This is a genomic window from Streptococcus sp. SP8, from assembly GCF_030440045.1.
Classification (GTDB): domain Bacteria; phylum Bacillota; class Bacilli; order Lactobacillales; family Streptococcaceae; genus Streptococcus; species Streptococcus parasanguinis_I.
The window spans coordinates 1-57,351 of the sequence record NZ_JAQFJL010000003.1; the positions used below are offsets into that span (position 1 = coordinate 1).

Genomic DNA, 57,351 nt, shown 5'->3' on the forward strand with positions numbered 1-57,351 from the left:
AAACTGACGTAAGTCAGTGCACGACAGGGATCCAGTGAGTTAAACGACCATTTGGGAGTTTAGCTCAGCTGGGAGAGCATCTGCCTTACAAGCAGAGGGTCAGCGGTTCGATCCCGTTAACTCCCATAGGTCCCGTAGTGTAGCGGTTATCACGTCGCCCTGTCACGGCGAAGATCGCGGGTTCGATTCCCGTCGGGACCGTTAAGATAATGAAAATTATTTTAAGACTCGTTAGCTCAGTTGGTAGAGCAATTGACTTTTAATCAATGGGTCACTGGTTCGAGCCCAGTACGGGTCATATTTTGCGGGTTTGGCGGAATTGGCAGACGCACCAGATTTAGGATCTGGCGCTTTACGGCGTGGGGGTTCAAGTCCCTTAACCCGCATAAGAGAATAATAATGAGCCGGCTTAGCTCAGTTGGTAGAGCATCTGATTTGTAATCAGAGGGTCGCGTGTTCAAGTCATGTAGCCGGCATTTTTTTATATAAAGAAAGCGATGCGAACGTAGTTCAGTGGTAGAACACCACCTTGCCAAGGTGGGGGTCGCGGGTTCGAATCCCGTCGTTCGCTTTAGGAGGCCGGGGTGGCGGAACTGGCAGACGCACAGGACTTAAAATCCTGCGATTGGTAACGATCGTACCGGTTCGATTCCGGTCCTCGGCATAGACAAAGGTTGAAAGAAGCACCCTTAGCTCAACTGGATAGAGTACCTGACTACGAATCAGGCGGTTAGAGGTTCGACTCCTCTAGGGTGCATGGTCGCAAGGCTATGTAATAATTGAATAGGAACGAGCACCCTTAGCTCAACTGGATAGAGTACCTGACTACGAATCAGGCGGTTAGAGGTTCGACTCCTCTAGGGTGCATAAAGCGGTAGCTTTAGATCGGGAAGTAGCTCAGCTTGGTAGAGTACTTGGTTTGGGACCAAGGTGTCGCAGGTTCGAATCCTGTCTTCCCGATATTATGGCGGTGTAGCTCAGCTGGCTAGAGCGTCCGGTTCATACCCGGGAGGTCGGGGGTTCGATCCCCTTCGCCGCTATATTGTTGATCTTGTTGGACCTTTAGCTCAGCTGGTTAGAGCTCTCGGCTCATAACCGAGTGGTCGTAGGTTCAAGTCCTACAAGGTCCATTGTTATCTTGGAGGATTACCCAAGTCCGGCTGAAGGGAACGGTCTTGAAAACCGTCAGGCGTGTAAAAGCGTGCGTGGGTTCGAATCCCACATCCTCCTTAATATTAACGCGGGATGGAGCAGCTCGGTAGCTCGTCGGGCTCATAACCCGAAGGTCGTAGGTTCAAATCCTGCTCCCGCAATTTGGCTCGGTAGCTCAGTTGGTAGAGCAATGGATTGAAGCTCCATGTGTCGGCGGTTCGATTCCGTCTCGCGCCATTTCCTTTATTAATAAGCGGGTGTAGTTTAGTGGTAAAACTACAGCCTTCCAAGCTGTTGTCGCGAGTTCGATTCTCGTCACCCGCTTTGAACATAGGTTCATTACCAAGTTTTTAACTTGGGCGCGTAGCTCAGGTGGTTAGAGCGCACGCCTGATAAGCGTGAGGTCGGTGGTTCGAGTCCACTCGTGCCCATTTTGGAGAATTACTCAAGAGGCTGAAGAGGACGGTTTGCTAAATCGTTAGGTCGGGTAACTGGCGCGGGGGTTCGAATCCCCCATTCTCCGTATAATTTCGAAGTTTGAGATATCATCTCAAACTATTTTTTATATTTTTGAAGGTTTTGTCTATGTTCTTGAATCGATTCTTTAAAATTTTTAGTTTTGTGTTTGTTTTAACTGTTTCAGGAATTTTATTTCTTTTTCCATCTGTTAGAACTTCGATTGTTTTAAAATCTTCTGATCTATTAGCTATTGTTGATAAGGCAGTATCGGTACCATTTGTTGTTGTGGAATCTAAGGCAAAGGATTTAAAGGATTTATCTGAATTAAATGATGAAAACCGTTCGTTAAAATCACGTCTTTATCAAAAGGATATAGACCAGTCAAAACTTAACCGTTTGGAATCAGAAAATAGAGAATTAAAGGATTTGATGTCAATCAAAAATTCTGTATCGGGTTCTAAACAAATCGTTAGTGAGATTATTGACCGTAATTATGGTTCTTGGGATCAGGAATTTGTTATTGATAAAGGTAGTTCAGATGGAATTTCTGATTCCATGTTTGTTCTTTCATCTGGTGGTGTCATTGGTGTGGTAGAAAGTATAGAGAAAAATTCTAGTAAAGTAAAATTATTAGTCGAAGATACTATTTCTTCACAACACCTGACGTTTAAAATTGAGAGTCAAGGTCAATCTATTTTTGCCTTATTAAATGGTTATGATGAGAAGACGGGTGAGTTTCGGTTGTTGCAAATTGGAGATCCAGTTGAAATTAAAAAAGGATCTCTGGTTTCAACAAGTGGTTTAGGAAAATATAAGAGTAGTGACTTACCTCTTGGTACAGTGACTTCTACTCAAAAGGCATCTGATCAGTTAGGGCAAGAAATTCGTGTGAAACCAAAGGCTAATTTAGATGTCAATCGTTATGTACTATTGATTGGAGAGTAGTGTGAAAGTCATACGTAAGTACCATTTTTTCCCTTTAATCTTATTCTTATCTTTATTTGTTGACGGGCAGATCTCTTTTCTTATTTCTCGTTTCTGTCCAAGCTCCTTTGAATCTACTTCATTTTTATTTCTATATGGTTTTATGTTATTGAGTCTCTATTTCTCTGAGATAGCTAGTATTTGGTGGGGAGTCTTCTTTGGTTTTTGTTTTGATGTGTATTTTTTACACACCCTAGGAATTGCCTTCCTAGTATTTCCTTTACTACAGGTGATTGTTTATCGGTGTAATCAGATTATTTTGGTCAATCGATTGACTCGTTTTTTTACATTTTTATTAACTATTCTATTATTTCAGATTTTAACAAACCTTCTTTTGATTCTTTTTATCGGTATAAAATTTAACTGGATTACATTAATTATTTACCAAATTTCCCCAAGTTTAATTTTGAATGTGCTTCTATTAATAGTATTACAGCCTTTACTTGAAAAGATTTATTTATAAACTCGAAATAAAAATGTAACAATAGCGTAATATAAATTTTTAAAAAATTTGTTATACTAGTTAGTGTCTTATTAGAAAGGGAAAATTTATCTAATGAAGAAAAAATTATTTGCCACAATCTTATTGAGTACAGTTGCTTTATCACAAGGTGCTGTTGTAGCTGGTGTATCAGCTGATTCAACAGATGATAAGATTGCTGCTCAAGATAACAAAATCAATAGTATTAATCAACAACAACAAAGCGCACAAGCTCAGGTAGATCAAATTCAAGGTCAAGTATCTGAAATTAAAAAACAACAAGAAAATCTTCAAGCTGAAAATGACCGTTTGAATGAAGAATCTGAACGATTGTCAGCTGAGATCGATGAGTTGTCAAAAAATATTGTTGCTCGTCAAGAATCACTTGCAAATCAAGCACGTAGTGCTCAAACAACTGGGACTGCAACAAGCTATATTAATGCGATTGTTAGCTCTGGATCTTTGACAGAAGCTATCTCACGTATTTCTGCTATGAACGAAATTGCAGATGCTAACAACAAAATGTTGCAAGAGCAAAAACGTGATAAAGAAGATATTGCACAAAAACAAAAAGAAAACAACGACGCAATCAACACTGTCATTGCAAACAAACAGCAATTAGAAGATGATGCGCAAGCTTTGTCAACAAAAGAAGCTGAGTTGAAAGTAGCACAATTGAACTTGGCTGCTGAAAAATCAACTGCTGAAAACGAAAAGAATGCTTTGTTGCAACAAAAAGCTGAAGCTGAAAAAGCAGCAGCAGCGGCGGCAGCAGCTGAAGCAGCTTACCGTGCAAAACAAAAAGAACAACAAGCAGCTGTAAAAGCTTCTGCTAATACAACTCTTCAAGCACAAGTTCAGGCAGCAGCTCAAACACCTGCTGCAACACCAGCGGCTGCACAAACTCAAGCAGCAGCTCAACCTGCTGTTCAAACTCAAGCAGCGGCTGCGCCAGTAGCAACTGTTTCTCGTCCAACTTATAGTACATCTGCATCATCTTATCCAGTTGGTGAATGTACATGGGGTGCGAAGACATTGGCTCCATGGGCTGGCGATTACTGGGGCAACGGTGGTCAATGGGCTGCAAGTGCAGCGGCTGCTGGATTCCGTACAGGATCTCAACCACAAGTTGGTGCTATTGCATGTTGGAATGATGGTGGATATGGACACGTAGCAGTTGTTACAGCCGTTCAATCTACAACAAGCATCCAAGCTTCTGAGTCTAACTATAATGGTATCCGTAGTATTGGTAACTACCGTGGTTGGTTTAACCCAACAACAGCACAAGGTACTGTTACTTATATCTATCCAAACTAAGAATTACACTGAAGCAGAACATTTGTTCTGCTTCTTTTTTGATAGAATTTAGGTAGTGATAGATTTTGTAATTTCCATAAATTAATATTTGAATATTTGCTTTAAAAGCGATAAAATGATTACAGGAGAAATTTGTGCTGACTGTACAATATGGTTTTAGATTTTACTGGAGGAAATCATGTCATTTTCTGATTTAATGCTCTTTGCTTTGTCGTCAAATCAAGAATTGGCTCAACGTGTGTCTCGTGAAATGGGACTACCGCTTGGAAAGTCAACGGTTCGTCAATTTTCTGATGGAGAAATTCAGGTTAATATTGAAGAATCAATCCGTGGGAAAGATGTTTATATTTTGCAATCCACTAGCTCACCGGTTAACGATAATCTAATGGAAATTTTGATTATGGTAGATGCGTTGAAACGTGCTAGTGCGCAATCCATTAATGTGGTGATGCCATATTACGGCTATGCTCGTCAAGACCGGAAAGCTCGAGCTCGTGAACCAATCACTTCTAAGTTGGTAGCTAATATGCTTGAGGTTGCTGGAGTTGATCGTCTGTTGACAATTGATTTGCATGCCGCACAAATTCAAGGTTTCTTTGATATTCCTGTTGACCACTTGATGGGTGCGCCTTTGATCGCCGATTATTTTGAACGTCGCGGGATGATTGGGAAAGACTATGTTGTTGTCAGTCCAGACCATGGTGGTGTGACTCGTGCTCGGAAATTAGCTGAATTTTTGAAGACACCGATTGCGATTATTGATAAACGTCGAAGCGTCGATAAGATGAATACGAGTGAAGTGATGAATATCATTGGGAGTGTTGAAGGCAAGACTTGTATTTTGATTGATGATATGATTGATACAGCTGGTACAATCTGTCATGCGGCGGATGCCCTTGCAGAAGCAGGTGCTGTTGAAGTTTATGCAAGCTGTACTCACCCTGTTTTATCAGGACCAGCTATGGACAACATCCAAAAATCAGCCATTAAGAAGTTGGTGGTGTTGGATACGATTTATCTACCGGAAGATCGATTAATTGATAAGATTGAGCAAATTTCGATTGCGAAACTCCTTGCAGAGGCCATTGTTCGCATTCACGAAAATCGTCCTCTTTCCCCTCTGTTTGAAATCGGAAATGCCAAAAAATGTTAACAATAAGGAGGCTGGGTAACTAGCCTCTTTTATTTAGGAGGATATACAAATGGAAATCAGAAAATGGTTGGAAAATCTAAAAAAAGAAAAGAAACGGAAAAAACTAGTTCGAGCAGCTAAAGAACTAGAAGCAAAGGCGGATCCTAGTTTGCCCAAGAAACGACTGCCTAAAAATGGGGTGGTGAAATAGGATTCGTTTAGAAGTGTTACGAATTCGTAATTTTATCTTTCAAATAGGTTAAAACCTTAAACTTTTTTTAAAAAATTAAAGAAAAAGTCTTGACATAGGAAGAATATCCTAGTATACTAGTCATAGTTACGAAGTAACGAATAATTTTTGAAAAGAAAAAAGGAGATAAAACAATGAAAAAAGTTTTATTATCATCAGTAGCAGCTCTTGCAGTATTCGCTGCAGCAGCACCAGCAGTTTCTGCATATACACGTACAGATCCAGGAATTAAGTATGGACCAGATAACCAAAATGGAAAAGTTTTGGATAAAGATGGAAATGTTGTAGATACTACAGATCCAAAACAATACAGCCATACTGACAACACATCAAAAACTGATAAATATACACCAGATACTCCTGCAACAAACCCATATGATGCTCCAAACGTACCAGGTAACACTTCACGTCCTGTAACTGTTGAAGCTAATGTAACATATGTGCGTGTAACTGTTAAAGATGTTCAAGGTAACCCTGTAGCAGGTGTTGTAGTTGATATCTTTGATGGTCAAAAATATCAAATGGGTACAACTGATGCGAATGGTGACTTTGCAGTTCCTGCAAAAGCTGGTTTGGTTGCAAAAGCTCGTGTAGCAAATGCTCCTGAAGGATATTTCGTACCAGGTTACTTGTCAGCTCCTAAATCTGCAACTGTTGCTCCAGGACAAATGTTTACAAACATTGAACTTACAGTTGAAAAAACAGCTACTTATAACGTTCCTGGTCAAAAGACTGTAACTCCAGGTAGCGATAACGGTTCTTCTGTAGATGCTAAAAATGAAGCTAAGAAAACTGAAAACAAAGGTGGAGAAGCAGCTAAAGTTGGTAAAGCTGATTCAAAACAAGCTGGTAAAGCTCTTCCAAAAACAAGCGCAGTTAAATAATTTGATTATTAATTAGCTCGTAAAATATCACTGGACCTTCGGGTTCAGTGTTATTTTTTAGAAAAAATCATCAAGAGGAGATCAATCAATGAAAAGAGCTGGGGAAAAAAGTTCAACTAAATTGGGTCTTGTGATTGCTGCTCTTGTTGCAGTTGTTGTGCTTGTTGCTGGATTTATTTTCTTTAATCCTTTTGGAGGAAGTAAGTCATCTAGCACGGCTAAAAAGACAACTGGAACAAGTTCAACCAAGCAAGCAACTAAATATGAACCAAGTCAAGAAGAAAAAGATTATCTGAAAAATCGTTTTGCTCAGTTAACAGCTGTTAACCCAGAAACAATTGCTTATGTCTACGCACCGGGTACTGAGTTGGATGAACCTGTCGTACAAACTACTGATAATGAAACTTATTTGAATAAGACGTTTGATGGTGGAAATGAACCATACATGGGGACAGTCTTCATGGATATGGACAACAAGAAAGACTTCAGTGATCGTTTGACTTGGCTGTTTGGTCATGCTCGTGGTAGTAAGGTCGGCGATCATCGCATGTTTAATGATGTCAACTACTATGACAAACAAGAGTATTTGGACCAACATCCGTATGTTGTGATTGAGACACCAGAGCGGAAATACTACTATGAAGTAATGGGCTTGGTTATTGTCCCAGAGGATACTGCTTTCTACCGTACAAGCTTTAAAGATGATAAAGATTTCACCACTCAGTTGAAGAATATCTATGAGTCAGCTCGTACGAAGAATCCTAATATCAAGATCAAAGCATCTGATAAGTATTTAGTATTGTCAACTTGTCGTGAAGAGGATGAAACCATTCGTTCTAACCTCTACCTTCGTCGAATTCCTGATTCAGAAATGAAGGATTTTGTGGCAAAACATGCAGATCAATTGAAATATGTGGCAACACGTGGCCAACAATAATGGCTTGAAAGACTTAGCATTGCTAAGTCTTTTTTTCATGGAAGGATTTTTGAAATGTCCTTTGGTGGTAAGCAAAAGGTGGGGATCTGGCTTGTTCTTTTGCGATGGGGTCCTATTTATAGTATAATGAATATAAGTGTTTTTGGAGGTGTTCTATGGATTTAACGAAACGTTTTAATAAAAATCTGAATCGGATCGAAGTTTCTTTGATTCGTCAGTTCGATCAATCAATTTCTTCCATTCCTGGTGTCTTGCGTTTGACTTTGGGGGAACCGGATTTTACAACTCCTGAACATGTAAAAGAAGCAGGAAAGGCTGCTATTGATGCGAATTTTAGCCATTACACTGGGATGAGTGGTTTGCTGGCTTTGCGTGAGGCTGCGAGTCAGTTTGTGGCTGATAAATATGGTATTTACTACCGTCCTGAAGATGAGATCTTGGTGACGATCGGTGCGACTGAAGCCCTATCTGCAACCTTGACAGCAATCTTGGAACCTGGAGATGTAGTGCTTCTTCCGGCACCAGCTTATCCTGGTTATGAACCGATTGTGAATTTGGTTGGGGCGGAGATTATTGAAATTGATACGACAGCAGATCGTTTTGTCTTGACTCCTGAAAAGTTGGAAAAGGCCATTCTAGAGCAGGGTGAAAAATTGAAGGCTGTTATTCTCAATTATCCAGCTAATCCAACGGGTGTCACTTATTCGCGCGAACAGATGGCAGAATTAGCTGCTGTCTTAAAAAAATATGAAGTCTTTGTGATTTGTGATGAAGTCTATTCAGAGCTGACTTATACTGGAGAAGCGCATGTCTCTATGGCATCCTTCATTCCTGAGCAGACCATTGTCATTAATGGCTTATCTAAGTCTCATGCCATGACAGGCTGGCGGCTTGGCTTTATCTTTGCGCCTGCTGCATTGACGGCCCAACTCATCAAGAGCCATCAGTATTTGGTAACGGCTGGTGGAACCATGAACCAGTATGCTGCGATTGAGGCCTTGACTGCTGGTCGGGATGATGCGGAGCCGATGAAGAAGGAATATGTGAAGCGTCGGGATTATATTATCGAACAGATGTCCGCGCTTGGGTTTGAGATTATTAAGCCAGATGGAGCCTTCTATATTTTTGCTAAAATCCCAGCTGGTTACAACCAAGATTCCTTTGCTTTCTTGCAAGATTTTGCGCGTGAAAAAGCGGTTGCTTTCATTCCTGGTGCTGCTTTTGGTCAATATGGTGAAGGCTATGTGCGTTTGTCGTATGCAGCCAGCATGGAGGTTATCAAGGAAGCAATGAAACGCTTGAAGGAGTATATGGAAGAACATGCTGGAGTCAATTGAGACCCGGGGAATTGTCCTGTATAATCGGGAGTTTCGTGAGGATGACAAGCTGGTCAAAATCTTCACAGAGAAGTCAGGGAAGCGGATGTTTTTTGTGAAACATGCGGGAAAATCACGATTGAATCCCATGTTACAACCCTTGGTAACGGCGGATATGTTGCTGAAAATCAATGATGATGGGTTGAGTTATATTGATGATTTTCAAGATGTGCAGGTTTATAAGAAAATCAATGCAGATCTTTTTGCTCTTTCTTATGCGACCTATGTTTTGTCGCTTGCGGATGCCAGTATTCAGGATAATCAGGTGGATCCGGCCTTGTTTGCTTTTTTGGAAAAGACCCTGTCTTTGATGGAAGAAGGCTTGGATTATGAAGTTTTGACCAATATTTTTGAGATTCAGATTCTATCTCGGTTTGGGGTTGTCTTGAATCTGCATGAATGCTGTTTCTGCCATCGGGTTGGTCTTCCTTTTGACTATTCCTTCCGGTATAGTGGGGTCCTTTGTCCGGATCATTATGATCGGGATGAGAGACGTGCCCACTGGCATCCAAATGTTCTCTATTTATTGGATCAGTTTCAAGCAGTGCGATTCAGTGAGTTAGAGACGATTTCTCTACAAGCAGAGATGAAAGCAGCTCTACGTCAGGCAATCGATCAGTTGTATGAGGAGTATGTAGGGATCCATTTAAAAGCTAAAAAGTTTATCGATTCCTTAAGTGATTGGGGAGCGATTATGAAAGATTCATCTGGAGGTGAAACATGAAAAAAATTGCAGTAGATGCAATGGGGGGCGATAATGCACCTCAAGCCTTGGTTGAAGGCGTGAATCAAGCCATTCGTGATTTTGATGATATTGAGATTGTCTTGTATGGTGATGAGACAAAAATCAAAAACTATTTAACAGTAACAGAGCGTGTATCGATTGTTCATACGGAGGAAAAAATCGATTCAGATGATGAGCCGGCACGTGCTATTCGTCGGAAAAAACAGTCCTCTATGGTCTTGGCTGCCAAGGATGTGAAGGCTGGTGAGGTGGATGCCATGCTTTCTGCAGGAAATACAGGTGCTTTGTTGGCAGCAGGCTTCTTTATCGTTGGCCGTATCAAAGGGGTGGAACGCCCTGGATTGATGTCCACACTTCCGACGGTTGATGGTCGCGGGTATGACATGTTGGACTTAGGTGCCAATGCGGAAAATACACCAGAGCACTTGCATCAGTATGCTGTGATGGGGTCTTACTACGCGGAAAACGTTCGTGGGATTCAAAAACCACGTGTGGGTCTATTGAACAATGGGACAGAAGCTAGTAAAGGAGATCCTTTGCGCAAGGAAACTTACCAATTGTTATCTGAGGATGCGTCGATTCATTTTGTTGGGAATGTGGAAGCGCGTGATTTGATGGATGGTGTTGCAGATGTTGTTGTGGCGGATGGTTTCACGGGAAACGCTGTCTTGAAAACGATGGAAGGAACAGCTTTTGGAATCTTGAAGCAACTGAAACAAGCAATTGCTACTGGAAACTGGAAGGCGAAACTAGGAGCTTTTCTCCTCAAGGACCGGTTGAAATCATTGAAACAAACCTTGGATTTCTCAGATGTTGGAGGAGCGGTTTTATTTGGCCTTCAAGCACCTGTTGTTAAAACGCATGGTTCGAGTGATGCAAAAGCAGTCTATAGTACCATTCGTCAGATTCGGACTATGTTAGAGACAGATGTTGTTGGAAAATCAGTGAAGGAATTATCGAAGGAAGGATAATGTATGAGTAAACAAAACGAAATTTTAGCTACAATTGAGGAATTTCTCAAAGACCGCAAGGGACCAGATTTCCAAGTTTCTTTGAAATCAGATTTGCGCAAGGATTTACAAGCCGACTCTGTTGAATTGATGGAATTTATTATCAATCTTGAGGATGAATACCAATTGGAGATTCCAGACAAGGCTATTGATGACTTTAACACGGTAGGAGATGTCGTTGACTATATCGAAAAACGAACTGCTAGTAACTAGTTGAAAAGGGATCGTTCAGTGATTGTTCTGGATGATCTTTTTTTCTGTCCTTTTCATTCGGTTTCTGCCTATATTGTACGGAAATTTATTGAAAATCCACTTTGTATGTGATAGAATGAAGGTGATAAAATACGAAAGGCGAACAAAGTCATGACCAATCAACTGATTTATACTGGAAAAGCTAAGGATATCTATACTACTGAGGACGAAAATGTGATTAAGTCGGTCTATAAGGACCAGGCAACCATGCTAAATGGGGCTCGTAAGGAGACTATTAAGGGAAAAGGTGTGCTAAATAATCAGATTTCGTCTCTTATTTTTGAAAAATTGAATGCTGCGGGGGTAGAGACTCACTTTATCGAACGTATTTCTGATACTGAACAACTCAACAAGAAAGTGAAAATCATTCCTTTGGAGGTTGTTCTTCGTAACGTGACGGCGGGTTCTTTCTCTAAACGTTTTGGTGTGGAAGAAGGTTTGGACTTGAAAAACCCTATCGTTGAATTTTACTACAAGAACGATGAGTTGGATGATCCATTTATCAATGATGAACACGTCAAGTTCTTGGATATTGCCAATGATGAACAAATTGCTTATATCAAGGAAGAAACGCGTCGTATCAATGAATTGCTGAAAGATTGGTTTGCACAAATTGGTCTTCGGTTGATTGACTTTAAATTGGAATTTGGTTTTGATAAGGATGGCAAAATCATCTTGGCAGACGAATTCTCTCCAGATAACTGCCGCCTTTGGGATGCTGAAGGGCACCACATGGACAAGGATGTTTTTCGTAGAGATTTGGGCAGTCTAACGGATGTTTATAAGGTCGTGTTAGAGAAGTTGCAGGGATTGAAGTAAAGTTTTACTTGGTCGTCACTACAATCTTTAAGTAGAAATAGATAAAGGAACTAAAATGGATAAACGTATTTTCGTTGAGAAAAAAGCTGATTTTCGTGTCAAATCTGACTCTTTAGTAAAAGAATTACAACATAATCTTCAGTTGAAAACTTTGAATGATCTTCGGATTGTTCAGGTTTATGATGTTTTTAATTTGTCAGAGGACTTGTTTGCACGTGCGGAAAAATATATCTTTTCTGAGCAAGTGACTGATACTGTTTTGGATGAAGCTACAATCAAGGCAGATCTTGAGAAGCATGCTTTCTTTGCCATTGAAAGCTTGCCTGGTCAATTTGACCAACGTGCGGCATCTTCACAGGAAGCTTTGCTGTTGCTTGGGAGTTCAAATGATGTAACGGTGAACACAGCACAATTGTACTTGGTTAACAAGGATATTGATGCGAATGAGTTGGAAGCTGTTAAAAACTACCTCTTGAACCCAGTGGACTCTCGTTTCAAAGATATCACTGTTGGTATTGCGAAACAGGATTTCTCTGAGTCTGACAAGACCATTCCAAATTTGGATTTCTTTGAAACATATACAGCAGAAGATTTTGCACAGTATAAGGCTGAGCAAGGATTGGCCATGGAAGTGGATGACCTTCTCTTCATTCAAGATTACTTCAAGTCTATTGGTCGTGTGCCAACTGAGACTGAGTTGAAGGTGTTGGATACTTACTGGTCTGACCACTGTCGTCACACAACTTTCGAGACTGAGTTGAAAAACATCGACTTCTCAGCTTCTAAATTTGAAAAACAATTGCAAGCGACTTATGACAAGTATATTGCCATGCGTGATGAGTTGGGACGTACCGAAAAACCTCAAACTTTGATGGATATGGCGACTATTTTTGGTCGTTATGAGCGTGCCAATGGTCGTTTGGATGACATGGAAGTGTCTGATGAAATCAATGCCTGCTCTGTTGAAATTGAAGTGGATGTTAATGGTGTCAAAGAACCATGGCTTCTCATGTTCAAAAATGAAACCCACAACCACCCAACGGAAATTGAACCATTTGGTGGTGCGGCTACTTGTATCGGTGGGGCCATTCGTGACCCATTGTCAGGTCGTTCATACGTTTACCAAGCCATGCGTATTTCAGGTGCTGGTGATATTACAACACCAATTGCCGAAACTCGTGCTGGTAAATTGCCACAACAAGTGATTTCTAAAACAGCGGCTCACGGTTATTCTTCATACGGTAACCAAATTGGTCTTGCAACAACTTATGTTCGTGAATACTTCCACCCAGGTTTCGTTGCTAAGCGTATGGAGCTAGGTGCAGTTGTCGGTGCGGCTCCTAAGGAAAATGTGGTCCGTGAAAAACCTGAAGCAGGTGATGTGATTATCTTGCTCGGTGGTAAGACTGGACGTGACGGTGTCGGTGGTGCGACAGGTTCTTCTAAAGTTCAAACGGTTGAATCTGTTGAAACAGCTGGTGCTGAGGTTCAAAAAGGGAATGCCATCGAAGAACGTAAGATTCAACGTCTTTTCCGTAATGGGGAAGTGACACGTCTGATCAAGAAATCAAATGACTTTGGTGCCGGTGGTGTCTGTGTGGCGATCGGTGAATTGGCAGATGGTCTTGAAATTGATCTAGACAAAGTGCCATTGAAATACCAAGGTTTGAACGGTACAGAAATTGCTATCTCAGAATCTCAAGAACGGATGGCTGTAGTGGTTCGTCCAGAAGATGTAGATGCTTTCGTTGCTGAATGTAACAAAGAAAATATTGATGCTGTTGTCGTTGCAACAGTAACTGAAAAACCAAATCTTGTCATGCACTGGAATGGTGAAACCATCGTTGATTTGGAACGTCGTTTCCTTGATACAAACGGTGTACGTGTGGTTGTAGATGCTAAGGTGGTTGACAAGGATGTCAAGCTTCCAGAAGAACGTCAAACATCTGCTGAAACCCTTGAAGCGGATACTCTTGAAGTCTTGGCTGACCTGAACCATGCCAGTCAAAAAGGGTTACAAACCATCTTTGATAGCTCAGTTGGACGTTCAACAGTTAATCACCCACTCGGTGGTCGCTACCAAATCACACCAACGGAAGCTTCTGTACAGAAATTGCCAGTCCAACATGGCGTGACAACAACTGCATCTGTCATGGCGCAAGGATTCAACCCTTATGTAGCAGAATGGTCTCCATATCATGGCGCTGCTTATGCGGTTATCGAAGCCACAGCTCGTTTGGTTGCTGCTGGTGCAAACTGGTCTAAGGCTCGTTTCTCTTATCAGGAATACTTCGAGCGTATGGATAAACAAGCAGAGCGTTTTGGTCAACCAGTAGCTGCTCTCCTTGGATCCATCGAAGCTCAGATTCAACTTGGTTTGCCATCTATCGGTGGGAAAGACTCGATGTCTGGTACCTTTGAAGAATTGACAGTACCACCAACCTTGGTTGCTTTTGGGGTGACGACTGCAGATAGCCGTAAGGTTCTTTCTCCAGAATTTAAAGCTGCTGGTGAAAACATCTATTACATCCCAGGTCAAGCTTTGGCACAAGAAATTGACTTTGATCTCATCAAGTCGAACTTTGCTCAATTTGAAGTTATCCAAGCTGACCACAAAGTGACAGCTGCATCAGCTGTTAAATATGGTGGTGTGGTTGAAGCTCTTGCCCTTGCAACGTTTGGTAACCATATCGGAGCAAACATCGAATTAACTGACCTTGACACTAGCTTGACAGCTCAATTGGGTGGATTCGTCTTCACATCTCCTGAAGAAATTGCAGGTGTTGCCAAGATCGGACAAACAGCAGCTGACTTTACACTTACTGTCAATGGTGTAACGCTTGATGGACACAAACTTGACAGTGCCTTCCAAGGTAAATTGGAAGAGGTTTACCCAACGGAATTTGCACAGGCAACTGAGTTGGAAGAAGTACCTGCTGTAGCATCAGATGCTGTGATCAAAGCAAAAGAAACAGTTGAAACACCAGTAGTTTACATCCCAGTATTCCCAGGTACCAACTCAGAATATGACTCCGCTAAGGCCTTCGAAAAAGAAGGAGCAAAAGTCAACTTGGTACCATTTGTCACGCTGAATGAAGAAGCGATTGTCAAGTCTGTTGACACCATGGTTGACAACATAGAAAAAGCTAACATTATCTTCTTTGCAGGTGGCTTCTCAGCAGCGGATGAACCTGATGGATCAGCTAAATTCATCGTTAACATTTTGCTCAATGAAAAAGTACGTGCAGCTATTGATCACTTCATCGAACGTGGTGGTTTGATTATTGGTATCTGTAACGGATTCCAAGCCCTTGTTAAATCAGGTCTTCTTCCATACGGTAACTTTGAAGATGCAAGCAGCACGAGTCCAACCCTCTTCTACAATGATGCCAACCAACACGTGGCTAAGATGGTGGAAACACGGATTGCCAATACGAACTCACCATGGCTTGCCGGAGTAAAAGTTGGTGACATTCATGCCATCCCAGTATCACACGGTGAAGGGAAGTTTGTCGTGACAGCTGAGGAATTTGCAGAGCTTCGTGACAATGGTCAAATCTTTACCCAATATGTTGATTTCGAAGGGAAACCAAGCATGGATTCAAAATACAATCCAAATGGTTCTGTCCATGCGATCGAAGGTATCACAAGTAAGAACGGTCAAATTATTGGGAAGATGGGTCACTCAGAACGTTTTGAAGACGGTCTCTTCCAAAATATTCCAGGAAATAAAGATCAACATCTCTTTGCATCAGCGGTTAAATACTTTACTGGAAAATAAAAGGTATACAAAATGACATATGAAGTTAAATCTCTTAATGAAGAATGTGGTATTTTTGGGATCTGGGGACACCCAGATGCTGCAAAACTGACTTATTTCGGATTACACAGTCTTCAACACCGTGGTCAAGAAGGGGCGGGGATCCTTTCGAATGATGCGGGTCAACTAAAACGGTATCGTGATACGGGTCTTCTCTCAGAAGTATTTCGAAATCCTGCTAACTTGGATAAGTTAACAGGAACGGGAGCGATTGGCCATGTTCGCTATGCGACAGCTGGGGAAGCTTCGGTGGATAACATCCAGCCCTTCCTCTTTCGCTTTCATGATACCCAGTTTGGACTGGCTCACAATGGGAATTTGACCAATGCCAAGTCCCTTAAACGGGAGTTGGAAAATAACGGAGCGATCTTTAGCTCAACTTCTGATTCAGAAATCTTGGCCCACTTGATTCGTCGGAGCCACAACCCTTCTTTCATGGGTAAGGTGAAAGAAGCCCTGAATACGGTGAAAGGTGGATTTGCTTACCTTCTCATGCTAGAAGATAAGCTGATTGCGGCCTTGGATCCAAATGGTTTCCGTCCTCTTTCGATTGGGAAAATGGCCAATGGCGCTATTGTGGTTTCATCTGAAACCTGTGCCTTTGAAGTGGTTGGTGCTGAGTGGATCCGCGATGTGAATCCAGGTGAAGTCGTGATTATCGATGATAATGGTATTACTTACGATAACTATACAACGGACACCCAATTGGCTGTTTGCTCGATGGAGTATATCTACTTTGCTCGCCCAGACTCCAATATCCAAGGGGTCAATGTCCATACCGCCCGTAAACGTATGGGAGCTCAATTGGCACGTGAATTCAAACATGAAGCAGATATTGTGGTCGGTGTACCTAATTCATCACTTAGCGCAGCCATGGGATTTGCGGAAGAATCTGGCCTACCAAATGAAATGGGCTTGATTAAAAACCAATATACCCAACGGACCTTTATTCAACCAACACAAGAACTACGGGAGCAAGGGGTTCGGATGAAGCTCTCTGCCGTATCCGGTGTCGTGAAAGGCAAACGGGTTGTCATGATTGATGATTCTATCGTACGTGGGACAACATCACGTCGAATTGTGAAGTTATTGAAAGAAGCAGGAGCTACAGAGGTCCACGTAGCAATCGGTAGCCCAGCCCTTGCCTACCCATGTTTCTACGGGATCGATATTCAAACACGTAAGGAATTGATTGCTGCCAATCACACAGTAGAGGAAACACGCGATATCATTGGTGCAGATAGCTTGACGTATTTGTCAATCGATGGCTTGATTGATTCTATTGGAATTGATACAGATGCTCCAAATGGCGGTCTTTGTGTGGCTTACTTTGATGGAAAATATCCAACGCCTTTATATGACTACGAAGAACGCTATGTGGAAAGTTTGAAAGAACATACTTCTTTCTATTAAGAGCAGTGCAAAAGAAAAGGAATGAAACAAATGACAAATAAAAATGCGTATGCACAGTCTGGTGTGGATGTTGAAGCGGGTTATGAAGTTGTTGAACGGATCAAAAAACACGTGGCTCGTACGGAACGTGCAGGTGTTATGGGAGCTCTCGGTGGCTTCGGTGGTATGTTCGATCTTTCAAAAACAGGTGTCAAAGAGCCTGTTTTGATTTCAGGTACAGATGGTGTCGGTACTAAACTCATGCTTGCTATTAAGTACGACAAACACGATACGATCGGTCAAGACTGTGTGGCCATGTGTGTTAACGATATCATCGCCGCAGGTGCGGAGCCCCTTTACTTCCTTGACTATATCGCAACTGGTAAAAATGAACCAGCTAAATTAGAGCAAGTCGTTGCTGGTGTTGCAGAAGGTTGTGTGCAGGCTGGTGCAGCCCTTATCGGTGGAGAAACGGCTGAAATGCCTGGTATGTATGGTGAAGATGACTATGATTTGGCTGGGTTTGCTGTCGGTGTTGCAGAAAAATCTCAAATCATTGACGGTTCAAAAGTAGCTGAAGGGGATGTGATTCTTGGACTTGCTTCAAGCGGTATCCACTCAAATGGTTACTCACTTGTTCGTCGTGTCTTTGCGGATTACACAGGTGAAGAAGTTCTTCTAGAATTGGAAGGGAAGAAACTTAAAGACGTTCTTTTGGAACCAACTCGTATCTACGTCAAAGCAGCTTTGCCACTCATCAAAGAAGAATTGGTCAACGGAATTGCCCACATCACAGGTGGTGGTTTCATCGAAAATGTACCACGGATGTTCTCAGATGACTTGGCTGCTGAAATTGACGAAAGCAAAGTCCCAGTTCTTCCAATTTTCAAAGCTCTTGAAAAATATGGCCAAATTAAACATGAAGAAATGTTTGAAATCTTCAACATGGGGATTGGTCTCATGCTTGCAGTGAAACCAGAAAATGTGGAACGTGTCAAAGAACTTCTTGACGAACCTGTTTATGAAATTGGTCGTATTGTGAAGAAAGATGGCGCAAGTGTGGTGATTAAATAATGGCTAAAAAAATTGCTGTTTTTGCTTCCGGAAACGGCTCGAACTTTCAGGTGATTGCGGAACAATTTCCAGTAGAATTTGTCTTTTCAGATCACCGGGATGCCTATGTCTTAGAACGTGCCAAGAACCTTGGTGTAGCTAGTCATGCCTTTGAACTCAAGGAATTTGATAATAAAGCAGCTTATGAAGAAGCTATCGTCAAACTCTTGGATGAGCACCAGATTGACTTGGTTTGCTTGGCGGGTTATATGAAGATTGTTGGCCCAACCTTGTTAGCAGCTTATGAAGGCCGTATCATCAATATTCACCCGGCTTATCTCCCTGAATTTCCAGGTGCTCATGGTATTGAGGATGCTTGGAATGCGGGTGTTGCTGAGAGCGGCGTGACCATTCACTGGGTGGATTCTGGTGTGGACACTGGTAAGGTCATCAAACAAGTCCGTGTGCCACGTCTAGAAAGTGATACCCTTGATACTTTCGAAACTCGCATCCACGAAACAGAGTACAAGCTCTATCCAGTAGTTTTGGAACGTTTGGGAGTAGCACGAAAATAAGGAAGCCATTGATCGGAAAGAACATTTTCGACTGTAGCAGATAAAGAACTTTTTTAAAAAGGAAAAGAAAGAAAATGACTAAACGCGCACTAGTTAGTGTTTCAGACAAAGCGGGCATCGTTGAATTTGCCCAAGAACTCAAAAAACTTGGTTGGGACATCATCTCAACAGGTGGGACTAAAGTTGCCCTTGACAATGCTGGTGTTGATACCATTGCCATCGACGATGTGACTGGTTTCCCAGAAATGATGGACGGTCGTGTGAAGACCCTCCACCCAAATATCCACGGTGGTCTCCTCGCTCGTCGTGACCTCGATAGCCACCTTCAAGCAGCTAAGGACAATAATATCGAATTGATTGACCTTGTTGTGGTCAACCTTTACCCATTCAAAGAAACGATTCTTAAACCAGACGTAACTTACGCGGATGCGGTTGAAAACATCGATATTGGTGGGCCATCCATGCTTCGATCAGCAGCTAAAAACCATGCTAGCGTAACGGTTGTGGTAGATCCTACTGATTATGCTGTGGTGCTTGACGAATTGGCAGCCAACGGCGAAACAAGTTACGAAACTCGCCAACGTTTGGCAGCGAAAGTCTTCCGCCACACAGCAGCCTATGATGCTTTGATCGCAGAATACTTCACAGCTCAAGTGGGTGAAAGTAAACCTGAAAAACTTACTTTGACTTATGATCTCAAGCAACCAATGCGTTACGGGGAAAATCCTCAACAAGACGCAGACTTCTACCAAAAAGCTTTTCCAACGGATTACTCCATCGCTTCAGCGAAACAGTTGAACGGGAAAGAATTGTCCTTCAACAATATCCGTGACGCTGATGCGGCTATCCGGATCATCCGTGATTTCAAAGACCGTCCAACAGTTGTGGCCTTGAAACACATGAACCCATGTGGGATTGGTCAAGCAGATGATATCGAGACTGCTTGGGACTATGCGTATGAGTCTGATCCAGTATCCATCTTTGGTGGAATCGTGGTTCTCAACCGTGAAGTAGACGCTGCGACAGCTCAAAAAATGCACGGTGTCTTCCTTGAAATCATCATTGCACCAAGCTATACAGATGAAGCGCTTGAAATCTTGACTACCAAGAAGAAAAACTTGCGGATTCTTGAGCTACCGTTTGAAGCTCAAGATGCCAGTGAAGCAGAAGCAGAATACACTGGTGTTGTTGGTGGTCTCCTCGTTCAAAACCAAGACGTCGTCAAAGAAAGCCTAGCTGACTGGCAAGTGGTTACGAAACGCCAACCAACTGAGACAGAAGCGACAGCTCTTGAGTTTGCTTGGAAAGCGATCAAGTACGTCAAATCAAATGGGATCATCGTGACCAACGACCACATGACACTTGGTGTTGGCCCTGGTCAAACCAACCGTGTGGCTTCAGTCCGCATCGCTATTGACCAAGCTAAAGACCGTCTTGACGGCGCTGTTCTTGCTTCCGATGCCTTCTTCCCATTTGCGGATAACGTGGAAGAAATTGCGAAAGCAGGGATTAAAGCGATCATCCAGCCGGGTGGATCAGTCCGTGACCAAGAGTCAATTGAAGCGGCTGATAAATACGGATTGGCTATGGTCTTCACAGGAGTGAGACATTTTAGACATTGATGGGTATTTTAAAATTAGCTCATTATCAACTGTGATAAAGGATTTATCGCTAACAAAAAGAGAAGACGTAAGTTGTCTTCTCTTTTTGTATGTTTAAAACAATAAGCATTTTAGTGTTAGAAATTATTAAAATGATTTGTTAGAGCTGTTCATGACGAATCTCGAAAAACTCAGTTTCTCACTTAACTATTTTTTATACGTTTTATGGTGTTTAAGGTTGTTGTGACTAGCTCGTTAATAGGCATGGCTTTATAATCTCCTTTTAACCATTCATCAAAAATATTGTAGAGACCGCCGGTAATGAATCTAATATCATAGTTGATTTGTCTTTGATCACTATTTGTGATGTGCCAAGGTGCCATGACAGTGGTATAAGTAGCAGGAAGCTTATCGTAAGACCTTTGCAAGATAAGCACGAGTAAGTTTGCGTCTTGCAAAATTTTTAATGGCTCAGTGTACTGGCTCCAATACTGAAAGAAAAGGTTCACTAAATCTTCAAAATTAGTCAGTTTTGCTGTTTGAAGTTCGATAATATAGTATTGGATTAAGCGGTCTAAATAGTTCGTAAGAACTTCCTCTTTTGAATGGTAATAACGATAAAATGTTCGTCTGGCAATCTGAGCATGCTCGCTGAGTTCAGCAATGCTGATATTTTGGAGAGACTTCTTAGTTGCTAATAAATCGAACAAGGCTTCCTCCAGCCATTGTCGCGTTTGATATTCCATGGTATTTTTCCTTTCCTGTCACACTTTTGGTCAAACTGTGCCAATATCTCTTAACCTCTTGTTTTTGTAACAGTTTATCTTTATACTAAAAGTGTTGCGCGTGATATATGATTATCATTTATTCTTAACATTGTACAATTGTTAGTTGTTATTAAGGAGGTAAAGGTATGAGCATTCTTTTTAATGTTTGGATGCTGCCTATTTTATTTATTTTACATGATTTTGAAGAAATAATTTTTATGCCCTTGTGGAAAACACGGCATCATCAAAAGTTAGAAACTTTTAAGAAACCGTTCTTTGGTTCCGTTACGCAAGGTTCCGCTTTTGCAGTAGGTGTGTTCGAAGAATTTATCATCCTGGTGTTTATTTCTGGATTCTGCCAAATAACTCACAACAGTTTACTCTATTTATCTTTTGTAATAGCTTATACAGCTCATTTCATAATCCATTATATCATGTGCCTGCAATTTGGGGGCTATGTTCCTGGAGTCGTCACGGTAACCCTAGAATTGCCAATGGTTCTAATGATTATTTCCCACTATTGGCCTTCTGACATTTCTTTGTTATCAGTCGTTGTCTATCTTTTATTGGCCATGGTAATAGCTTTTACGAATCTTAAAATCATGCATCTCATCATGCCAAAAATTCAAACACATCTAGAAAAATACGCGAAATGAAAAACGATTAAATGAGAGCTACTTTTTAACCTTTCTGATATAACTGGTTAATGAGCAACCAAGAATCTATCGAAGCGGCTGATAAATACGGCTTGACCATGATCTTCACAGGAGTGAGACATTTTAGACATTAATCAAAAAAGGCACGCATCAATGGATGGTGCCTTTTTTGTTGGTTAAGAAGACCTTAATCTGGGTAGATGTAGGTGACGGTTCCCCAGATAGGGTTGGTCGGATCGAACCAACCGCGGAAGTTGTCGATATAGCGATGGCCGTTGTAGTTAGCCTCTTGGATCTGAATTTTTTGGTCATGTTCGACGTCCGTAACCAAGGCGACATGGCCATATCCCCCATTGTCCCAACAGGCGATAGCGCCGACCTCTGGAGTGTCTCCTGTCCGGAATCCAGCAGCGCGTGCACTAGCTGCCCACATGCCACCGTTTCCCCACCAGTTGTGGGCCCAAGGGGCTAATTCTTTGGCTCCCCAGGTGCACTCACCAATGGGGTAGGTATTTCCCGGGTGTGTCGCGAGTGGAGTGAGCTTTGGCTTTGCCTTTTCCACTTGAAAAGTAGTGGGGAATAGCCCTTTTAGTTGTCCTTGGCTTTTCTGATAGACATGTAGGTGAAATAGCCCATTTCCCTTGTGTTTTTGAGCCTGAAAGCGCAGTTGGAAATGTCCAGGTGCAATCTTCTTTGCGGGATACCAGACCAGATCATCCTGCCCGTTTTCTTCTGACCAGATGGGGAAGACAATCTCGTCAACGTCTTCGAACAACTTTAGATCTACCTCAAATTCTTGTGAGGAGATAGGTGTGATCGTGATTTTTGGCTGGGAAGAAGCCAGGTCCTTTTGCTGGACGCTGGTCGTGAGAGGGTAAAGGCCGGTTAGCTGTTCATTTGCCTCCACTCCATAGACATGGACATGATAACGTCCGGCTTGATCAGAATGGTTGGTCAATGGCACTTGTAGGTCAAATCCCTTGTCACTGCGTTCCACAGGATACCAAATCAGGTCATCTTGGCCATTTTGGTCAGACCAGACGGGAACTTGGATCTTTTGATACTTATCCGGGACGTTTTCGAGATGAATCATCAGCTGCCCTTTTTCGGCATAGATAGCATTGGTCGCTTGATCTGCATGAGCAATAGAGGCTTGCATCCCCCATGTCGCACAAGTCAGTACGACAAATTTTTTAATCGTTTGCATAATACTCCTTTTCGTCAATTAGTAGGTCTCACCTATACTATTCGGAAAAAAATGAGAAATAGGAGAAAATAGCAAAAAATGTTTGGATTCTACTGAAAATAGGAGACTTTTGCTGAAATCATTAGAATAAAACGAACGATTATGATATAATTTAATAAAATAATTCGCAAAAGAGGTTCGAGATGAAACTTTTGGTTGTTGGTTCTGGTGGTCGTGAACATGCGATTGCCAAGAAATTATTGGAGTCTAAGGACGTTGAGCAAGTTTTCGTGGCTCCTGGTAATGACGGGATGACATTGGACGGTCTTGATTTGATCAATATCGGAATTTCCGAACATTCTAAGCTGATTGACTTCGCAAAAGTCAACGATATTGCTTGGACCTTTATCGGTCCAGATGATGCCCTTGCAGCTGGTATCGTGGATGATTTCAATGCGGCTGGACTCAAAGCCTTTGGTCCGACCAAGGCTGCGGCTGAGCTTGAGTGGTCTAAGGATTTTGCTAAGGAAATCATGGTCAAATACGACGTTCCGACAGCAGCCTATGGGACTTTTTCAGATTTCGAGGAAGCCAAGGCCTACATCGAAGAAAAAGGCGCTCCAATCGTCGTCAAGGCAGACGGCTTGGCCCTAGGGAAAGGTGTCGTCGTTGCGGAAACAGTTGAGCAAGCCATCGAAGCCGCTCACGAGATGCTTTTGGACAATAAATTCGGTGATTCAGGTGCGCGTGTGGTTATCGAGGAATTCCTTGACGGAGAAGAGTTTTCACTCTTTGCCTTTGTCAATGGGGACAAGTTCTTCATCATGCCAACAGCTCAGGACCACAAACGTGCCTACGATGGTGACAAGGGTCCTAACACTGGTGGGATGGGTGCCTATGCGCCAGTTCCTCACTTGCCACAGAGCGTGGTTGACACAGCGGTTGACACTATTGTCAAGCCAGTTCTTAAAGGCATGATTAAAGAAGGACGTCCCTACCTTGGTGTCCTTTACGCGGGGCTAATTTTGACAGCTGATGGACCGAAAGTCATCGAGTTCAACGCTCGTTTTGGAGACCCTGAAACGCAAATTATCTTGCCTCGTTTGACATCTGACTTTGCACAAAACATCACTGACATTTTGGATGGCAAAGAGCCGGCCATCACTTGGACGGACAAGGGGGTGACACTGGGCGTGGTTGTAGCTTCAAACGGCTACCCACTCGCTTATGAGAAGGGTGTCAAACTTCCAGCCAAGACAGAGGGCGACATCATCACTTACTATGCTGGAGCGAAATTCGCTGAAAATGGCCAAGACCTCCTCTCAAACGGCGGACGTGTCTACATGCTGGTCACAACCGCAGACACCGTCAAAGACGGCCAAAACATTATCTACAAGGAACTCGATAAACAAAACACAGAAGGCCTCTTCTACCGAAATGACATTGGAAGCAAAGCGATAAAAGATTAACAGATACTATATTTGTCAATGGCGAGCGAAAGTGAGCCAAAGTAAGATAATGGTCGCTTAATTTGCGAGCGTTAGCGAGCTAGTATAGGATAATCGTCGCAGTAGTGGAACTCCTAGTAGCAGAGCTACTAGGAGCGGAAAACTGGAGACTCAGGCTCCAGTTTTAGTAATGGAACGCCACAGGCGGTCGCTTACGTCCGCACTACAATAGACGATTATCAAAAAAGGAGAATAAATGAAACCAGTAATTTCCATTATCATGGGCTCAAAATCCGACTGGGCAACCATGCAAAAAGCCGCTGAAGTCCTAGACAACTTCGGCGTTGCTTACGAAAAGAAAGTTGTTTCCGCACACCGTACACCGGACCTCATGTTCAAACATGCCGAAGAAGCACGTAGCCGTGGCATCAAGGTCATCATCGCAGGTGCGGGTGGCGCTGCTCACTTGCCAGGGATGGTCGCAGCTAAAACAACCCTTCCAGTTATTGGCGTACCCGTCAAGTCACGTGCCCTTAGCGGTGTGGATTCGCTCTATTCTATCGTTCAGATGCCGGGTGGCGTGCCTGTGGCAACAATGGCCATTGGTGAAGCAGGTGCGACCAACGCTGCCCTCTTTGCCCTCCGTCTTCTTTCAGTAGAGGACCAGGCTATTGCGACAGCTTTGGCGGATTTCGCAGAAGAACAGGGAAAAATCGCAGAGGAGTCTACAAATGAGCTCAACTAAAACCATTGGGATCATCGGTGGTGGCCAGCTCGGTCAGATGATGGCGATCTCAGCTATCTACATGGGACACAAGGTTATCGCCTTGGATCCAGCAGCTGATTGCCCAGCCTCCCGTGTAGCGGAAATCATCGTGGCCCCTTACGACGACGTAGATGCTCTTCGTCAGTTGGCAGACCGCTGTGATGTTCTCACTTATGAATTTGAAAATGTGGATGCTGATGGTTTGGATGCTGTTATCAAAGATGGTCAGCTTCCTCAAGGGACCGACCTGCTTCGCATCTCCCAAAATCGCATTTTTGAGAAGGACTTTCTTTCCAACAAAGCACAAGTCACTGTGGCCCCTTACAAGGTCGTAACTTCTAGCAAAGACTTGGCAGATATCGACTTCTCGAAAAACTATGTCCTCAAGACAGCGACCGGTGGTTATGATGGCCATGGTCAGAAGGTCATTCGTTCAGAAGCGGACTTGGAAGAAGCCTATGCTTTAGCCGATTCAGCAGACTGTGTTTTAGAAGAGTTTGTCAACTTTGACCTTGAGATTTCAGTCATCGTGTCTGGAAATGGCAAGGATGTGACAGTCTTCCCAGTTCAAGAAAATATCCACCGCAACAATATTCTTTCAAAAACCATTGTGCCTGCTCGCATTTCAGAAAGTCTAGCTGAAAAAGCCAAAGCGATGGCAGTGCGAATCGCAGAACAACTGAACCTTTCTGGTACACTTTGTGTAGAAATGTTTGCGACAGCTGATGACATCATTGTCAACGAAATTGCGCCTCGCCCACACAATTCAGGTCACTACTCAATTGAAGCTTGCGACTTCTCCCAGTTTGACACGCACATCTTGGGTGTTCTCGGAACACCACTCCCAGCAATTCACCTTCATGCACCAGCTGTAATGCTCAATGTTCTCGGCCAACACGTCGAGGCTGCTGAAACATATGTGACAGAAAATCCAAGCGCTCACCTCCACTTATATGGTAAACTAGAAGCAAAGCATAACCGCAAAATGGGACATGTGACTTTGTTTAGTGATGTGCCAGATGAGGTTGAGGAGTTTGGGAAAGGGATTGATTTTTAAGTGAAAATAGCGATTCTAGGACTTGGAGTCATCGGGACCACTTATGCCTACGCCTTTCAAAAAGCAGGCCATCAAGTAGAGCACGTACTGAGAGATAGTAAGAAAAGCACTGCTCCGAAGGAGTTGTCGGTTGATCTGCTAGATGGTCGCTATCATTCCAAAGGTGAAAATAAACACGACACCTATGAGGTTCATGTGGCGGAAGCTGATTCGGAATACGATTTTATTTTTCTGAGTGTGCGTCATGGGCTTGTCAAAGAAGCTGTGGAGACCTTGCGAAAAAATAATATTAAAGGTACCCTCGTTTTCTTTTGTAATTTCTGGGATACTCGAAAAGAGGTCCAAGAGTGGGCAGGAGACTATGACTATATTCTAGCCTTTCCGACAGCGGGCGGTCACATGCAAGAGGACCATTTGGATGGTGTCTTGTTTGACCATTTAATGCTAGAAGGTGAGCAAAAAGCACACATTTCTAACTATGCTGATCTGACGGCTTTACTGACTTCTGCAGATTTGAAGTGGGAAGTGCCTCATGATATGGTCGAGTGGATTTGGATTCACATGGCGATTAACGCAGGTGTTACTTCGACAGCTGCGCGTTCTGGAAATCTGGAAAATCCAGAAGAATTGGCTTTGAACTTGATGAATAGTTCATCGGAATTATCATTGGCCATCAAGGCTATTCGAGAAGCTTTGAAAGTTGTAGAAGCGCGTGGTGTGAATTTGAAGCTTTACAAGGCAGAACTCTTACCCTACAAAATTCCAGCTTGGATAGCTGGCAAAGCCATGAAAGTCATGTTTGCGAAAAATGAGCTAACTCGAAAAATCATGACCTTACACAATGATAAACAGGACATCTTCTATTGTTGTCAAAGTGTTTATCAGACTGGTCAGGAGTTAGGTGTCAAGATGCCTATTCTGGAAGCAAATATGAAGGGCATTTCGATTTAGGAGGTTTTATGATTCAACTCATTGTCAACGCATTTGTCGAAAAAGAGAAGACTGGAGCAGTCGTCGAAGTCTTGTATGCTAGTAGCGATCACGAAAAAGTGAAAGCTAAGTATGAAGAGTTAGTTGTACGATACCCTGAAAACTATTTAGCCATCTATGATCTACCGTTAGATACGGATTTGAATACACTCGATCACTATCCATCTGTGTGGATTGGGAAAGAAGAATTTGAATAAAGCGACTGTTGGTTGCTAACAGATGTGATACATCAAAAGAAAGGAAAATAAAACAATGATCGAACGTTACTCTCGCCCTGAAATGGCGAACATTTGGACTGAAGAAAATAAATACCGTGCTTGGCTTGAGGTGGAAATCTTGGCTGACGAAGCATGGGCTGAATTGGGAGAAATCCCTAAGGAAGATGTGGCTTTGATTCGTGAAAAAGCGGACTTTGACATCGACCGTATTTTGGAAATCGAGCAGGAGACTCGTCACGATGTGGTGGCCTTCACACGTGCGGTTTCTGAAACGCTTGGTGAAGAGCGCAAGTGGGTTCACTATGGTTTGACATCTACTGACGTGGTCGATACGGCCTATGGTTACCTCTACAAACAAGCCAACGACATCATCCGCAAGGACCTTGAAAACTTCCTCAACATCATCGCTGACAAAGCGAAAGAGCACAAGTTCACTATCATGATGGGTCGTACCCACGGTGTGCATGCTGAGCCGACAACTTTTGGTCTTAAATTGGCCACTTGGTACAGCGAAATGAAACGCAACATTGAGCGTTTCGAGCATGCGGCTGCTGGTGTGGAAGCTGGTAAGATTTCTGGTGCGGTTGGTAACTTTGCCAACATCCCACCATTCGTTGAAAAATACGTCTGCGATAAATTGGGTATCCGTGCTCAAGAAATCTCTACACAGGTCCTTCCTCGTGACCTTCACGCTGAGTACTTTGCAGTTCTTGCGAGCATCGCAACTTCGATCGAGCGGATGGCGACTGAAATCCGTGGTCTGCAAAAATCAGAACAACGGGAAGTGGAAGAGTTCTTTGCTAAAGGTCAAAAAGGTTCTTCAGCAATGCCGCACAAACGTAACCCAATCGGTTCTGAAAACATGACAGGTCTTGCGCGTGTCATCCGTGGTCACATGGTCACAGCTTACGAAAATGTGTCACTCTGGCATGAGCGTGATATCTCTCACTCATCAGCTGAGCGGATCATCGCACCAGACACAACCATCTTGATTGACTACATGCTCAACCGTTTCGGAAACATCGTTAAGAACTTGACAGTCTTCCCAGAAAACATGATCCGCAACATGAATTCTACATTTGGTTTGATCTTTAGCCAACGTGCCATGTTGACTTTGATTGAAAAAGGTATGACGCGTGAGCAAGCTTATGACTTGGTGCAACCAAAAACAGCCCAATCATGGGATAACCAAGTAGACTTCAAACCACTTCTTGAAGCAGATCCAGAAGTAACTTCACGTCTCACTCAAGAAGAAATCGACGAAATCTTCAACCCAACATACTACACCAAACGGGTGGATGAAATCTTCGAACGCATCGGTTTGGGTGACTAATCGCAACGAAAAAGGGAATTTGAAAAATAGACGAAAGAGGCTGGGACAAAAGTCCTAGCCTCTCAATTATTTTTGGATTGTCGAGCAAGACGCAGTGGTTGAGTGGGCTCTACTACGCTGATTTCATCAGCTTTTACAGCCCTACTCAACTGTGCGGAGGTGGGACGACGAAATCGAATTCTAACGAATTACCGATTTCTGTCCCACTCTTTTTTTTAAACTTTTTATAGCTAAACTATCACTAATTATATATATTTTTAAAGAGGTCTTTAGAAATCGTTTTCAACATGCTATACTGGAGCTATAAAAAAGACCGAGATGTCTCAGTCTTTTTGGTTCTTAGTGATCGCGGTCACAGGAGATGAACTTGATCTTGTAGTAGTCACCGCGTTTATAGGTTTCCGTGTATTCAAGGATTTGGCCAGTCGCTTCTAGCTTGGTCGTCTTCACTTGTTTGACCGTTGGGAAATTTTCGTCGATCTTTAATACTTTGGCAACCTTGCTTGGTGTAGGAAAGACGATTTCGTTGACTTCTTCGAAGTGCTCATCATTCATATGAATGTGATAGTCTTCTTTGAAGCGATCATAGATAGAGCTGTAGTATTCCAAATTTGGATAGTTTGGATTGATGTATTGTTCAGGGACATAGGTTTGGTGGAAGATATAGGTATCATCCCCTGTCTGGCGAGTCCGTTCGATCTTATAGTAGAATTGCGTTGGGTTGAGGCCTAGTTTGTCTAGGATGCTTAAGGTATTTCCACGTTTAATAGAGAGAACTTTGACTTTGGCCTTTTGGATTGGGAAGGTTTCAACATCTGAAAATTCAACCAGTTTGTGTTTTCGAGCACGAGAAACAAAGGTTCCTTTTCCTTGCTGACGGACAATGTAGCCATCAGCAGCGAGGTCGTTCAAAGCACGGACAACGGTGATAGAGCTAACATCATAAATTTTAATGAGTTCAGCTTCAGTATAAAATTTATCTCCATTTTCAAATTTTCCTGAGATAATTTGTTGCTTCAATTCATCTTTGATGTGTTGGTACTTTGGAATTGCCATAGTGCTACCTCTCTTTAGATTTCTCTTATTTAACCCTATTTTAACATATTTTTTATAAAAGTGTTGACATTTTTTAAATAATTTATTATATTAATAAATGAAAAGGGTTACATATAAGAAAGGGGGGCGTTTATGGGAGTTTTTGAGATTCGCGATGCTTTCTATTTAAAAGATCAACCCTTCAAGATTTTATCCGGAGCGATCCATTATTTCCGAATTGACCCAGCAGACTGGTATCATTCCTTGTATAATCTAAAGGCTTTAGGTTTTAACACGGTTGAGACCTATGTCCCTTGGAATGCGCATGAACCCCGCAAAGGGCAGTTTGACTTTAGTGGTCGATTGGATCTAGAGCGTTTCATTCAAACAGCCCAGTCCCTAGGACTTTACATGATTGTAAGGCCGTCGCCCTTTATCTGTGCAGAGTGGGAATTTGGTGGATTACCAGCCTGGCTCTTGGAAGAAGACCTGCGAATCCGCTCATCAGACCCAGCCTTTATCGAAGCGGTGGATCGTTATTATGATCGCTTGCTTGGCTTGTTGACACCCTACCAAGTGGATCAGGGTGGTCCAATCCTCATGATGCAGGTGGAAAATGAGTACGGCTCTTATGGAGAGGATAAGGATTATCTTCGTGCCATTCGGGATTTGATGAAGGAAAAAGGCGTGACCTGTCCTCTCTTTACATCAGATGGACCATGGCGAGCAACGCTAAGAACAGGAACCTTGATAGAAGAAGACCTCTTTGTGACGGGAAACTTCGGTTCCAAAGCAGCCTATAACTTCGGTCAGATGAAAGAATTCTTTGACGAATACGGCAAGAAATGGCCCTTGATGTGTATGGAATTCTGGGATGGCTGGTTTACCCGCTGGAAGGAACCCGTGATTCAAAGGGACCCAGAGGAGTTGGCAGAAGCTGTCCATGAGGTCTTGGAGCTCGGCTCCATCAATCTCTATATGTTTCATGGCGGGACCAATTTCGGCTTTATGAATGGTTGCTCAGCTCGGGGAACGCTAGACTTGCCACAGGTGACGTCCTATGACTATGGGGCTTTGCTCAATGAGCAGGGCAATCCGACGGAGAAGTATTATGCCATTCAAAAAATGATGGCGACCTATTATCCGGAATACCCACAGCAAGAACCACTCATCAAAAAGTGTTTGCCAGAACAAACCTTGCAATTGGTAGCCAAGACTAGTCTTTTTGGAAATCTGGACAATTTGGCTCAGGTTGAGACCAGCCTTTATCCCGAAAAGATGGAGGAGTTGGGGCAAACCACAGGTTATCTCCTATATGAGACAGACCTTGAGTTGGATGCGGAAGAAGAAAAATTGCGCATCATTGATGGTCGGGATCGGGTACAAATTTACCTGGATGATCAACATGTAGCAACACAATACCAAACAGAGATCGGTGAAGATCTTTTTATCAAAGGAAAAAAGAAAGCGGTTACGAATTTAAAAATCTTGCTTGAAAATATGGGTCGTGTCAACTACGGGCACAAGCTCTTGGCTGATAGCCAGCACAAGGGCATTCGCACAGGTGTCTGTGTGGATTTGCATTTCCATCTTCATTGGAAGCAGTACCCACTGGATTTACAAGATCTCAGTCAGCTCGATTTTTCAAAGGAATGGCAGGCAGGTGCTCCAGCATTTTACCGATATGATTTTCAGCTGGACCACACCCTTGACGCTTATCTGGATATGACAGGATTTGGGAAAGGGGTCGTCTTTGTCAACGGCCATAACCTTGGTCGCTTCTGGGAAGTCGGACCGACCACTTCACTTTATGTGCCTCATGGCTTCCTCAAAGAAGGAGCCAATAGCCTGATCGTCTTTGAGACAGAAGGGCGTTACCAAGAGACACTTCAACTTGTTCAACAACCTACATTCAAAGAAGTAAAGGGGGAAAACTTATGACTATTGTAGGATGCCGTATCGATGGACGTTTGATCCACGGGCAGGTAGCCAATCTTTGGACTACCAAACTAAATGTTTCACGTATCATGGTGATCGATGATGAAGTCGCTCAAAATGATATTGAAAAAAGTGGCTTGAAACTAGCGACACCACCTGGTGTTAAGCTCAGTATCTTGCCAGTCGCAAAGGCTGCGGAAAATATCTTGGCTGGAAAATATGATAGCCAACGACTCTTTATCGTAGCTCGCAAACCTGATCGTTTCCTTCGTTTGATCGAAGCAGGCGTTCAGCTTGAAACGCTGAATGTCGGCAATATGTCTCAATCTGATGAGACACGTGCGATTACCCGCTCGATCAATGTGGTGGACGCGGATGTGGAAGACTTCAACAAAATCCACGAAAAAGGTGTAAAGATTACGTCTCAGATGGTGCCAAACGACACTGCAGAAGACTTTATGAAGTTATTAAAGTAAAAGAAAATTTTTAGGAGGAAATTGTCATGATACAATGGTGGCAAATTTTACTACTTACTTTGTACTCAGCTTATCAAATCTGTGATGAGTTGACGATTGTTTCATCAGCAGGCTCACCAGTCTTTGCTGGTTTCATTACAGGACTTGTTATGGGAGATTTAAAGACAGGTCTATTTATCGGAGCTTCTCTCCAATTGACAGTGCTCGGTGTTGGTACTTTCGGTGGAGCTTCTCGTATTGACGCAACATCTGGTGCCGTTCTTGCAACTGCCTTTTCAGTAGCAAAAGGGATTGATCCAGAGATTGCTATTGCTACAATCGCTGTGCCGGTAGCAACTTTGTTGACCTACTTTGATATTCTTGGTCGTATGACTACAACTTACTTCGCTCACCGTGTAGATGCTGCGATCGAACGTTACGACTATAAAGGAATTGAACGCAACTACCTTCTTGGTGCTGTTCCTTGGGCTCTTTCTCGTGCCCTTCCAGTCTTCTTGGCTCTTGCCTTTGGTGGTTCTTTCGTAGAAACTGTTGTTACAGGTCTTGCTAATGTACAATGGTTGGCAAACGGTCTGAAACTTGCAGGTCAAATGCTTCCAGGTCTTGGATTTGCGATCTTGCTTCGTTACCTTCCTGTTCGTCGTAACCTTCACTATTTAGCACTTGGCTTTGGCTTAACAGCAATGTTGACAGTGCTTTATAGCAATGTTCAAAGCCTTGGTGCTGCAGTGTCTAGCATTGTTGGTTCTGATGTGTTCGCTAAACTTCCAAAAGAACAAGCTATTACTTTTGTTAACAACTTCAAGAGTGTATCTATGATTGGTATTGCCATCATCGGTATCTTCCTTGCAGTACAACACTTCAAAAACAGCCAACGTACAGTTGTAGCTGCTCCAGCAAGCAATGTAGAAAGCGGGGAAATTGAAGATGACGAATTCTAATTACAAACTAACAAAAGAAGATTTTAAACAAATTAACAAACGTAGCCTCTTCACCTTCCAATTGGGTTGGAACTACGAACGGATGCAGGCTTCTGGTTACCTTTACATGCTTCTTCCACAATTGCGGAAAATGTATGGAGACGGCACACCTGAATTGAAAGAAATGATGAAATTGCATACGCAATTCTTCAATACTTCTCCATTCTTCCACACTATTATCACTGGTTTTGACCTTGCTTTGGAAGAAAAAGATGGTGTAAAATCAAAAGATGCGGTGAACGGGATCAAGACAGGTCTTATGGGACCATTTGCCCCTCTTGGGGACTCAATCTTTGGATCATTGGTACCAGCTATTATGGGTTCAATCGCAGCAACTTTGGCTATTGCAGGAAACCCAGCCGGTATCTTCTTGTGGATCGCTGTGGCAGTTGCTTATGACATTTTCCGTTGGAAACAGTTGGAATTTGCCTATAAAGAAGGGGTTAACCTCATCAACAACATGCAAAGTACCTTGACAGCTTTGATCGACGCAGCTGCCGTTCTGGGTATCTTCATGGTTGGTGCCTTGATTGCCAGCATGATTGGTGTTGAAGTTTCTTGGACTCCACACATTGGGGACAAAGCGATTGAAATTCAAGATATGCTCAACCTTATCTTCCCACGTTTGGTACCAGCAATCATCACAGGTGTAATCTACTGGTTGCTTGGACGTAAGGGTATGAACTCTACAAAAGCTATCTTGCTCATCATCCTTGCAGCAATCGCATTCTCAGCATTTGGCCACTTCTTCTTTGGAATGGCATAATGGAGTAAGGTATGGCAAAAGAGTTAGTATTGGTCAGTCATGGTCGCTTCTGTGAAGAGCTTAAAGCTAGCACAGAGATGATTATGGGACCACAAGAATCCATCCATACGGTTGCACTCTTACCAGAAGAAGGACCAGAAGACTTTACTGCTAAATTTGAAGCAACAGTCCAAGGTCTAGAAGACTATATTGTATTTGCCGATCTCTTGGGAGGAACTCCTTGCAACACCGTGAGCCGCTTGATCCTTGAAGGACGTGCGATTGACTTATACGCAGGGATGAATCTTCCGATGGTCATCGAGTTCATCAATAGTAGCCTGACTGGTAATGAAGGGGACTACCCTGAACGTGCAAAAGAAAGTATTGTCAAGGTCAATGACCTCTTGTCAAACCTTGATGATGATGAAGATGAGTAGGTTGGTATGGGAGTCTGGGAGCATCATCTCAGGCTCCTTTCCCATTTATCAACGTTAGATTGTAGAAAGGAACAACAGGTTCTATGTTAGACTATACAAAAGAAGACTTGCAGGAGCTAGGAGCAGAGATCACAACACGTGAAATCTACCAACAACCGACGGTTTGGAAAGAAACAGCTCGCTTGTATCAAGAAAGAAAAGCGGAAATAAAAGCTTTCTTAGAAAAAATTGGGCAAGAGCATGACTATATCAAGGTCATCTTGACAGGGGCTGGGACCTCAGCCTATGTGGGAGATACCTTGGTTCCATATTTGCAGGAAGTACACGATGAACGCCACTGGAATTTTCAATCCATTGCGACGACGGATATCGTAGCTCATCCTCAAACCTATTTGAAAAAAGAGGTTCCGACTGTTTTAGTATCTTTTGCCCGGAGTGGCAATTCGCCAGAAAGTGTCGCCACCGTGCAGTTGGCTCAAGACTTGGTTGATGAGCTCTATCAGATCACCATTACCTGTGCCGAAGAAGGAAAACTGGCCCAGCAAGCCCACGGAGATGAGCGCAATCTCTTGCTTCTCCAACCTAAAGAAACCAATGATGCCGGCTTTGCGATGACCTCTAGCTTTACCTCTATGCTTTTGACAGCTCTCTTGGTTTTTGATCCAAGTGAGGAAGAGATCAAGGAAAAACGAGTAGCAGAGCTGGTTGATCTATCTGAGCAAATCTTGGAGAAGGACCGTGCGGTCAAGGAAGTGGTCGATCTAGACTTTGAGCGCGTGATCTATCTGGGAGCAGGACCTTTCTTTGGCCTAGCCCATGAAGCCCAGCTCAAGATTTTGGAATTAACGGCAGGCAAAATCGCAACCATGTATGAGAGTCCTGTCGGATTCCGTCACGGTCCAAAATCCCTCATCAATGATCAGACCCTCGTCTTGGTCTTTGGAGCCATTGATCCTTATACCCGTCAGTATGATCTGGACTTGGTTCGAGAAGTTGCAGGGGATCGGATTGCCCGTCAAGTTGTCCTCTTGACCGATCAAGCTGCAGGGATCGAGCATGTACGAGAAGTGTTGGTGAAAGCATCAGCAGACTCCCTAGATATCTACCGTGCCTTCCCATACATTATCTACGGTCAGTTGATTTCTCTCTTGACTTCGCTCAAGGTGCAAAATCGCCCAGACACGCCATCACCAACTGGTACTGTCAATCGGGTTGTTCAAGGGGTGATCATTCATCCATTTCATAAAGAATAGCCACTAATTTTCTATAAAAAGTGGAGTGTTTCTTCTTGTGAAACTGATACAATGGAGAAAAACAGTGAGAGGAGAAGGTTTGTGAAACAGTATCAAGAAAGCGTGTTTGGGGAATGGCAGAATCAAGAGGTTCGGGCTTATCGCCTCGAAAATGACAAGGGTTACCAATTATCTGTCATGACCTATGGGGCGACGATCTTAGAATATGTGACGCCTGATAAAGAAGACCAGTTTACGAATATTATTCTAGGCTTTGATCGCTTTGAGGACTATGTGGGCAATAGCCCTAAATATGGGGCTAGTATTGGCCCGGTAGCTGGCCGGATTGCAGGAGCTAGCTTTGAACTCAATGGTCAAACCTATCACTTGGAAGCTAATAATGGTACCAACTGCAACCACAGTGGACCGACGGGTTGGGATAGCGCTTTGTTTAGCGTGGAGTCGGTAACGGATCAGGAAATCACTCTCTATACAGAACGGGCGGATGGAACCGGTGGTTTCCCTGGAAGTCTCAAGATCTGGGTAACCTATGGTTTGACGGAAGATGGTGAACTCGAGATTGCTTATCGGGTAGAAACGGATCAAGATACTCTAGTTAACCCGACCAACCACAGCTATTTCAACCTATCTGGGGACTTCACCCAACCGATCAATGACCATGTCTTTCAGATCAACCATCAAGGGCTTTACCCTATCCATCCCGACGGTGTCCCTCTTCAGACCGTGGATAGAGAAAGTCCGGTTGTTCAGCATCTCTACCAAGCTATGCTCTTGGAGGATCTTTTTAAGGACTCTGATCCGCAAATTCGTCTGGTAGAAGGATTAGACCATCCATTTGCTCTTCCAGAAGGGCATGAAAATGCCGGCTTTCTTTACCATCAGCCATCTGGACGTTTTTTGACCTTTAAGTCAGAAGCCCCAGCCTTGGTGGTATATTCAGCCAATTTCGTAGACGAAACTGTTCATCTGCAAGGCCAACCAATGGTTCAGCACAATGGCTTGGCTCTAGAATTCCAAACAGTGCCAGATGCCATTCACAGTGACCAAGCTGAAAAGGTCATCTTGAGAGCAGGTCAAGTCTTCACCAGCAAGACTAGCTACCATGCCATCGCTAAGAAATAAGGAGGAAAAGGGTGACCCAAACAAGGATGTGAAATTCTTGCTTGGGACCTCCTCTTTTTCTCGAAAAAAATTTTTTAGAAAAACTATAAGGAAAGTTTAAGCTTCCTATCGTATACTAATACCATCATCAAAGACCTCCTAACTTTGAATGATAAAACTCCTAAAACTTTTTCATAATAATCTCCCTATAAGAGCCACCAAAACCGGTGGCTTTTTTCTATGTACCTTAGTGAGTCAAGTCCAATAGGGACGTAGACGAGCTTAGGTACATTGACGCAGTTCGAACGCAAGTGAGAACTACGATCTTTAAAAAATTAATGAGGTGAACTCAGAGAGTTCAACCGAACCAAAGGTACCGAAGTATTTTAATAGAGCGTAAGCTCTTTATTTTTTTGCACAGAAAAAAGCTCCTTGAGAAAATCTCAAGGAGCAGTGGAATGACTACTTGCCCGTTGCATCAGACACTTTTTTGAATTTTGCTGAAATAATCGTATTTAGATTATTCCGTCCATCGCGTTGCTCAATCGTCAACGTTAAAATATCTCCATCAATAGAGTATTTATACGTAGTTTCTTTAGCGACAGGTCCAATGGACATGGTTGCAAGTTGCACAATATTGATAGCTTCTGGGAAGATAATCGTTTGGTTTGCTGTATCTAATTTACCGTTCTTCAAGACAGAATGAATTTTAGCATTACCTTTATCAAATTCATAAGTTGTATTGGGCAAGTCCTTAGCGCCATCCTGTAGATTGACTGATAATTTGGTAAATTGATCTTTAATATATTCGTCTTTCGTTTGAGTCACTTTAGATGCATCTTTTTGTTTTAAGTAATCGTAGAACCTTCCAAAACCATCTGCTAGAGATACAGTATAGTCGAATTCAACAGATGTATCTGTAATGTTCAACGTTGGTTTTAAATCTTTCCATGCCTCAGGATAGATCAGCTTGATAGCCGAATCATCATTGTCAAAATCTTTAAAGGCTAAGCTACGTTCAAGAGCTGGTCGGAAGTCGATGGCTTGCCATTTTCCTTCAATTGGAACGGGGTCTTTTTGAGTAGTGCTTCCTTTACGTTTGAAGTGTAGTTCATAGTGAACTGGAAGATTATTTTTCTTCGCTTTTCCGTCAATCGTGACATAAAGCATGTCGTCTTTTAATTTGTAGTGATATGTGTTTGGCGAAACGCGATTTTCACCGAATGAGAAGAAGAATGAGTTTGCTACGGAAAGTCCTTCATCAAAGGTCATTGTTTTGGCACCTTGATCAATAGAACCCGTTGCTTCGTAGCTAAACACGCCAGTATCTTTATTCATGCTGACTTTGTATTTCTTAAAGTCGCTTGCAAATCCTTCATGAGAGTCATACATGATTTTTTTGAATTCTTCTTCAGTCTTGCCTCTAGCTTCTGTTGTGACAGTGGAGAAAGCTTTAATAAAGTTATCAATGTTATAGTCGTATTTAATGGTTGCCGTGTTGTTTTCAATCTTCATGTCCATTTTGAAGTCTTTAACAGATTCAAGCAAGTGTGCAAAGTGGATTCCATGGAGGGTATAGGCTCCGATGGATTCCGTTAAAGCATCGAGAGTATCGACTAATTCCCATTCGCCATCAATCGTTTCGACTTTTGCTGTTTCTGTTTTAGCAGCATTTTTAGAGCCACTTTGTTTTTGAGAACAAGAAGCTAGTAGGAAGACTGAGAACAGAGCAACGAATGCTAAAAATAATTTTTTATAACGTCTAATCATCGTTAGACCTCCTTAAAATAGATGATTGTATTACGCTTATATTATACGTTCAACACAATTGTTTTGCAAGGGCTTTCAAACAAATCGCAATTTTGTTTTGTAACTTGACCGATTATTCAACATAAGAAACGGGAAAATTGTATGTAGCAGAGTCCCCAATAGATGAGATTCTCAAGGCTTCCTAAATTATTTTTTTGCACAGAAAAGAGGCTGGGACAAAAGTCCTAGCCTCTCAATTATTTTTGGATTGTCGAGCAAGACGCAGTGGTTGAGTGGGCTCTACTACGCTGATTTCATCAGCTTTTACAGCCCTACTCAACTGTGCGGAGGTGGGACGACGAAATCGAATTCTAACGAATTACCGATTTCTGTCTCACTCTCAGTGAGTTATTTAATTAGTTTTAGGATCTGAAACTTTCTTGAATTTCATCGGATAAACGAGATGTGCTCCTGTTTCTTCGAATGTTTTTTCAGCGTAAATTGTAAGGATGTCACCATTCAATTCGTAGTGATAAGTAATTGGTACGTCTGTAGAATTAATATAAAGAGGTAGAACTCCAAAGATGTTTGGAACTTCAGGGAATACGATCGTTTTTGCATTCTCGTTTAAAACTCCATCTTTTAACGTTGCAGTTAACACTTTTGTATCGTTATCAAACGTTCCAGTTTGATGTTTAAAACTTCCAAATTTTTTTTCTCTTACGCCTAGAAGGATGGCAGTAGCTTCTTCTTTTGTAGGATATTCATCTTTATTCTGTTCAGCATAAAAATCAATATACTTATTCATATCAGCACTATAAGAATAAGTTACATCTGTTCCTGTGATTTTTAGAGTCGGAACGATATCTTGGAAGGCTTCAGTAACCTTTAATCGACTATTAGCATCATTATAATAAAGTAAGAAAGTACGTTCCACTGTATCTCTAAAATCTACAGCTTTCCAGTCTCCTTCGAGTGAGACTGGGGTAGGTGCTACTGTGGTAGTTTCTGCAACTGTTGTAGTCTCAGCGGTTGTTTGTTGTTTCTGTTGCTGTTGTTTCTGTTGTTGCCCACATCCTGATACAAATAGAAGAGCAAGAAGGGAAAACATCCATAGGGAACTTTTTTTCATATTGTTCATGATTGATCACTCCTTCTAATGATTGTCTCCTACGTAATTGAAACGAAGACGTATTACTCTAAAATGACTTTGTTCATCTTTACCTTCAGCATAAAGTGTTAGTTGGTTACCTTCAACGGTGTAAGTATAAGTAATTGGTACAAGTGAGTTATACGTGGTTCCCATAACAATTCTACTTAAAAATGTAGGTGTTTCAGGGAACGTAATAGTATGTTTCTGTGTATCGATTTCTCCAGTTAGAGAGTAATCATAGGCATAATTAGGTTCGTCAAGAGTAATCTTTGTATGTTTCAAATTTGGAATATAATTCTTAAATTCAGCAGTTTTATTTTTTAAATACGATTCATAATTCGCTTTGTTCTCTCCTGTTGCAAATGCTTGATCCTCATACAGTTTTCTGTAATCAAAATGGTACTTCAATTCAACGGTTTTATCTTTAATGGTCATCGTCATCTTAACCTTATCGAAGTCATCAAGCATTAGTACAGCGGCAAGTTTTTTGATATTAGAAGCTAGGAATACTTTTTGAATGGTCATTTGTTGGTCAGTCCATTTCCAAGTTCCTTGTTGATCCTTTGTAAGATCTTGTGGTGCTTTGATTGTTTGAGGAGATTTATCTGTTTGAGAAGACTTATTTGTTTTAGAAGACTGCGATGGAGAAGACTGACATCCTGCAATAAGGAGCACTGCAAAGAATGCCAAGAAACCGAAAAGGATCTTCTTTGTTTTAGTAAACATAAATTTACCTCCTAAACGTTGTTGCTTTAATTTTATCATTAAAGGAAATAATTATAAAGTGAAATGGTGAGCGATAGATGAAGAAGAAGGGACTGTATAATAAAAAGAAAGGTTGGCGATGAGGGCAACCATTCAACTTATTCTAACGAACGCTAGTGAGAACCAGGATCTTTAAAAAACATATTCTATTTATGGTACCGAAGGTATCATTTTTTGCTATAATAGACTGTATGAGTAGAATTTTAGACAATGAAATCATGGGCGATGAAGAGGCCGTTGAACGGACGTTGCGCCCGCAATATTTACATGAATATATCGGTCAAGATAAGGTCAAGGACCAGCTGAAAATCTTTATTGAGGCGGCTAAGCTTCGGGATGAGGCGCTGGATCATGTCCTTCTTTTTGGCCCTCCGGGGCTTGGGAAAACCACCATGGCCTTTGTCATCGCTAATGAACTGGGCGTCAATCTCAAGCAGACTTCTGGTCCTGTCATTGAAAAGGCCGGTGACTTGGTAGCTATCCTCAATGATCTAGAACCGGGGGATGTCCTCTTTATCGATGAGATCCACCGTCTTCCTATGTCAGTCGAAGAAGTGCTTTACAGCGCCATGGAAGATTTTTACATCGACATTATGATTGGCGCTGGGGAGAGCAGCCGGAGTGTCCATCTGGACCTTCCTCCTTTCACTTTGATTGGGGCCACGACTCGAGCTGGTATGCTGTCCAATCCCTTGCGCGCTCGTTTTGGAATTACGGGGCACATGGAATACTATGAGCAAGATGATCTGACAGAGATTGTCGAGCGGACCGCCGAAATCTTTGAGATGGAGATTACCCACGAAGCTGCCGAAGAGCTTTCTCTTCGTAGTCGGGGGACTCCTCGGATTGCCAATCGGTTGCTCAAACGGGTGCGCGATTTTGCCCAGATCATGGGCGATGGCTTGATTGACGATACCATTACCGACAAGGCCCTCTCTATGCTGGATGTGGACCATGAAGGGCTGGACTATGTCGATCAAAAGATCCTGCGTACCATGATTGAAATGTACGGCGGTGGCCCGGTCGGGCTTGGGACTCTATCAGTCAATATTGCTGAAGAACGCGAGACTGTAGAAGATATGTATGAGCCTTACTTGATTCAAAAAGGCTTTATCATGCGGACCCGGACAGGGCGCGTGGCGACCCGCAAGGCTTATGAACACTTGGGTTACCCCTACAATGGAGACTAGAAGAAGATGCTGACGGAAAAAGCGATAGTAGAACAAATCCAAGCGGATCCGGAGATGATGACTGTCTTGGCTATTATTCGAGATCTCAACTTGGCAGATGCCTGGTTAGCGGCGGGCGCGGTGCGCAATTTCATCTGGAACCAGCTCTCTGGAAAACCAGGGTTTGACGCGACAACCGATATGGATCTGGTCTTTTATGACCCTGAGATCAGCTATGAGGAGACTCTGCAGATCGAGCAGGACTTAAAGAAGACCTATCCCCAGTTCGCTTGGGAAGTGAAAAATCAAGTCTATATGCACCAGCATAGTCCGGGGACGGCTCCTTATCGCAGTGCCTGTGATGCGGTTTCCAAATACCCCGAGCAGTGTACGGCTCTTGCGGTTCGCTTAAGGAAAGACGGTCAGCTAGAGCTCTTTCTCCCTTATGGGACAAGGGATATCGAAGACTTCATCGTTCAGCCGACTCCGCATTTTTTAGCCAGCCCCGAGCGTTTAGCGGTTTATACAGAGCGGATGAAAAAGAAAAATTGGCAGAGTAAATGGCCTCCATTAGAGGTTCGTTTTCCAAAATAGAGAAACAGATCAGATTTGAAAAAGGAATCTGATTTTTTTTTAAAATGATGGAGTCCCTTTGTCATCTTTCTGTCACATTTTTGTTATAATAGTAATAGTATGCTGGTTTTCCATAGTGGAAAGCCAAGAGCTCAGCTAGGTTGGGCAGTCCGAACAAGGAGTTAGGTGGAATCATGAAAAAAATCGTCTTTGTCTGCTTAGGAAATATTTGTCGGAGCCCCATGGCGGAGTTTGTCATGAAGGACTTGACGGATCAGTATGAGATTGAAAGTCGGGCAACCTCTAGCTGGGAACATGGCAATCCCATCCATCGGGGAACCCAGAAAATCTTTCAACAACACCAGGTCCCGTATGATCCAGCTAAGACTTCCTTACAGATCAAGGAAGAGGATTTTTACAACTTTGATTTGATCCTAGGGATGGACGAAAACAATGTAGCAGATCTGAAGCGAATAGCTCCTGCAGGGACAGAGCACAAGATTCATCTTTTTGCTGCTGAAAGTGTGCCAGATCCGTGGTATACCGGTGATTTTGAGGAGACCTATTCCAGAGTCCTGACTGGCTGTAAGGCTTGGTTAGATCAGTTAGCAACTTCCTAAGAGTTTGATATGTGAGAGAATACAGAATATGAAAGAATTTTATGAGACTTATAAGGTCTATCTGACGCGAAAAAATTTAGAAATAGCAGCATTAGTCGTGATTATTCTATCTGCTTTGTTGGTTTTCTTTTCAGCCATTCCAGGTCAGGGTGTCTTGACCTTGGATAAGGGGGCGATCCGTTACGACGGAAGTTTGGTCCGTGGCAAGATGAATGGCAAGGGAACCGTCACCTTTAAAAATGGGGATACCTATACAGGTAACCTCGTCAACGGCTCTTTTAGCGGCTATGGTAAGTTTAAGTCCAAGGATGGTTGGACCTATGAAGGGCAGTTTGTTAACGGCCAGCCGGAGGGCAAAGGCACCTTAACCACAGAAGCCAACGTCGTATACAAAGGAACATTCAAGCAGGGGATTTATCAAAATGCGCATTAAATGGTTTTCACTCGTCCGTGTTACAGGACTCTTATTGGTATTGCTTTACCATTTCTTCCAAAAAGCCTTTCCTGGAGGCTTCATTGGGGTAGATATTTTCTTCACCTTCTCAGGATTTTTGATTACAGCGCTCTTGATCGATGAATTTGCGCGCAAGCAAGGAATCGACTATTTGGCATTCTTGAAACGGCGCTTTTACCGGATCGTACCACCCCTTGTCTTTATGGTCTTGGTCGTGATGCCCTTTACCTTTATGGTCCAACGGGACTACGTGGCTGGTATTGGGACTCAGATTGCGGCGGTCTTTGGTTTTGTGACCAATTTCTTTGAGATGGCAACGGGTGGTAGTTACGAAAGTAACTTCATTCCGCATCTCTTCCTTCATACCTGGAGTTTGGCTCTAGAAGTGCATTACTATGTGCTCTGGGCACTTTTGGCATGGTTCTTGGCTAAGCGGGCTAAGACGGTTGGAAAGTACCGAGGTATGCTCTTCTTAGCATCCAGCGGGCTCTTTCTCTTCACCTTCTTGTCCATGTTCATCCGCGCCTTTCTGACAGCTAATTTCTCTACTATCTATTTTTCTAGCTTCACTCACATCTTCCCCTTCTTTGCGGGATCATGCCTAGCAACGGTGACAGGGATTGCCAATGTCAGCCCGAACTTTACAAAATTGGTGCAGTCTTGGAGCATGAAAAAGACCTTATCGGTCTTGGGTGGAAGCTTTGCCTTCTTGTTTGTGCTCAGTCTTTTCTTACCATTTGATAGCTTGTGGACCTATCTATTTGGCTTTTTAGCAGCGACAATCGCAGCTTGTGCCATGATTCTGTCGGCCCGCATTCTCCATGAAAAGACGCCAGATAAAAAAGAACCAGCCATCCTCAATTTCTTGGCAGATACCAGTTATGGCGTTTACCTTTTCCACTGGCCTTTCTTTATCATCTTCTCTCAACATTTGGGAAATATGATGGCAGCCCTTGTGACGACGATCGTTTCCTTGATTCTAACGGCTCTGTCCTTCTATATTTTGGAGCCAACCATTGCAGGCAAGGAGCCTCGTGTCTTTGGTATGAAGATGGATCTCAGCTTTTTGACCAAGCCAATCTTTTACCTCATGATTCCATTAGCTCTCTTGATGATCGGGATCTCTGCCTTTGCACCAACAGTCGGAGCTTTTGATGAGAGTTTGGTAGTGAGTGGGCTCAATCAAGCAGACAGCAAAATGCAGGTCACACGGACGCAGGTGGACAATGCGACGGCAACAGACTATAACGTCTCAAATGGTGTGACCATGATCGGTGATTCGGTTAACTTGAGAGCACAAGACTACCTGACTAAAGCGATCCCTGGCATCCAGATCGATGCGGTGGTAAGCCGTCAGTTGGAAAATGGAATGAAGGTCTTTGAGACCGATATTTCCAATAAAGTTCTCCTAAAAAATGTGGTCATTGCCCTAGGAACCAATACTGTAAGCAACTACAAAGAATTGCTGGACCAGTATGTTGAAAAACTTCCAAAAGGCCGTCGCCTGATCCTTGTGACACCATATGATGGTCGATATGCCAACGATCAGTCCAGTGAATCGGTTCAAACGCGTCTTTATGAATTGGAACTAGCCAAGAAATACGACTTTATCACCATTGCGGACTGGTATCAAGTAGCAATTGAAAATCCAAACATTTGGGTGGGAACAGACTCTGTTCACTTCAATATGGAAACCAATGGCGGGGAACTCTATGCTCAAACAGTTAAAGAAGCCCTAGATAAGGCTGAAAAAGGACCAGTCAAGAAGTAAAAATACTTCTCTGAAACTGAAACAAAACATATCCTAACAAAATAAAACAAAAAGCAACTTTATACTTGTAAAAAGTTGCTTTTTTTAGTAAGATTAAGAAAACGCTTACAAAAATCAATTGAAAACATCACTTTGTGAAGAAAAAGTTTTTTAAATTATTTTTTCACAATTTTGCGAAAGAATTGCTTTTGCAGCAATCAAATTGATAAAACTTTCACAAACTTCAAAAAAATCTTTGTGAAAGTTGCTTGGAAGTGTTTACAAAAATCTCAAAATAGAGTACAATTATATTGTGAAATAATTAACAAATCGAAATTTCTTACACTATTCTTGAAAATTTCCGAAAACATGAAAAAGTTCTAGAAAAGGATAAGGGTTTCAAACATTGGAGGAAAGTATCAAATGGCTGATAAAAAAACTCTCTCACCTGAAGAAAAGAAACTCGCTGCTGAAAAACACGTAGACGAGTTGGTGCAAAAAGCGCTTGTTGCGCTTGAAGAAATGCGCAAATTGAACCAGGAGCAAGTGGACTACATTGTAGCGAAAGCATCTGTAGCTGCTCTTGACGCACACGGTGAGCTTGCTCTTCATGCTTATGAAGAAACTGGTCGTGGAGTCTTTGAAGACAAGGCGACGAAGAACTTGTTCGCTTGTGAACACGTAGTAAATAACATGCGTCACACCAAGACAGTTGGTGTCATTTCAGAAGATGACGTCACTGGTTTGACCCTTATTGCTGAGCCTGTCGGAGTTGTCTGCGGGATCACACCTACAACCAACCCAACTTCAACAGCAATCTTTAAAGCATTGATTTCCTTGAAGACACGGAACCCTATCGTCTTTGCCTTCCACCCATCCGCTCAAGAATCATCTGCTCATGCGGCACGAATCGTACGCGATGCAGCAATTGCAGCTGGAGCACCTGAGAACTGTGTGCAATGGATTACCCAACCTTCTATGGAAGCAACTAGTGCCCTGATGAACCATGAAGGGGTTGCGACCATCCTTGCGACCGGTGGTAACGCCATGGTAAAAGCTGCTTATTCTTGTGGAAAACCAGCTCTTGGGGTAGGTGCCGGAAACGTTCCTGCTTACGTTGAAAAATCAGCCAATATCCGCCAAGCAGCACACGATATCGTCATGTCTAAATCATTTGACAACGGTATGGTCTGTGCGTCTGAACAAGCGGTCATCATCGATAAAGAAATCTACGATGAGTTTGTTGAAGAATTCAAATCTTACCACACTTACTTTGTCAACAAAAAAGAAAAAGCCCTTCTTGAAGAGTTCTGCTTCGGCGTAAAAGCCAACAGCAAGAACTGTGCAGGTGCGAAATTGAATGCGGACATCGTTGGGAAACCAGCAGCATGGATCGCTGAACAAGCTGGCTTCACTGTACCAGAAGGAACCAATATCCTTGCGGCAGAATGTAAAGAAGTTGGTGAAAAAGAACCGTTGACTCGTGAAAAATTGTCACCAGTCATCGCTGTTTTGAAATCTGAAAGCCGTGAAGACGGAATTAACAAAGCTCGCCAAATGGTTGAATTCAACGGTCTTGGTCACTCAGCAGCCATCCATACTGCTGATGAAGAATTGACCAAAGAATTTGGTAAAGCAGTTAAAGCTATTCGTGTGATCTGCAACTCTCCTTCGACTTTCGGTGGTATCGGGGATGTTTACAATGCCTTCTTGCCATCATTAACACTTGGATGTGGTTCTTACGGACGCAACTCTGTTGGGGACAACGTTAGTGCCATCAACCTCTTGAATATCAAAAAAGTCGGACGCCGGAGAAATAACATGCAATGGATGAAACTTCCTTCAAAAACATACTTTGAACGTGATTCAATTGAATACCTACAAAAATGTCGTGACGTTGAACGTGTCATGATCGTTACAGACCACGCTATGGTAGAGCTTGGTTTCCTTGATCGTATCATCGAACAGCTTGACCTTCGTCGCAACAAGGTGGTTTACCAAATCTTTGCAGACGTAGAACCAGATCCAGATATCACAACTGTTGAACGTGGTACAGAGATCATGCGTGCCTTCAAACCAGATACGATCATTGCTCTCGGTGGTGGATCACCAATGGATGCGGCCAAAGTTATGTGGCTCTTCTACGAACAACCAGAAGTGGACTTCCGTGACTTGGTACAAAAATTCATGGATATCCGTAAACGTGCCTTCAAGTTCCCATTGCTTGGTAAGAAGACTAAATTTATTGCGATCCCAACAACATCTGGTACAGGATCTGAAGTAACTCCATTTGCCGTTATCTCTGATAAAGCAAACAACCGTAAATACCCAATCGCAGACTACTCATTGACTCCAACAGTTGCCATCGTAGACCCTGCCTTGGTATTGACAGTTCCAGGATCTGTTGCAGCAGACACTGGTATGGACGTCTTGACGCACGCGACAGAAGCTTACGTATCACAAATGGCTAGCGACTTCACAGATGGTCTTGCTCTTCAAGCTATTAAACTTGTCTTTGAAAACTTGGAAAGCTCAGTCAAGAATGCGGACTTCCATTCACGCGAAAAGATGCACAATGCGTCAACCATCGCAGGTATGGCCTTCGCCAATGCCTTCCTCGGTATTTCTCACTCAATGGCCCACAAGATCGGTGCGCAATTCCACACCATCCACGGACGGACCAATGCCATCTTGCTTCCATACGTTATCCGCTACAACGGTACACGGCCAGCTAAGACAGCTACATGGCCTAAGTACAACTACTACCGTGCAGATGAAAAATACCAAGATATCGCTCGTATGCTAGGACTTCCATGCTCTACTCCAGAAGAAGCCGTTGAAGCTTACGCAAAAGCTGTATACGAACTCGGTGAACGCTGTGGTATCGAAATGAACTTCAAAGCACAAGGCATCGATGAAAAAGAATGGAAGAAACATTCTCGTGAATTGGCCTTCCTTGCTTATGAAGATCAATGTTCACCAGCTAACCCACGTCTTCCAATGGTAGACCATATGCAAGAAATCATCGAAGATGCTTACTATGGTTACAAGGAACGTCCAGGACGTCGTAAATAAGACGCCAAGGAACAACTGATGTTTATCAGCTACCCCCACTCGAAAGAGCGGGGGATTTTTGCTATTTGGGTCCAAAACTCGTTTTTTCATAAAAAATTAGACTTTTTTTCAGAAATTGTGTTATTTTTATAGCATTCCGAGCTATTTTATGTTACCCTATAGTGTGTGAATCTGCCTGTAGCTGAAGGGTTATGGTCCTTTTTCAGTTATAGGAAACGAAAAAATAAATCCAAGAAAGGAGGCCATCTCAAATGGAGTTAGAAGGTGACGTGCAAGGAAGACAAGATCAGGCACAGAAAATTATTGAAATGCCCCAACGAGATCGGGAAACTTCCACTTCAGAAAATCAGCCATCATCTGCTTCAGTGGTCTCCATGTATGGGCAGGAAAAGCCAAGCATTTCTAGCCTCCATCAGCAACTGGCAGGCGCATCTGGAACCCAGACCATTCAATTGCGGGAGGAATTGGTGCTGGCGGTAGCGCAGAATGCTTCAGCGCAAGCAACTGTCTTTGAGGCAGAAATCAAGGATAAGCTTGAAGAGGCTAAGGAGACAGTTTCTCATAAGGTCGCTGAGGTGTCTCAAATGGCCCACAGCATGGCCCAATTTTTAACAGACGCAGAAGTGGAGCAACTATTAGGAGAGTTCTCCATGGATACTTGTTGGGACCAAGCGGTAGAGGCGGAGAACCTCGCCCAAGCAAAGGCCTACTCTACTCGCTTGTCAGATTTGGCAGGTCAGCTGGAGGCTGCTTCAGCTCAATTGGTGGACTTGGACAAGGGACAAGCGACGGCCTTTGATTTTTCATAAGTAGGAGAAAAAGATGTTAGAGATCCTGGGAGAGGACAGAGAACGAATTGAGGAGCTCCATCGAGAGATTAAAAAGGAGCAAGAGCGGATTGCGATCAGAAGTTTGATTGCAACGCAAAAAGCCTTGATGATGTTGGAAGGGATGAGTTTGCAGGTAACCTTGGGCGGTCAATCTGAAAAGATGCGCTCTTTTGCTACAACGACCCTAGTTAGTGATTTGAAAGATGGATTTACAGGAGGAGCAGCGGACGCGGTAGAAACAGCACTGAAATCAGTGAAGAAACCGATTTTATTGAGTCCGATTAAAGGAGGTATGTGATGTACCATTCAGGAAATAGTGAATTAGAACAACTAGAAGATCGACATTACCGCTTCAATCAAAAGCTTAGCGAGTTGGAGTGGGATTATGCGGATATGCGTATGGATGTCCGCCAACATACAGAAAATTTAGTGGACTGGCTGAGTGCCCTTCATTTTCAAGCGCCAAGTGCGGAGGCCCAAAGTGGCTTGGAGCGTTTATTTGCCTTGCAAGAAGAGTTTGAGGCAGAACTCAAGCGCTATGAAGAGCGTTTAGAAGAAGAGCGTGAGCGCGAGCAGCAAGAGTACTATAAGCAGCGTCAACAATTAGAACAAGGTGATTGAAACATTCCTCTGGTAGAGATAAGAGGAATGTTTTTGTTTGCTCAAAAACTTTTAAAAATGTGCTCATAAATTCTTGCAAGCGCTTACTTAGTATGTTATAATATTCACAAAGAAACGAAAATAAAATGGTTTTATCAAACCAACAAAAAAGGAGTCGCTTATGAAAGCTGCAACTTATGTATCTGCAGGCAATCTGCAACTGATTGACCAACCAAAACCAGTGATCAAAAATCCAACGGATGCCATTGTGCGTGTCTTGAAGACAACCATCTGTGGGACAGACCTTCACATCCTAGGAGGAGATGTTCCGGCTTGTAAAGAAGGCACGATTTTAGGCCACGAAGGAATCGGGATCGTCGAAGAAGTCGGCGATGCAGTGAATAACTTCAAGGTGGGCGACAAGGTTATCATCTCTTGTGTCACAGCTTGTAATACCTGCTACTACTGTAAACGTAGTTTGCCTTCTCACTGTGAAGATGGTGGTTGGATTTTGGGTCACTTGATCAACGGAACCCAAGCAGAGTATGTCCACATTCCACATGCGGATGGTAGCCTTTATCATGCGCCTGAAACGGTGGATGACGAAGCCTTGGTTATGCTCTCAGATATTCTCCCAACCTCTTATGAAATTGGGGTGCTTCCATCTCATGTAAAACCAGGTGATAATGTCTGTATCGTTGGAGCTGGTCCGATCGGTCTTGCAGCTCTCTTGACTGTGCAGTTCTTCTCACCAGCTACGATTATCATGGTGGACTTGTCTGAATCTCGTCTTGAAGCAGCTAAGAAATTTGGAGCAACTCACACCATCTGCTCCAGCGATATCGCTGAAATCAAGGCCTTTATCAATGAAGTGACCGAAGGCCGCGGTGTCGATATCTCCATGGAATGTGTGGGCTATCCTGCTACTTTTGATGTCTGCCAAAACGTCATCTCTGTCGGTGGACACATCGCCAATGTCGGTGTCCACGGAAAACCGGTTAGCTTCAATTTGGACGAATTGTGGATCAAGAACATTACCCTCAACACCGGTCTTGTCAATGCCAATACCACTGAAATGTTGCTCAATGTCTTGAAATCAGGCAAGATCGATGCGACTAAGCTCATCACCCACCACTTCAAACTCTCAGAAGTCGAAAAGGCCTATGATGTCTTTAAACATGCGGGTGAAAACCATGCTCTCAAGGTGATTATCGAAAATGATATCAGTGAATGAAGTGGCAACTAATATTTGTTCATAGTTTTTTTAGACGGACCAGAGATATTCTGGTCCTATTTTCAACCCCAAAAAGCCAATGATTCCTTGCAAAATAAATTTGTTGTCTTATAATAGAAGTACAGAAAACGATTACATAAAGAGAAAGGTGTGATCTTATGAAACGGTTTTGTTATCATCGTGAATTCTGGATGGACTTCCATTTCTGGATCTTGGTCTTGCTTTTAGCGGCTGTAGCTTTGACGATGCGGGCTCCGCTTTCGGTAGCTAGCCTGGCTTATCTTGCTTTTGTCGGGATTTTGATCCTTCTTCAGGTCTTTCAACCGGCTGTATCGACACGTCAGTATCCAGAAGGTAGCTACCATTTCAATTGGACCTTTTATCGTGATACCCGACTGTATATCAATCTCTTTTTATTAGCAGGTCTCTTGGCAGGCCCAATGGCTTCATCGGATATGGTCTATTGGATTTTGCTTGGAGCCGTCGTCGGCTCTATCGGCTTTGTATTTGTCGTAAAGGAAAAAGCGACTCAAAAGATGGCCTAAGGAATCACCATGTCCTAGATCTCTGAAACTAGTTTCAGAGATCTTTTTATTTTCCCCTAAAATGTGAAACTATAATCCAATTGCACGATTAATATTGTAAGCGCTTTAAAAATAGATTATAATCAATTTACAAGTACTCGAGTTGCCTTATTATCAAAGGAGAAGGAGTTATGTCAAAGATTACAAAAGATGAACTGATTGAACAAATCAAAGACGGCATCATTGTTTCTTGTCAAGCCCTCCCTCATGAACCGCTCTATACAGAAGCAGGAGGAGTCATTCCTCTCTTGGTCAAAGCGGCTGAGCAGGGTGGAGCTGTCGGGATCCGAGCCAATAGTGTCCGGGATATCAAGGAAATAAAGGAAGTGACCAAGTTACCGATCATTGGGATTATCAAGCGTGACTATCCACCGGAAGAACCCTTTATCACGGCTACTATGAAAGAAGTCGATGAGTTGGCAGCTTTGGATATCGCGGTCATTGCGCTTGATTGTACAAAACGGCCGCGTCATGATGGGCTTTCGATTAGTGACTTTATCCATCAAGTCAAAGAGAAATATCCAGACCAACTCTTGATGGCTGATATCTCGACTCTGGAAGAAGGATTGACAGCTGTCGAAGCGGGAGTGGACTTTGTCGGAACGACCCTTTCGGGCTATACGGACTACAGTCCAAAGGTTGATGGTCCAGATTTTGAACTGATCCATCGTCTCTGCCAAGCAGGAGTAGATGTCATCGCAGAAGGCAAGATCCACTACCCTGATCAGGCCAAGAAAATCCATGATCTCGGGGTTCGCGGTATCGTCGTAGGTGGTGCCATTACCCGACCAAAAGAGATTACAGAGCGCTTCGTCGCAGCCTTAAAATGAGAAAACAAAACAGTAGATTGAAGGAGGAGGAGACCGAATAGAGAGTAGTCGAATCTGAAACATGAACAAGAATAGGCGTCCTCATTGAGGATAACCCCCTGTAAGAGTAATCTTACCGCAATCGTGAGGAGAAATCACATGAAAATGAAAAAAGTATTGTGCTCGTTGGTAGCTGGTGCAGCTCTTCTAGCACTCGCAGCCTGTGGCTCTGGCGGAGGATCAAAATCAAAATCTTCTGGAGGAAATTCTGGTAAAACAGAAATTACCTGGTGGGCATTCCCAGTCTTTACTCAAGAAAAAGCAGATGATGGTGTCGGAACCTACGAAAAATCAATTATTGCAGCTTTTGAAAAAGCGAATCCAGATATCCACGTGAATTTGGAAACGATTGACTTCAAGTCAGGTCCTGAAAAGATCACAACGGCTATTGAAGCAGGAACTGCTCCGGATGTACTCTTTGATGCACCTGGACGGATCATTCAGTATGGTAAAAATGGAAAATTGGCTGATTTGAACGATCTCTTTACCGAAGATTTTGTCAAAGATGTCAATAATGAAAATATCATTCAAGCCAGCAAGGCAGGTGACACAGCTTACATGTATCCAATTAGTTCAGCACCATTCTACATGGCGATGAATAAGAAGATGCTCAAAGATGCAGGCGTGTTGGATCTTGTCAAAGAAGGCTGGACAACAGACGACTTTGAAAAAGTCTTGAAAGCCTTGAAAGACAAAGGCTACACACCAGGATCACTCTTCAGTAATGGTCAAGGTGGAGACCAAGGAACTCGTGCCTTCATTGCCAACCTTTATGGCGGTTCTGTTACTGATGAAAAAGTAACCAAGTATACAACAGATGATCCAAAATTTGTCAAAGGTTTGGAAAAAGCTTCTAAATGGATCGATGACGGCTTGATGATGAATGGTTCTCAATTCGATGGTGGAGCAGACATCCAAAACTTTGCGAATGGTCAAACTTCTTACACTATCTTGTGGGCACCTTCACAAAACGGTATCCAAGCTAAATTGTTGGATGCAAGTAAGGTTGAAGTAGTAGAAGTGCCATTCCCATCTGACTCAGGCAAGCCAAAATTGGAATACCTTGTCAATGGATTTGCAGTCTTCAATAATAAAGATGAAAAGAAAATTGCTGCTGCTAAGAAATTTGTACAGTTCATCGCAGACGACAAAGAATGGGGTCCAAAAGATGTTGTGCGTACAGGAGCCTTCCCAGTTCGTAGTTCATTTGGTAAGTTGTACGATGACAAACGGATGGAAACCATCAGCACTTGGACAAAATACTACTCACCATACTACAACACGATCAACGGTTTTGCAGAAATGCGGACCCTATGGTTCCCAATGTTGCAATCTGTTTCAAACGGGGATGAAAAAGCAGAACCAGCTTTGAAGACCTTTACTGAAAAAGCAAACGAAACCATTACGAAAAAATAATCAGTCTATGAAGCGGACCTAAGTCTTTCATAGAAACGAGAATTTGCAGGCCCCTTCGAATCCGTATCTCTCTTTTTGGAATGGAACGAAGGGGTCTTCATTCTTTCTGGATCTTCTTTTCTTAAGTCGTAAGATATGTTTAGAAAAGAAAATAGAAAAAGAACACTAGGAGGTGCCTTACTGTGAAGGTAAACAAAATCCGAATGAGGGAGACGCTCGTTTCCTACGCATTCCTAGCACCCATTTTAATCTTCTTTACGGTCTTTGTCCTAGCCCCCATGATCATGGGCTTTGTGACAAGTTTCTTCAACTATTCTATGACATCCTTTAAGTTTGTCGGCTTAGAAAATTATTCCCGCATGTTTGCGGATAAGGTCTTTGTCAAGTCCTTGATCAATACCGTTATTATCGTTATCGGATCCGTTCCGATCGTGGTATTGTTCTCCTTGTTTGTGGCTTCTCAGACCTACCATCAAAATGCCATTGCGCGTTCTTTCTACCGTTTCGTCTTCTTCCTTCCTGTTGTTACAGGGAGTGTAGCGGTAACGGTTGTGTGGAAATGGATCTATGATCCGCTATCAGGGATTTTGAACTTTGTATTGAAATCTGGACATGTCATCAACCAAAACATTTCTTGGTTGGGGGACAAACACTGGGCTTTGATGGCCATCATCATTATTTTGTTGACCACTTCAGTTGGTCAACCGATCATCCTCTACATTGCGGCCATGGGAAATATTGACAATTCACTTGTAGAAGCCGCGCGTGTGGATGGTGCGACAGAATTTCAAGTTTTCTGGAAAATCAAATGGCCAAGTCTATTGCCAACAACCTTGTACATTGCGATCATTACGACCATTAACTCTTTCCAATGTTTCGCCTTGATCCAATTGTTGACATCCGGTGGTCCGAACTACTCAACGAGTACCCTTATGTACTACCTCTATGAAAAAGCCTTTAAACTCTCTGAATACGGTTATGCCAACACCATGGGTGTCTTCCTTGCGGTGATGATTGCCATTATCAGTTTTGCGCAATTCAAGATCCTCGGAAACGACGTAGAATACTAAAGAAAGGAGCCTCAGATGAAACCAACACAAAAGAAACCCATCACTGCCTTTACAGTGATTTCAACGATCATTTTGCTCCTTTTGACAGTCTTGTTCATTTTCCCATTTTATTGGATTTTGACAGGGGCCTTTAAGTCTCAGCCAGATACCATTATGATCCCACCTCAGTGGTGGCCAAAGACACCAACCATGGAAAACTTCCAACAGTTGATGGTACAAAACCCAGCCCTACAATGGTTGTGGAATAGTGTCTTCATCTCCCTTGCAACCATGCTTTTGGTGTGTATGACCTCTTCCTTGGCAGGTTATGTCTTGGCTAAGAAACGCTTCTATGGGCAACGAATTCTCTTTGCTATCTTCATTGCAGCCATGGCCCTTCCGAAACAAGTTGTCTTAGTTCCATTGGTACGGATTATCAACTTTATGGGGATTCATGATACCCTTGCAGCGGTTATTCTACCATTGGTTGGATGGCCATTCGGGGTCTTCTTGATGAAGCAATTTAGTGAAAACATCCCAACAGAACTCTTAGAATCTGCTAAGATCGATGGTTGTGGAGAGTTGCGGACTTTCTGGAGCGTTGCCTTCCCAATTGTCAAGCCGGGATTTGCAGCCCTTGCCATCTTTACCTTTATCAACACCTGGAACGACTACTTTATGCAATTGGTAATGCTGACCTCTCGTCAAAACTTGACTATTTCACTAGGGGTAGCAACCATGCAGGCTGAAATGGCCACCAACTATGGCTTGATCATGGCTGGGGCAGCCCTAGCTGCAGTGCCAATCGTTACGGTCTTCCTCGTGTTCCAAAAATCCTTTACACAAGGGATTACCATGGGAGCGGTCAAAGGATAAGTCCTCTGCTTGGACAAACGATAGTTGTGTACAGATCGGTTTTCTAGGCTGAGAAGTATCGAAAGGATGAGAATATGATATTTGATGATTTAAAAAACATCACCTTTTACAAAGGAATCCACCCCAATCTAGATCAGGCCATTGACTTTCTCTATGAGCATCGGAAGGATTCTTTTGAATTGGGGAGATACGATATTGATGGGGATAAGGTCTTTCTCGTCGTTCAAGAAAATACCCTCAACAAAGCAGAAAATGATCGCTTTGAACACCACAAAAGATATGCCGATTTGCATTTATTGGTAGAAGGGCATGAGTTTTCGAGTTATGGATCTCGTGTGACAGGTGAGGCGCTCGCATTTGATGAAGTATCGGACATCGGTTTTGTCCATTGCCAGGAGTCTTATCCGCTTCATCTAGGCTATCATAATTTTGCGATTTTCTTTCCGGGGGAACCTCACCAGCCCAATGGCTATGCAGGGCAAGAAGATATTGTGAAAAAGTATCTATTTAAAATTGCGATCGATTGATCATGTTAGAAAGGAGTGCCTATGTCATCTAAGGGGGCAGGATTGATCAAAACCGTTTTTAACACGGACAATGTAGTGATGCGTATCAGTGAGAAGGTTCTCGACTTGGTAACCGTTAATCTTTTATTTGTGCTAAGTTGTTTACCAGTTCTCACGATTGGAATTGCGAAAATTAGTTTGTATCAGACCTTATTTGCCATTAAGCACCAGCGTCGAGTTCCGGTGATTCGTAGTTATGCGAAGGCTTTTCGGGACAATTGGAAGATAGGCTTGCAACTAGGAAGTTTAGAACTGATTGTTGCAGGTATTTGTCTCTTTGATTTATTCTTATTTTGGGGGCAAACTTCCCTAGCTTTCCAAGCTTTGAAAACCGTTTGTTTAGGCCTCTTTCTCTTTCTTATGTTGATCTTATTGGCTGCTTATCCGATTGCGGCTCGCTACCAGTTGGATTGGAAAGAGTGTTTGCAAAAAGCCATGATTGTGACAGGCTTGCATTTTCCTTGGTTCTTCGTCATGGGAAGTGCTCTCTTACTTCTATGTATGGCTCTTGCAAGCTCGGTTTTAGTTTTCCTATTGGGACTTATGATCTTTTTCTTGTTCGGCTTTTCAAGCTTGGCTTTTGCACAAGTTGGATTAATGGAAAAGATTTTCGCCCAGTACCAAGAATAAAATGAATTTATTAGTGACAAAAGGAGAAAAAATGTCAGATTTAAAAAAATATGAAGGAGTCATCCCCGCTTTTTACGCCTGCTATGATGACCAAGGAGAAATTAGCCCGGAGCGGGTACGTGCGCTGGTAGAATATTTTATCGCGAAAGGTGTGCAGGGCTTGTATGTCAACGGATCCTCTGGCGAATGTATCTACCAGAGCGTGGCCGATCGCAAGCTGATCTTGGAAGAAGTGATGGCAGTAGCTAAAGGGAAATTGACCATCATTGCTCACGTAGCCTGCAACAACACCAAGGATAGCGTGGAATTGGCACGACATGCGGAAGAATTAGGAGTGGATGCCATTGCGGCCATTCCACCGATCTATTTCCGCTTGCCAGAATACAGTGTGGCCCACTACTGGAATGAAATCAGTGCAGCCGCACCCAATACAGACTTTGTCATCTACAATATCCCGCAATTGGCAGGGGTCGCTTTGACACCGAGCCTTTACAAGGAAATGTTGAAAAATCCACGGGTGATTGGGGTGAAAAATTCTTCGATGCCTGTTCAGGACATTCAAACCTTTGCTTCTTTAGGAGGCGACGACCACATTGTCTTTAATGGTCCGGATGAACAATTCTTAGGTGGCCGTCTCATGGGAGCGCATGCTGGGATCGGTGGCACCTATGGTGCGATGCCAGAACTTTTCTTGAAGCTCAATCAGCTGATTGCTGAGAAAGACTTGGAGACTGCGCGTGCCCTGCAGTTTGCCATCAATGACA

General features: G+C 42.9%; 55 protein-coding genes and 18 tRNA genes (1 of these 73 only partly in view). 67 read left to right on the forward strand and 6 right to left on the reverse strand.

What is annotated here, in order from left to right:
- Positions 1–53 precede the first annotated feature (53 nt).
- The 35 genes from PCY11_RS04300 (at position 54) to purH (ending at position 20,260) form a co-directional block, all read left to right on the forward strand.
- Positions 54–126: transfer RNA gene (locus PCY11_RS04300), tRNA-Val, on the forward strand.
- Between the two features lie 2 nt (positions 127–128).
- Positions 129–201 (forward strand) — tRNA-Asp (locus PCY11_RS04305).
- A gap of 24 nt (positions 202–225) precedes the next feature.
- Positions 226–298, forward strand: a tRNA-Lys gene (locus tag PCY11_RS04310).
- A 6-nt stretch (positions 299–304) separates the two neighbouring features.
- Positions 305–386: transfer RNA gene (locus PCY11_RS04315), tRNA-Leu, on the forward strand.
- A gap of 17 nt (positions 387–403) precedes the next feature.
- Positions 404–476 (forward strand) — tRNA-Thr (locus PCY11_RS04320).
- Positions 477–499: 23 nt separating this feature from the next.
- A tRNA-Gly gene (locus PCY11_RS04325) sits at positions 500–571 on the forward strand.
- 7 nt (positions 572–578) lie between these two features.
- Positions 579–664: transfer RNA gene (locus PCY11_RS04330), tRNA-Leu, on the forward strand.
- 19 nt (positions 665–683) lie between these two features.
- Positions 684–757 (forward strand) — tRNA-Arg (locus PCY11_RS04335).
- Between the two features lie 36 nt (positions 758–793).
- Positions 794–867, forward strand: a tRNA-Arg gene (locus tag PCY11_RS04340).
- Between the two features lie 19 nt (positions 868–886).
- Positions 887–960: transfer RNA gene (locus PCY11_RS04345), tRNA-Pro, on the forward strand.
- Between the two features lie 6 nt (positions 961–966).
- Positions 967–1,040: transfer RNA gene (locus PCY11_RS04350), tRNA-Met, on the forward strand.
- A gap of 16 nt (positions 1,041–1,056) precedes the next feature.
- Positions 1,057–1,130, forward strand: a tRNA-Ile gene (locus PCY11_RS04355).
- Positions 1,131–1,140: 10 nt separating this feature from the next.
- Positions 1,141–1,230, forward strand: a tRNA-Ser gene (locus tag PCY11_RS04360).
- Positions 1,231–1,239: 9 nt separating this feature from the next.
- A tRNA-Met gene (locus PCY11_RS04365) sits at positions 1,240–1,313 on the forward strand.
- Positions 1,314–1,316: 3 nt separating this feature from the next.
- Positions 1,317–1,389: transfer RNA gene (locus tag PCY11_RS04370), tRNA-Phe, on the forward strand.
- A 16-nt stretch (positions 1,390–1,405) separates the two neighbouring features.
- Positions 1,406–1,476: transfer RNA gene (locus tag PCY11_RS04375), tRNA-Gly, on the forward strand.
- A 33-nt stretch (positions 1,477–1,509) separates the two neighbouring features.
- Positions 1,510–1,583 (forward strand) — tRNA-Ile (locus tag PCY11_RS04380).
- Between the two features lie 4 nt (positions 1,584–1,587).
- Positions 1,588–1,675: transfer RNA gene (locus PCY11_RS04385), tRNA-Ser, on the forward strand.
- A gap of 62 nt (positions 1,676–1,737) precedes the next feature.
- Positions 1,738–2,556 (forward strand): rod shape-determining protein MreC, encoded by an 819-nt coding sequence (mreC, locus tag PCY11_RS04390; protein WP_150904981.1) that lies wholly within the window; start codon positions 1,738–1,740, stop codon positions 2,554–2,556.
- A gap of 1 nt (position 2,557) precedes the next feature.
- Positions 2,558–3,058: a rod shape-determining protein MreD gene (mreD, locus tag PCY11_RS04395; RefSeq protein WP_301362524.1), complete on the forward strand. Its 501-nt coding sequence runs from the start codon at positions 2,558–2,560 to the stop codon at positions 3,056–3,058.
- 93 nt (positions 3,059–3,151) lie between these two features.
- Entirely contained in the window at positions 3,152–4,393 is a 1,242-nt protein-coding gene (pcsB, locus tag PCY11_RS04400) for a peptidoglycan hydrolase PcsB (RefSeq protein ID WP_301362525.1), read from the forward strand.
- A gap of 178 nt (positions 4,394–4,571) precedes the next feature.
- Positions 4,572–5,546, forward strand: a complete 975-nt coding sequence (locus PCY11_RS04405; protein ID WP_021154183.1) for a ribose-phosphate diphosphokinase — start codon at positions 4,572–4,574, stop codon at positions 5,544–5,546.
- A gap of 49 nt (positions 5,547–5,595) precedes the next feature.
- Positions 5,596–5,736: a hypothetical protein gene (locus PCY11_RS04410; RefSeq protein ID WP_176744607.1), complete on the forward strand. Its 141-nt coding sequence runs from the start codon at positions 5,596–5,598 to the stop codon at positions 5,734–5,736.
- A gap of 173 nt (positions 5,737–5,909) precedes the next feature.
- On the forward strand, positions 5,910–6,659 hold the full coding sequence (locus PCY11_RS04415) for an LPKTxAVK-anchored surface protein (RefSeq protein WP_301362526.1): 750 nt from the start codon (positions 5,910–5,912) through the stop codon (positions 6,657–6,659).
- 88 nt (positions 6,660–6,747) lie between these two features.
- A complete protein-coding gene (gene srtB / locus PCY11_RS04420) occupies positions 6,748–7,596 on the forward strand; it encodes a class B sortase, LPKTxAVK-specific (RefSeq protein WP_301362527.1) in 849 nt (282 codons plus the stop codon).
- Positions 7,597–7,751: 155 nt separating this feature from the next.
- Positions 7,752–8,933, forward strand: a complete 1,182-nt coding sequence (locus PCY11_RS04425; RefSeq protein ID WP_301362528.1) for a pyridoxal phosphate-dependent aminotransferase — start codon at positions 7,752–7,754, stop codon at positions 8,931–8,933.
- The gene (gene recO / locus PCY11_RS04430; protein WP_301362529.1) at positions 8,917–9,696 is read left to right on the forward strand and encodes a DNA repair protein RecO; all 780 of its coding nucleotides are present in this window, start codon (positions 8,917–8,919) and stop codon (positions 9,694–9,696) included. Before PCY11_RS04425 ends, recO begins: the two co-directional genes overlap by 17 nt.
- Positions 9,693–10,688: a phosphate acyltransferase PlsX gene (gene plsX, locus PCY11_RS04435; protein WP_301362530.1), complete on the forward strand. Its 996-nt coding sequence runs from the start codon at positions 9,693–9,695 to the stop codon at positions 10,686–10,688. Before recO ends, plsX begins: the two co-directional genes overlap by 4 nt.
- Before the next feature lie 3 nt (positions 10,689–10,691).
- Positions 10,692–10,940 (forward strand): phosphopantetheine-binding protein, encoded by a 249-nt coding sequence (locus tag PCY11_RS04440; RefSeq protein ID WP_023920024.1) that lies wholly within the window; start codon positions 10,692–10,694, stop codon positions 10,938–10,940.
- Positions 10,941–11,090: 150 nt separating this feature from the next.
- Positions 11,091–11,798 (forward strand): phosphoribosylaminoimidazolesuccinocarboxamide synthase, encoded by a 708-nt coding sequence (purC, locus tag PCY11_RS04445; RefSeq protein ID WP_301362531.1) that lies wholly within the window; start codon positions 11,091–11,093, stop codon positions 11,796–11,798.
- 55 nt (positions 11,799–11,853) lie between these two features.
- On the forward strand, positions 11,854–15,579 hold the full coding sequence (locus PCY11_RS04450) for a phosphoribosylformylglycinamidine synthase (RefSeq protein WP_301362532.1): 3,726 nt from the start codon (positions 11,854–11,856) through the stop codon (positions 15,577–15,579).
- 12 nt (positions 15,580–15,591) lie between these two features.
- Entirely contained in the window at positions 15,592–17,031 is a 1,440-nt protein-coding gene (purF, locus tag PCY11_RS04455) for an amidophosphoribosyltransferase (protein ID WP_003009289.1), read from the forward strand.
- A 30-nt stretch (positions 17,032–17,061) separates the two neighbouring features.
- A complete protein-coding gene (purM, locus tag PCY11_RS04460) occupies positions 17,062–18,084 on the forward strand; it encodes a phosphoribosylformylglycinamidine cyclo-ligase (protein ID WP_301362533.1) in 1,023 nt (340 codons plus the stop codon).
- Complete coding sequence (purN, locus tag PCY11_RS04465) at positions 18,084–18,638, forward strand: phosphoribosylglycinamide formyltransferase (protein ID WP_301362534.1); 555 nt, start codon at positions 18,084–18,086, stop codon at positions 18,636–18,638. The genes purM and purN overlap by 1 nt, the downstream gene beginning before the upstream one ends.
- Before the next feature lie 74 nt (positions 18,639–18,712).
- Positions 18,713–20,260 (forward strand): bifunctional phosphoribosylaminoimidazolecarboxamide formyltransferase/IMP cyclohydrolase, encoded by a 1,548-nt coding sequence (gene purH / locus PCY11_RS04470; protein WP_301362535.1) that lies wholly within the window; start codon positions 18,713–18,715, stop codon positions 20,258–20,260.
- 182 nt (positions 20,261–20,442) lie between these two features.
- Here the strand turns inward: purH and PCY11_RS04475 are convergent, their stop codons facing one another.
- The gene (locus tag PCY11_RS04475) at positions 20,443–20,985 is read right to left on the reverse strand and encodes a TetR/AcrR family transcriptional regulator (RefSeq protein WP_024055466.1); all 543 of its coding nucleotides are present in this window, start codon (positions 20,983–20,985) and stop codon (positions 20,443–20,445) included.
- A 167-nt stretch (positions 20,986–21,152) separates the two neighbouring features.
- On the opposite strand from PCY11_RS04475, the gene PCY11_RS04480 reads away from it, so the two are divergent.
- A complete protein-coding gene (locus PCY11_RS04480) occupies positions 21,153–21,662 on the forward strand; it encodes an HXXEE domain-containing protein (RefSeq protein ID WP_049498785.1) in 510 nt (169 codons plus the stop codon).
- A 187-nt stretch (positions 21,663–21,849) separates the two neighbouring features.
- Here PCY11_RS04480 and PCY11_RS04485 read toward each other — a convergent pair whose 3' ends face one another.
- Positions 21,850–22,869 (reverse strand): GBS Bsp-like repeat-containing protein, encoded by a 1,020-nt coding sequence (locus PCY11_RS04485; RefSeq protein ID WP_070845614.1) that lies wholly within the window; start codon positions 22,867–22,869, stop codon positions 21,850–21,852.
- Between the two features lie 182 nt (positions 22,870–23,051).
- Between PCY11_RS04485 and purD the strand changes: the two genes are divergently transcribed.
- The 6 genes from purD to purB all read left to right on the forward strand — a co-directional run bounded on the left by purD (position 23,052) and on the right by purB (position 28,660).
- Positions 23,052–24,317 (forward strand): phosphoribosylamine--glycine ligase, encoded by a 1,266-nt coding sequence (purD, locus tag PCY11_RS04490; protein ID WP_070845612.1) that lies wholly within the window; start codon positions 23,052–23,054, stop codon positions 24,315–24,317.
- Positions 24,318–24,552: 235 nt separating this feature from the next.
- Positions 24,553–25,041 carry a 5-(carboxyamino)imidazole ribonucleotide mutase gene (gene purE, locus PCY11_RS04495; RefSeq protein ID WP_003015335.1) on the forward strand — a complete coding sequence of 163 codons (489 nt, stop codon included), beginning with the start codon at positions 24,553–24,555 and terminating at the stop codon, positions 25,039–25,041.
- A complete protein-coding gene (gene purK, locus PCY11_RS04500; RefSeq protein ID WP_070845610.1) occupies positions 25,028–26,119 on the forward strand; it encodes a 5-(carboxyamino)imidazole ribonucleotide synthase in 1,092 nt (363 codons plus the stop codon). The genes purE and purK overlap by 14 nt, the downstream gene beginning before the upstream one ends.
- A complete protein-coding gene (locus PCY11_RS04505) occupies positions 26,120–27,070 on the forward strand; it encodes a ketopantoate reductase family protein (protein ID WP_070845608.1) in 951 nt (316 codons plus the stop codon). It begins immediately after the preceding gene.
- Between the two features lie 8 nt (positions 27,071–27,078).
- Positions 27,079–27,306 (forward strand): phosphoribosylaminoimidazole carboxylase, encoded by a 228-nt coding sequence (locus PCY11_RS04510; RefSeq protein ID WP_070845605.1) that lies wholly within the window; start codon positions 27,079–27,081, stop codon positions 27,304–27,306.
- Positions 27,307–27,361: 55 nt separating this feature from the next.
- Entirely contained in the window at positions 27,362–28,660 is a 1,299-nt protein-coding gene (purB, locus tag PCY11_RS04515) for an adenylosuccinate lyase (protein ID WP_070845603.1), read from the forward strand.
- 339 nt (positions 28,661–28,999) lie between these two features.
- Here purB and PCY11_RS04520 read toward each other — a convergent pair whose 3' ends face one another.
- Positions 29,000–29,716 (reverse strand): GntR family transcriptional regulator, encoded by a 717-nt coding sequence (locus PCY11_RS04520; protein WP_049472675.1) that lies wholly within the window; start codon positions 29,714–29,716, stop codon positions 29,000–29,002.
- Between the two features lie 132 nt (positions 29,717–29,848).
- Between PCY11_RS04520 and PCY11_RS04525 the strand changes: the two genes are divergently transcribed.
- The 7 genes from PCY11_RS04525 to PCY11_RS04555 all read left to right on the forward strand — a co-directional run bounded on the left by PCY11_RS04525 (position 29,849) and on the right by PCY11_RS04555 (position 36,646).
- The gene (locus tag PCY11_RS04525) at positions 29,849–31,636 is read left to right on the forward strand and encodes a beta-galactosidase family protein (RefSeq protein ID WP_301362536.1); all 1,788 of its coding nucleotides are present in this window, start codon (positions 29,849–29,851) and stop codon (positions 31,634–31,636) included.
- Positions 31,633–32,109, forward strand: a complete 477-nt coding sequence (locus PCY11_RS04530) for a PTS system mannose/fructose/N-acetylgalactosamine-transporter subunit IIB (RefSeq protein WP_003009322.1) — start codon at positions 31,633–31,635, stop codon at positions 32,107–32,109. Before PCY11_RS04525 ends, PCY11_RS04530 begins: the two co-directional genes overlap by 4 nt.
- Before the next feature lie 26 nt (positions 32,110–32,135).
- Entirely contained in the window at positions 32,136–33,050 is a 915-nt protein-coding gene (locus tag PCY11_RS04535; protein WP_023920053.1) for a PTS mannose/fructose/sorbose/N-acetylgalactosamine transporter subunit IIC, read from the forward strand.
- On the forward strand, positions 33,037–33,855 hold the full coding sequence (locus tag PCY11_RS04540) for a PTS system mannose/fructose/sorbose family transporter subunit IID (protein ID WP_023920055.1): 819 nt from the start codon (positions 33,037–33,039) through the stop codon (positions 33,853–33,855). The genes PCY11_RS04535 and PCY11_RS04540 overlap by 14 nt, the downstream gene beginning before the upstream one ends.
- 11 nt (positions 33,856–33,866) lie before the next feature.
- Positions 33,867–34,271: a PTS sugar transporter subunit IIA gene (locus tag PCY11_RS04545; protein WP_003002366.1), complete on the forward strand. Its 405-nt coding sequence runs from the start codon at positions 33,867–33,869 to the stop codon at positions 34,269–34,271.
- A gap of 83 nt (positions 34,272–34,354) precedes the next feature.
- On the forward strand, positions 34,355–35,524 hold the full coding sequence (locus tag PCY11_RS04550) for an SIS domain-containing protein (RefSeq protein WP_049475228.1): 1,170 nt from the start codon (positions 34,355–34,357) through the stop codon (positions 35,522–35,524).
- Between the two features lie 81 nt (positions 35,525–35,605).
- Complete coding sequence (locus tag PCY11_RS04555; RefSeq protein ID WP_070845599.1) at positions 35,606–36,646, forward strand: aldose epimerase family protein; 1,041 nt, start codon at positions 35,606–35,608, stop codon at positions 36,644–36,646.
- A 441-nt stretch (positions 36,647–37,087) separates the two neighbouring features.
- Here the strand turns inward: PCY11_RS04555 and PCY11_RS04560 are convergent, their stop codons facing one another.
- The 3 genes from PCY11_RS04560 to PCY11_RS04570 form a co-directional block, all read right to left on the reverse strand.
- The gene (locus PCY11_RS04560; RefSeq protein WP_045760101.1) at positions 37,088–38,395 is read right to left on the reverse strand and encodes a hypothetical protein; all 1,308 of its coding nucleotides are present in this window, start codon (positions 38,393–38,395) and stop codon (positions 37,088–37,090) included.
- Between the two features lie 391 nt (positions 38,396–38,786).
- The gene (locus PCY11_RS04565) at positions 38,787–39,515 is read right to left on the reverse strand and encodes a hypothetical protein (protein WP_070845597.1); all 729 of its coding nucleotides are present in this window, start codon (positions 39,513–39,515) and stop codon (positions 38,787–38,789) included.
- 15 nt (positions 39,516–39,530) lie between these two features.
- On the reverse strand, positions 39,531–40,253 hold the full coding sequence (locus tag PCY11_RS04570; RefSeq protein WP_256318009.1) for a hypothetical protein: 723 nt from the start codon (positions 40,251–40,253) through the stop codon (positions 39,531–39,533).
- A gap of 230 nt (positions 40,254–40,483) precedes the next feature.
- Here PCY11_RS04570 and ruvB point away from each other — a divergent pair, with 230 nt between their 5' ends.
- From ruvB to PCY11_RS04660, 18 genes are all read left to right on the forward strand, one after another.
- Entirely contained in the window at positions 40,484–41,482 is a 999-nt protein-coding gene (gene ruvB / locus PCY11_RS04575; RefSeq protein WP_021154208.1) for a Holliday junction branch migration DNA helicase RuvB, read from the forward strand.
- Between the two features lie 6 nt (positions 41,483–41,488).
- Positions 41,489–42,055, forward strand: coding sequence for a nucleotidyltransferase family protein (locus PCY11_RS04580; RefSeq protein ID WP_070845592.1), 567 nt, complete (start codon positions 41,489–41,491; stop codon positions 42,053–42,055).
- Between the two features lie 173 nt (positions 42,056–42,228).
- Positions 42,229–42,654 (forward strand): low molecular weight protein-tyrosine-phosphatase, encoded by a 426-nt coding sequence (locus PCY11_RS04585; RefSeq protein ID WP_070845590.1) that lies wholly within the window; start codon positions 42,229–42,231, stop codon positions 42,652–42,654.
- Between the two features lie 28 nt (positions 42,655–42,682).
- Positions 42,683–43,087 (forward strand): hypothetical protein, encoded by a 405-nt coding sequence (locus PCY11_RS04590; RefSeq protein WP_070660610.1) that lies wholly within the window; start codon positions 42,683–42,685, stop codon positions 43,085–43,087.
- Positions 43,077–44,879 carry an acyltransferase family protein gene (locus tag PCY11_RS04595; protein WP_023920066.1) on the forward strand — a complete coding sequence of 601 codons (1,803 nt, stop codon included), beginning with the start codon at positions 43,077–43,079 and terminating at the stop codon, positions 44,877–44,879. The genes PCY11_RS04590 and PCY11_RS04595 overlap by 11 nt, the downstream gene beginning before the upstream one ends.
- Positions 44,880–45,281: 402 nt before the next feature.
- The gene (adhE, locus tag PCY11_RS04600; RefSeq protein WP_070464599.1) at positions 45,282–47,933 is read left to right on the forward strand and encodes a bifunctional acetaldehyde-CoA/alcohol dehydrogenase; all 2,652 of its coding nucleotides are present in this window, start codon (positions 45,282–45,284) and stop codon (positions 47,931–47,933) included.
- 251 nt (positions 47,934–48,184) lie between these two features.
- Positions 48,185–48,742, forward strand: a complete 558-nt coding sequence (locus PCY11_RS04605) for a hypothetical protein (RefSeq protein WP_301362537.1) — start codon at positions 48,185–48,187, stop codon at positions 48,740–48,742.
- Positions 48,743–48,755: 13 nt separating this feature from the next.
- Positions 48,756–49,061: a hypothetical protein gene (locus tag PCY11_RS04610; protein ID WP_003002376.1), complete on the forward strand. Its 306-nt coding sequence runs from the start codon at positions 48,756–48,758 to the stop codon at positions 49,059–49,061.
- Positions 49,061–49,384, forward strand: a complete 324-nt coding sequence (locus PCY11_RS04615) for a hypothetical protein (RefSeq protein WP_003009394.1) — start codon at positions 49,061–49,063, stop codon at positions 49,382–49,384. The genes PCY11_RS04610 and PCY11_RS04615 overlap by 1 nt, the downstream gene beginning before the upstream one ends.
- Positions 49,385–49,544: 160 nt before the next feature.
- Positions 49,545–50,597, forward strand: a complete 1,053-nt coding sequence (locus tag PCY11_RS04620; RefSeq protein ID WP_247913814.1) for a zinc-dependent alcohol dehydrogenase family protein — start codon at positions 49,545–49,547, stop codon at positions 50,595–50,597.
- A gap of 158 nt (positions 50,598–50,755) precedes the next feature.
- The gene (locus PCY11_RS04625) at positions 50,756–51,142 is read left to right on the forward strand and encodes an ABC transporter permease (protein ID WP_247926431.1); all 387 of its coding nucleotides are present in this window, start codon (positions 50,756–50,758) and stop codon (positions 51,140–51,142) included.
- Between the two features lie 170 nt (positions 51,143–51,312).
- Positions 51,313–52,011: an N-acetylmannosamine-6-phosphate 2-epimerase gene (locus PCY11_RS04630; protein ID WP_003015341.1), complete on the forward strand. Its 699-nt coding sequence runs from the start codon at positions 51,313–51,315 to the stop codon at positions 52,009–52,011.
- Between the two features lie 138 nt (positions 52,012–52,149).
- Entirely contained in the window at positions 52,150–53,466 is a 1,317-nt protein-coding gene (locus tag PCY11_RS04635) for an extracellular solute-binding protein (RefSeq protein WP_301362538.1), read from the forward strand.
- 182 nt (positions 53,467–53,648) lie between these two features.
- A complete protein-coding gene (locus tag PCY11_RS04640; protein ID WP_003009412.1) occupies positions 53,649–54,536 on the forward strand; it encodes a carbohydrate ABC transporter permease in 888 nt (295 codons plus the stop codon).
- Positions 54,537–54,551: 15 nt separating this feature from the next.
- Positions 54,552–55,391: a carbohydrate ABC transporter permease gene (locus PCY11_RS04645; protein ID WP_003002334.1), complete on the forward strand. Its 840-nt coding sequence runs from the start codon at positions 54,552–54,554 to the stop codon at positions 55,389–55,391.
- 74 nt (positions 55,392–55,465) lie between these two features.
- Positions 55,466–55,918 (forward strand): YhcH/YjgK/YiaL family protein, encoded by a 453-nt coding sequence (locus tag PCY11_RS04650; RefSeq protein WP_070666678.1) that lies wholly within the window; start codon positions 55,466–55,468, stop codon positions 55,916–55,918.
- A gap of 21 nt (positions 55,919–55,939) precedes the next feature.
- On the forward strand, positions 55,940–56,587 hold the full coding sequence (locus PCY11_RS04655) for a YesL family protein (protein ID WP_070666680.1): 648 nt from the start codon (positions 55,940–55,942) through the stop codon (positions 56,585–56,587).
- A gap of 31 nt (positions 56,588–56,618) precedes the next feature.
- Positions 56,619–57,351, forward strand: the 5' portion of a protein-coding gene (locus tag PCY11_RS04660) for a dihydrodipicolinate synthase family protein (protein ID WP_037608222.1). The gene runs 185 nt beyond the window's last position; 733 of the gene's 918 nt are visible here — the first part of the coding sequence; it begins with the start codon at positions 56,619–56,621; the stop codon falls past the right edge of the window.

Excerpts from the sequence above, each read along its gene's own strand:
- PCY11_RS04535 (WP_023920053.1), top strand. The coding sequence starts at position 32,136 with ATGATACAATGGTGGCAAATTTTACTACTTACTTTGTACTCAGCTTAT.
- PCY11_RS04560 (WP_045760101.1), bottom strand. The coding sequence starts at position 38,395 with ATGATTAGACGTTATAAAAAATTATTTTTAGCATTCGTTGCTCTGTTC.
- PCY11_RS04540 (WP_023920055.1), top strand. The coding sequence starts at position 33,037 with ATGACGAATTCTAATTACAAACTAACAAAAGAAGATTTTAAACAAATT.
- PCY11_RS04580 (WP_070845592.1), top strand. The coding sequence starts at position 41,489 with ATGCTGACGGAAAAAGCGATAGTAGAACAAATCCAAGCGGATCCGGAG.
- plsX (WP_301362530.1), top strand. The coding sequence starts at position 9,693 with ATGAAAAAAATTGCAGTAGATGCAATGGGGGGCGATAATGCACCTCAA.
- PCY11_RS04590 (WP_070660610.1), top strand. The coding sequence starts at position 42,683 with ATGAAAGAATTTTATGAGACTTATAAGGTCTATCTGACGCGAAAAAAT.
- PCY11_RS04450 (WP_301362532.1), top strand. The coding sequence starts at position 11,854 with ATGGATAAACGTATTTTCGTTGAGAAAAAAGCTGATTTTCGTGTCAAA.
- pcsB (WP_301362525.1), top strand. The coding sequence starts at position 3,152 with ATGAAGAAAAAATTATTTGCCACAATCTTATTGAGTACAGTTGCTTTA.
- PCY11_RS04525 (WP_301362536.1), top strand. The coding sequence starts at position 29,849 with ATGGGAGTTTTTGAGATTCGCGATGCTTTCTATTTAAAAGATCAACCC.
- adhE (WP_070464599.1), top strand. The coding sequence starts at position 45,282 with ATGGCTGATAAAAAAACTCTCTCACCTGAAGAAAAGAAACTCGCTGCT.
- purM (WP_301362533.1), top strand. The coding sequence starts at position 17,062 with ATGACAAATAAAAATGCGTATGCACAGTCTGGTGTGGATGTTGAAGCG.
- PCY11_RS04485 (WP_070845614.1), bottom strand. The coding sequence starts at position 22,869 with ATGCAAACGATTAAAAAATTTGTCGTACTGACTTGTGCGACATGGGGG.
- PCY11_RS04655 (WP_070666680.1), top strand. The coding sequence starts at position 55,940 with ATGTCATCTAAGGGGGCAGGATTGATCAAAACCGTTTTTAACACGGAC.
- PCY11_RS04425 (WP_301362528.1), top strand. The coding sequence starts at position 7,752 with ATGGATTTAACGAAACGTTTTAATAAAAATCTGAATCGGATCGAAGTT.
- PCY11_RS04530 (WP_003009322.1), top strand. The coding sequence starts at position 31,633 with ATGACTATTGTAGGATGCCGTATCGATGGACGTTTGATCCACGGGCAG.
- PCY11_RS04545 (WP_003002366.1), top strand. The coding sequence starts at position 33,867 with ATGGCAAAAGAGTTAGTATTGGTCAGTCATGGTCGCTTCTGTGAAGAG.
- PCY11_RS04565 (WP_070845597.1), bottom strand. The coding sequence starts at position 39,515 with ATGAACAATATGAAAAAAAGTTCCCTATGGATGTTTTCCCTTCTTGCT.
- PCY11_RS04615 (WP_003009394.1), top strand. The coding sequence starts at position 49,061 with ATGTACCATTCAGGAAATAGTGAATTAGAACAACTAGAAGATCGACAT.
- PCY11_RS04550 (WP_049475228.1), top strand. The coding sequence starts at position 34,355 with ATGTTAGACTATACAAAAGAAGACTTGCAGGAGCTAGGAGCAGAGATC.
- mreC (WP_150904981.1), top strand. The coding sequence starts at position 1,738 with ATGTTCTTGAATCGATTCTTTAAAATTTTTAGTTTTGTGTTTGTTTTA.
- PCY11_RS04605 (WP_301362537.1), top strand. The coding sequence starts at position 48,185 with ATGGAGTTAGAAGGTGACGTGCAAGGAAGACAAGATCAGGCACAGAAA.
- recO (WP_301362529.1), top strand. The coding sequence starts at position 8,917 with ATGCTGGAGTCAATTGAGACCCGGGGAATTGTCCTGTATAATCGGGAG.
- PCY11_RS04480 (WP_049498785.1), top strand. The coding sequence starts at position 21,153 with ATGAGCATTCTTTTTAATGTTTGGATGCTGCCTATTTTATTTATTTTA.
- purC (WP_301362531.1), top strand. The coding sequence starts at position 11,091 with ATGACCAATCAACTGATTTATACTGGAAAAGCTAAGGATATCTATACT.
- PCY11_RS04635 (WP_301362538.1), top strand. The coding sequence starts at position 52,150 with ATGAAAATGAAAAAAGTATTGTGCTCGTTGGTAGCTGGTGCAGCTCTT.
- PCY11_RS04620 (WP_247913814.1), top strand. The coding sequence starts at position 49,545 with ATGAAAGCTGCAACTTATGTATCTGCAGGCAATCTGCAACTGATTGAC.
- PCY11_RS04630 (WP_003015341.1), top strand. The coding sequence starts at position 51,313 with ATGTCAAAGATTACAAAAGATGAACTGATTGAACAAATCAAAGACGGC.
- purN (WP_301362534.1), top strand. The coding sequence starts at position 18,084 with ATGGCTAAAAAAATTGCTGTTTTTGCTTCCGGAAACGGCTCGAACTTT.
- purH (WP_301362535.1), top strand. The coding sequence starts at position 18,713 with ATGACTAAACGCGCACTAGTTAGTGTTTCAGACAAAGCGGGCATCGTT.
- purD (WP_070845612.1), top strand. The coding sequence starts at position 23,052 with ATGAAACTTTTGGTTGTTGGTTCTGGTGGTCGTGAACATGCGATTGCC.
- PCY11_RS04415 (WP_301362526.1), top strand. The coding sequence starts at position 5,910 with ATGAAAAAAGTTTTATTATCATCAGTAGCAGCTCTTGCAGTATTCGCT.
- purE (WP_003015335.1), top strand. The coding sequence starts at position 24,553 with ATGAAACCAGTAATTTCCATTATCATGGGCTCAAAATCCGACTGGGCA.
- purB (WP_070845603.1), top strand. The coding sequence starts at position 27,362 with ATGATCGAACGTTACTCTCGCCCTGAAATGGCGAACATTTGGACTGAA.
- ruvB (WP_021154208.1), top strand. The coding sequence starts at position 40,484 with ATGAGTAGAATTTTAGACAATGAAATCATGGGCGATGAAGAGGCCGTT.
- PCY11_RS04585 (WP_070845590.1), top strand. The coding sequence starts at position 42,229 with ATGAAAAAAATCGTCTTTGTCTGCTTAGGAAATATTTGTCGGAGCCCC.
- PCY11_RS04645 (WP_003002334.1), top strand. The coding sequence starts at position 54,552 with ATGAAACCAACACAAAAGAAACCCATCACTGCCTTTACAGTGATTTCA.
- PCY11_RS04405 (WP_021154183.1), top strand. The coding sequence starts at position 4,572 with ATGTCATTTTCTGATTTAATGCTCTTTGCTTTGTCGTCAAATCAAGAA.
- PCY11_RS04570 (WP_256318009.1), bottom strand. The coding sequence starts at position 40,253 with ATGTTTACTAAAACAAAGAAGATCCTTTTCGGTTTCTTGGCATTCTTT.
- purK (WP_070845610.1), top strand. The coding sequence starts at position 25,028 with ATGAGCTCAACTAAAACCATTGGGATCATCGGTGGTGGCCAGCTCGGT.
- srtB (WP_301362527.1), top strand. The coding sequence starts at position 6,748 with ATGAAAAGAGCTGGGGAAAAAAGTTCAACTAAATTGGGTCTTGTGATT.
- PCY11_RS04625 (WP_247926431.1), top strand. The coding sequence starts at position 50,756 with ATGAAACGGTTTTGTTATCATCGTGAATTCTGGATGGACTTCCATTTC.
- PCY11_RS04510 (WP_070845605.1), top strand. The coding sequence starts at position 27,079 with ATGATTCAACTCATTGTCAACGCATTTGTCGAAAAAGAGAAGACTGGA.
- PCY11_RS04610 (WP_003002376.1), top strand. The coding sequence starts at position 48,756 with ATGTTAGAGATCCTGGGAGAGGACAGAGAACGAATTGAGGAGCTCCAT.
- PCY11_RS04440 (WP_023920024.1), top strand. The coding sequence starts at position 10,692 with ATGAGTAAACAAAACGAAATTTTAGCTACAATTGAGGAATTTCTCAAA.
- PCY11_RS04410 (WP_176744607.1), top strand. The coding sequence starts at position 5,596 with ATGGAAATCAGAAAATGGTTGGAAAATCTAAAAAAAGAAAAGAAACGG.
- PCY11_RS04475 (WP_024055466.1), bottom strand. The coding sequence starts at position 20,985 with ATGGAATATCAAACGCGACAATGGCTGGAGGAAGCCTTGTTCGATTTA.
- purF (WP_003009289.1), top strand. The coding sequence starts at position 15,592 with ATGACATATGAAGTTAAATCTCTTAATGAAGAATGTGGTATTTTTGGG.
- PCY11_RS04650 (WP_070666678.1), top strand. The coding sequence starts at position 55,466 with ATGATATTTGATGATTTAAAAAACATCACCTTTTACAAAGGAATCCAC.
- PCY11_RS04595 (WP_023920066.1), top strand. The coding sequence starts at position 43,077 with ATGCGCATTAAATGGTTTTCACTCGTCCGTGTTACAGGACTCTTATTG.
- PCY11_RS04520 (WP_049472675.1), bottom strand. The coding sequence starts at position 29,716 with ATGGCAATTCCAAAGTACCAACACATCAAAGATGAATTGAAGCAACAA.